Below are 57,671 nucleotides of genomic sequence, written 5' to 3'. Positions count from 1 at the left end.
CAGGCTCTTTAAAAGAAACAGCAAAAGGCGTTTATAACCTTCTTGCGGAAAGAAATGTAGAAGCTCACAATGCCCTACAAGAAAAGATTATCTCACCTTTTTTTTCCTCGCTATTTCCAAACCCAACCAGACTCCTTGCCAACACTTATGAGGATAAAGAAAAGGCTAGCTTGGTACAATTACCACCTGGCCACTCAGAAAATCCATTGCCGCATCCTCTTCTGCCCGCTGAAATTATGCAAAAAGATTATGCTAAAAATCTAATTGCAACACCCAGTAGCCCATTTACTGAGGCTATGAAAATTAATTCAACAACCCTTCTACATTGGCTAAACCAAGCCAGTACCCCATTTTCCTTACCACTCCTCCGACAAAAATTTCAAAGCTGGTATGCCCAAATGACAATAAAAAATCGATTTTCTGAAACAGGCAGAGAACAGAAGTTAGTGTTCAGAAGCTTGGTTAGAGACGCAATAATTCGCGGTGAGCGTGAAGGGACACAATGGAATATTACTTTGCCTTTCAATGTCTCTTATCAGAATAATAAAGGCAAAATCACACAGTTAGTTAATATTGATTTAACACTGGGGTTTAAAATTAGTAGTAAGTTTTTGCCTTCTCAAGTCGCACCAATCCCCACCCCTACTGGCATGATTAATCAACCACAATCAGCTTATAAGCCTTTAGCAACAAACACTATCGATTGTAATTATCGAATCCCTTCTGAAATTACAGGGATTGACGAGAAAATTATTTTAAGCTGGGCTGAAAAAGCAACCGTTCAATCCTTCAATTTTAACGCAGCAACTATCGATCAGGAATTGTTTCAATTGCAATCCTGTTATACAGAAAATGGCTGGATTAATTTTAAATCAGCGTTAGATAAGTCAGGAAACATTCAAGCCATTAAATCATCTCATCTAACCATGAACAGTCAGATAGATGGAAAAGTTGAACTTGTTGAAGCCCAGGCTAACCAATGGAAAATTAGATTACCCTTAAAAGTTAACTGGCAAAGCGATAAAGAAGTAATGACACAATTATTAACGGTAGATTTAACCGTAGGGAGAAAAATTAATGGTAACCTGGGAATTATGCAAATTATCGCCACCATTAATGGCTCTACTTTATTTAAACTTAATCAGTCTATGAACACTTAATTTCAATAGACTACAGTTTTAGTGAAATTACTTATGTATGCTATCTTTTAAGGTAGTAATCCTACAAGGAGAGTGTGGTGAAAAATTTTGACGTCCTCATAATAGGAACAGGCCAAGCTGGACCTTCATTAGCTGTTCGTCTAGCGCAAAATGGAATGACTGTTGCCATCATTGAAAGACACAAATTTGGCGGCAGTTGTGTTAACACAGGCTGCATTCCTACCAAAACCTTAGTGGCCAGCGCTGAAGTTGCCCATCAAGCTCAACGTGCCAGTGACTTTGGTATCGAAATTAGTGGCTCAATAAAAACAGACATGAAAAAGGTGAAGGCACGTAAAGATGCTATTGTTAACAAGGCTACTCATGGTGTCGAAGAATGGTTAAAAAACACCCCCAATGTGACTGTCTATGAAGGACATGCACGATTTATTGATAATAAAACAATCACAGTGAATGATCAAAAAATATCGGCTGAAAAAATTTTTATTAATGTGGGCGCACGTGCTTTTGTACCACCCATGGAGGGGCTTGAACAAATTGATTTTTTGACCAATTCTTCAATTTTGGATTTAGACTATGTGCCAGAACATTTAATCGTGGTAGGTGGCAGCTACATTGGACTTGAATTTGCACAAGTGTTTCGACGTTTTGGAGCCAAGGTGACTGTCATTGAAAAAGCCCCTCGCCTGATTGCCCGCGAGGATCCTGATGTTTGCGATACCGTACTTGAAATTATGCAACACTCAGGCATTGATGTTCGACTTAATACCAATTGCTTATCTTTTTCATCATCCGAAAATGGAATCACAGCTCATTTAGGCTGTGAGAGCAATAAAAACACCATTACCGGGTCTCATGTATTAATGGCGATTGGGCGTAAACCCAACACCGAAGACTTAGGATTGGAAAACACAGATATTCAAATTGATCAACGTGGCATCATTGTAGTAAATGATGAGTTGGCTACAACGGTTCCTAATATTTGGGCTTTGGGCGAATGCAATGGCCGGGGAGCTTTTACCCATACCGCTTATAATGATTATCAAATTGTTGCAGACAACTTATTAAATGAAGCGAAACGTAAGGTGACTGACAGAATTATGGCCTATGCACTGTATATCGATCCCCCCTTAGGCAGATGCGGATTAACAGAAGCAGAAATACGTGCTAGAGGCTATAAAGCGTTGGTAGCCAAGCGTCCCATGACCCAAGTAAAAAGAGCGGTGATTAAAGGTGAACCAACCGGGTTTATTAAAGTTTTGATTGATGCAGATACGCAAAAAATCCTTGGTGCAGCCATCCTTGGGGTGAATGCGGATGAAATTATTCATTCAATTTTGGATGTCATGTATGCTGAGAAACCCTATACACTAATTCGAGATGCTGTTCACATTCACCCAACCGTTTCCGAACTTATTCCAACCACTCTTGAAAATATTAAACCGTTAGAAAGCAGGTCATGATGGGTTTGGTTGAGAGTTATTTTTATCTTATAGGGAGTCTTTTACTTACAGGTTACTTGATCTCTGTATCCAGTAGCCTGCTTAATCCTTTATTAGCCGCAATCATTCTAGCTTTAGCCTTAAAACCCATGGCCTCTAAGCTTGAGCAGCTTAAAATTCCACGCTTGATAAGTGCTTTACTATCTGTTTTGATTTGTATTTTTATACTGTTAGGGATTGTGGCGTTCTTTTCCTCACAAGTAAGTAATATCAACTTCGAATTAGACAGTTTAGGAAATAGTTTTGATGGGATTCTTGGCAAAAGTCAAACATGGATTTCCGAAGTAATGGGTATCAGTGCAGCACAACAAACTTCTATGTTAAATGAATCTTTCAATACGCTCATAAAAAACAGCACTGCTATAATAAATAGCACATTATCCATGACTACTAGCTTTATAACTTCTTTTATTCTCTTTATTATTTCCTTATTTTTTTTCCTTTATTATCGAAGAAAGCTCGTTATTTTTTTATTTAAAATAACCAAGTCAAAACATCATTCACGATTAAAAAATGGATTAAAAAAAATTCAATCTGTCGTTAGTAGTTATGTTTTAGGCTTGTCCTTTGTAATTTTTATTATAGCCGTACTCAATACGATTGGACTTTGGATTTTAGGCATTGAACATGCCCTTCTTTTTGGAGTAATGGCAGCAGTTTTAACACTGATTCCTTATGTTGGAATTCTCATCGGCTCATTTTTTCCTGCGTTATACACCCTTATTCAAACAGGCTCGTTATGGCTTACGCTTGGTGTAATTTTAATCTTTGCGATTGTACAGTTCATTGAAGGCAACTTTTTGACACCGAATATAGTGGGTAGACAAGTAAGGGTTAACCCTTTCGCAGCCATTTTAGCCTTAGTAATTGGCGGTCTACTGTTAGGGATCATAGGAATTATGTTTGCTCTTCCTGTATTAGCCCTAGTTAAAGTAATTTGCGATGAGATTCCTCCACTACAGCCCATTGGTTTTTTAATTGAGTAGTGAAACTTATTGTTAATATTTTGTTAATCTTGCCGTGATTTAATACCTCCAAAATTGTAGGGAGGTAATATGCCAGCTTATCAAATCCAAACGCCTGTAGTTATCTTTACTCATAAAGAATATGGCGAGCGATTATTATTTCAATTAGGTGAAAGTAATCCTCGTAACAAACTAGGTAAGAATGGGGTAAGCTTCCATAATCCGTTTAGTGCTTTGTTTTACAAAACAATTAAAATCCAAGCAGATTTAATTGATGAGCAAGGAAAGCACCAAAACCGCACCTTCTATATCAATCGTAATAGTTTAATTAAATACCTTGGAAAAGAAGCCAATAGTAGTGACAGCGATACCCAACTGGTTAGCCAATTAAATGCAACACTTTATAACTCGGCACTGAATGAACCTAATCCCCAAGATAAGCAGAAACAAAGTGCAGCAGGAGAACATTTACGCCATGCTGGGGAGCATAATCAAAGACGCATTAATCACTGGTCAAATGCACTCAGTGACTTTATTAAAGGTTCCTTTCTTAGCTGGCTCTATCAAAAAACAATTGCGGGAATCAAACGAATTAAGTTGCGATTTCTCTTTGTTGGAAGCGAGAAAAATATTTTGGAAGCGGGTGAGATATTGGCAAAAAAGCGTTTTCACGAAGCTTATAAAGAAATACCTGCTTATAAAAATCATATAACCCGATTTAATGGTGTCCCTGTTAGTGAGAGTACTTTGCGCCATATTCCTTTAACAAGCAAGGAAAATTACATTAAATTTCAACAACATGATTCAGATACCCATCGTCACGGCAAGTATCCAACCTATGCAAAAACAGATACATCAACCGGAACCACTGGAAAACCTACGGCTTGGGTACGAAGTGAAAAAGAAATTGATACCGTTAAAAAATCATTGCAATTGGCTGCAAAAATTCAATTTGGTAATCGAAAATTACATTATATTAATGCATTCGCCCTAGGCCCATGGGCCACAGGTTTAACTACCTATGAGCTGATGCGAAGTACTGGTGGCGTGTTTGCTACCGGTGCTGATAAAGAAAAAATCCTTGATGAGTTAATTCGCCTTAAAAAATATGAAACCCACCAATTAGAGCTTGGGGTTCGTCAATTAAAAGGCGTGCATGAACAAGACCAACAGATTATTGCTTCATTTTTAAATGCATCTCTTAACACCCTATTAAAAAATCGTGATCTAAATCTTCAAGGTGCTTTAAATGCAGAGTTAACCAAATTAGATGCTGCGTCTGCCCGCATAATCAAGGCTAATAAATCAAAAATTTTTGCTTTAGCCCAACAATTGAATCAAGAAAAAAGTCAAATCGTTATTGCAGGCTATCCCCCTTTTCTTAAAGACTTATCCGCTTATATTAAGGAAAAGGGGCATAATTTAGCAGACTTCTCAGCCATTGGGGTTGTGGGGGGGCAAGCCATTTCCGAAGCAATGCGTGATCTTTTGGTGAAAGAAGGTTTTAACGCCATTTACTCCTCTTATGGGGCATCTGATTTGGATATCAATTTGGGTGTGGAGGCGGAAGATGAAATTCTCATCAGAAAAAGTATTGAAAAGAACCCTGGCCTTGCTCGCGAGCTCTATGGTGCGAACAAAGGTTTGCCAATGGTGTTTCACTATGATCCTATGAATTATCATGTTGAGTGTTTGAATGATGATGAAAAGGACTCTTTGGTTTTCACCTGCACGAGAGACGATCGTTCCTCAGCTCGCATTCGTTATAATCTGGGTGATAAGGGACGCGTTTTTGCCGCCAGTGATGTGCAAGCCTTGTTAGCCAAATATGGCATCTTTCATAAGCCAAGGACTAACTTACCTCTCCTTTTTGTTTGGGGACGTGACTCAACGGTAGTTTTTAATGGTGCCAATTTAGCCTTTACCGAATTAGAGCGCGCTATAACTGATACAGATACTGAAGGAACTATCCTTAAAAAGGCATTTTACACCTATCAAGACTTAGACAGTGGTGTCGAGAAACTTGAGATTTGGCTTGAGCTGGATGAAGGCGTTGAATTAGCGGAGCATGGAGAAGACTACGCACAAAATCTGATGGCGCGTCTTGCTGTCCTAAACCAGGATTTCCGCTATCAACTTGACAGTTTAGAGGATGGAACGGCACTTCCTGTAATTCGGTTTTTTAAACGGCACATGAGCCCCATCAGTGAAGCAGGTGGCCACCGCAAACAAGTGCTCGTTTTCCAAAAAGAAAATTTACCGGAGGGTTATCAATTGCCTGGTGAAGAAAACTGTAAAGCAGTCCGTATTCCGATGAGCAGGGAACTGCTAGACTCAGCGACTCTGAACTTACAATAAGATTCTCAAATTCTGAGAACCTTATTACTTCAACACGTTGGTGAGCAGCAAAAGGGGCTGATTACTTTATGTGTACAGTCTTTTAATTTAGCAATTGCATAAATCAAGGCAATTTCGCCAAGCTGCGTCATAACTACCTTTGTAAGACCCCTAAAATTATCCATTAACCTTTGCGGGAAAAAATAACATATGCTCTGGCTTCACAATGGTGGCCAAATGTTCCAGTACAGTACTTATTTTTTCAGGAGAATCAAAGAACTCCACAATTAACGGTAAAGAAAAAGAAAGATCCAACAGTGAAGCCGTATGAGTTCCCGTTTCACCACAACCACTAATTGCTCTAAAAATACTCAACCCGCAAATCTTTATTTCTTTTCGCAGATAATTAAGAACAGTTGTCAACGTCTCATCACCTTCTACCATATAAATTCGCACAACCGTTACATCAACCATTTTCATCACAGCTCCAGTCAGTTAATTTCATTTCCATCGAGATAAGCTATCAGAAATAGAGTAATCTTTTTCAATAGAAATGAACACCTCTTAGCTTCTGACAATGGTTATAGTATGGGAACCAGGCTGGGTTCAAGACTTTCGTAATTTAATAATTCCTCTATAAAGGCCATATTTCCTTCTTTTTTTATAATGTCCCAAACATGGAATGATTCAGAGGTATTAAGTTCATTTTTTATCAATGTCTCTATTTCATTAATACGCTCTTGAGCTTCATAGGCATACTTCATAATTGCCATGGGGAAAAGACGATTTTTTACTATATCAGTTTCTGACTTATATTTGTTAAGTAACTTACTGAGTGAATCCAATTGAGGGTAATTTTCCTCAAGGTAGCGAAACAATGCCAGGCGACAGGTTGTAAATACAAAGAAGGCTTCTGTTCTTTGAAATTCTCCCGGTAAACGAAGCTGTCTTCTTACATTATTCACGAAAGGATAACTCATTGGTAATCTTTCAGGGTTCAGCAGCACAGAGACTGTTAACTCTTGTCGCGCGAATTTTTTATGTAGAAGTTTTACGGTTTCCATTAGTAGAGGTGAGCCCTCCTTTTGCCAAATTTCCGTCAGTTTTGGTATAAGAGTATGATTTAAATTCTCTATCATTGAGGGTGTAATAGGACTTTTACTCTCTTTATCCAAATCTTTCGCATGTTCAAAAAAAAGGGTGGGTATATTTTCCGACAAGACAATAGAAGATTGCGAGCCAGTTACCGTCTTGGACGTTTGGAATGTGAGTAACTCTTGGATATATTTTTGACAAATTTTGTCCTCTTTAATCACCAAAGCCCAGGTACGTTGCATATTGGCATCGTCGATTGAATTCACAAGTAACTCAATCATCTCACTGCCATAGGTTAACTGATAAACGGAGTGCATTAGGGCAACAAGCGCAAGATTTTCTTTAACCGTATCAGCTTCCTCTTTAAATATATTTACTAAAGAATTTTGTTGGGTTATTTCGTTAAAATATTCATCCAGGTAATGGATAAGTAATACTCGGTAAATCTCATAGACAAACAAATCCATCGACTTTTGATTTTTTTCTTGCAAATAAAGGGAGACTGCTATGACAAAGGGTTGGCTCATAGAGTGTCTTTGCGGATTTAACGTCAAAGAGGCCGTCAGCTCATGACGAGAAAAATCCTTTCCCAGAAGTCTGATAGTATTTTTTAAGAGAGGCTCACCCTTGGTCTTCCACGCTTGTGCAAATTCAGGGAGTTTATCCATTAACCTTTTTTTCATGTCTTCAGCGACAGGAGGGTTACTTTCCCAATCAAGTACAATACCAGGTTCAAAAAACAGATTGGGAATGGTTATTTCTGTTGTCGTTTCATTGAAGAATTTTACTGAGTACATATTATTTTCCTTAATTACCTCTTGTTTCCAAGGGGTTCCTTTTTAATTTCAGCCAGTGTAATAAAGATCAATTAGGGTGGATATGGGTAAAATTACCTATTCCACCACTACAACGGTGGTTAGTTAATAGGATAATTTTACTGCTATAACAGTAAAATATTTATATTTTATAAATCACGATGACGCCAGATGAGATTGCAGAATTAGTGCGCTACTGCCGTAAACGAAGTGGCTTAACCCAGAAAGAATTAGCACTCTACGCAGGTGTTGGGAAGACTGTAATTTATGATATTGAAAATAGATTAATCCGATTAGGTCTTATTTCTCATTCATAAATACCAGGTTTTTTTCTTAAGATTTTTAATTCACCTTGCTTGGTTTTTTTATCCAAAATTTTTTGCTTGACTCGTCTTGATCGCCTCTTTTTTTGGCGCTTTATTTTTTCTATTTCTTGTTGTTTTTTTGACTTTTCCTCACTAACTATTGCATGCAATTTTTCACAGAGTCTCATTCTTGCAAAATAGCGATTGTCTTCACGACTTCTTGAATCCTGACATTTTATTTCAATACCGGAAGGAATATGTTTTACATAAACCGTGGAAGCAGTTTTATGCAATTTCTGACCACCTTTACCACTACCCACGATAAATTTTTCAATCAGATCCGCTTCATTAATGCCAATTTTGCTCATCGATATTGCTAATTTATCCCATTTCTCTTTATTAATCATGTGCTGATCCTATAATCTTTACTAAAATCTAAAATATACAATTAATCAAAGGAATGATAATTATGTCAGCAGAACAATTAGCCCTTCTCGAAGCCTTTCAAAACCATGTTGATGCAGAGCTTCGAAAAGATTTGGATGCTACATTAGCGACAATGTCTGCAAATCCTCATCTTAACAATATTCCAACCACAATTGGGGGAATAGGTTTGGAGGGGGTTCGTAGCTTCTACAGTAAATTCCTTCTATCAGGAAAATTCTTCCCTCCCGATACTGAAATGGTCCCTATTTCACGAACCATTGATGAACATCAACTGGTGGATGAAATTATTTTTAAATGTACTCACACCACCGAAATTGGCTGGATGTTACCTGAAATTGCTCCAACAGGAAAACGGATTGAAATTCCTTTGGTTGTGATTGTAGGATTTTTTAATGGCAAAGTTAGCCACGAACACATCTATTGGGATCAGGCAAGTGTGCTTGTCCAGATAGGATTATTAAATCCATCAGGTTTACCTGTTAAGGGCAGAGAAGCAGCGGAAAAAATGGAGGTTATAAAACAAGAGATGCTCACTGCTAATAAATCCTAGCCTCTGTGATAAACATTCCGTTGTTTGTGACAAAGCAAGAAGCAAAGAAGCTAGTCTTTAAATCCTTGCTAAATAAGAGTTGCAATTCCTTAAAATCTGAAGAAATAATAAAGTTATTCCGAGTTCATTATTGCCAACGTATTTTCGTCGCACTTTGACAAGTTATGGGTAATATAACTCCATGCTCCTTACTTACACTTTCAAAAGAACTTGCCATGGATGAGAAAGAAAACGAAACACTACAAGACATTTTAGAAGGGATAACAGGGAACGTTCGCCCCCTTCTTCTGCCAATCGATAAACTTACAAAAAAAGCATCTCGATACCCAGAGCTAAGCAGCACGATTGAACTTCTAATGCAAGCAGAACAGCAAATACAGCAAGCTTTGCATACTAAAAAAAGTGGATTATTGGCGGCCCGCGACATTCCTCTTGGAGAAATTTTTTCATTACTAAAAGATTGTTACAGTGGCAAAATAAATGATCATTTGCAAAGTATTTTAGAGAATGCTGAAGTCGAATTAACAGTAAAAAAACGGGAGCCTGGTGATCCTCAAAGTCCAAAGCAATTAGAAATAAAGATAGAGCTTGCTGCGGCAGTCATTGATAAATATGCTGGTTTGTTAGCGATGGTTATTGGAAAAAAATCTAAAAGTAAAGAAGAACAAGCAATAATTAACAATGCATCCAAGACCATAGATACTTCGGCCAAAAAATTACGACGCCTCAACTTAATGCATGGTATCAACCAACTTGAACAAGAAATTTACCAGTGCATTGAAGAGCATAAGAATAGTCATTGTTTTCCCTTTTTTTGCACAGGTAAGACGATTAACCAATACAACTCATTAGCAGCCTTTATGAACAATCTTTTTTCTGATCCTTTATCAGCCCATGAGCTGGCCGGCGGCCTTTACGTTGCTCATTTAAAGGTAAAAAAACTGCCAGAAACTACTGTTCAACGCCGTTTAACGGCTGCTATCCATCAAGTACTCAAAAACAATGGTTATCCAGTTGAAGAAAAAGAGACTGAAAAATTTATCCAACTTTACCAGGCACGTATAGAACAATTAAATAGTATCTTATATGTGTAATGAGTTTGGTATTAATCATTTATTTATGATTATTCTCAACGTAGGAGAAGCCCAATAAATAGTTTGCTTTTCATTAAGATTTTTGTAAGGCAGTAACAATTTCTTTTTTCTTTTAAAGTGCCAAAACTCACCGCAATATCTTCCATCTCTTCGCGTTGAAATTGTAGTGATTACATGCCCATCTTGATCAGTAAATTGTTGACAATAACTCACATCACCTTCTGAAGGTATTTTAAAAGGTGAATTAACCAATGCTACTTCACCGTCTTTATCAAAAGAAAATACTATCCTATCAATAAAGGCATAAAGGTTATAACTAAAGCCATAAATGAATGCTGAGAATAAAAGTACAATAATGGTGGTTTTTATTTTTGGCAGTCTAACCTTCCTGGCAGTTAAAATTTTATAAAATAATAGCCATGCAATGATTAACCCTATTATGTAAATTAATTTTGTCATTTTTCTTACCTACGCATTAAGCTTGAGCCTGACAGTCTTCCGATAGGATATAAACTATCATTGTTTAACCCTAACCTGGTACTGTTTATTTGACATAAGTGAAAAAACTGAAAATTATTTGTAAATTTTAACCCATATCCGAGAGACATGACGCCTATCCAAAATATACTATGAACTTTCCCAATTAGTTGTATACTCAAATGCTAGAATCCATCAAATTAGCCTTAACGCAAGAACCTGTAATTGATTTAACCACAGCCAAACGCATTTCAGAAGGAGGAACCCATATCCTCTATCGATTCCCAGAGGCGCCTTTTGTTATCAAATTAATGAAAAAAAACCCTAAACCCGAAGAGCTTGAAGAGTTAGAACAAAAATATGCTGCTTTATACGATTGTTTTGATAAAAATGGAAAATCACGCTGTATTCGAGAACTGCATTTTACCCATCAAGTATTGCTTCCTGGCAAAGAGGCCTACGATGCAGCCCTCTCAATTGTCCCCTATGAAAAATGCTTCAACTCCAAGATAAAATTTGATTTTAAAATAGAACCCGCCGAATTAGACCCTTACGTAATAAAGCGCAATCGGGAGTTGTTCGATAAGTTTACTAAAGCTCTTATTGGTCAAAAAGATTCTGAACCTAATATAAATTGTGATGATTATGCCACTATTGATGTAAGGATTGGGGCAATTTTGCAACGTTTGCAAGATGACCCAGAGCTTGGCAATGTAATGGGTGAATTCCTAAATCACTATCGTGATTTTTACCAAAAAACTAACATTATCCTGGATGCTATGGGGTTTGAAAATATTTTGTTTTTTAAAGACGAAAAAAATGAGTGGCAATTTAAAATCGGCAGTGCCATCAAACATGATACCGGGCAATACACTCAGCAGTTATTTGATAGTTTACATACTGGCAAAGAAGTAGATTTAACTAATTTTGTCAACTTTACCCATCTCTATTATTCGCCAGCAAACATTAGGGCGGTTAATGCATGTGCAATGAAACTTGGTTTAGACGCTGTTATTAAGGATATAACAATCGATGCAAAGGATTTATTTGCAATATCCCAGCAATTACCACTTGCAGAACGAATGCTCTCCTATGCACGGCATGGTGATTTTCAAAAAGTGGATAAAATACTTCAGAAACATAAGGATGAGCTTCATTTTAACCTTAGAGACTGTTGGGCTTATCCACTAATAACAGATGAATATATCAAACAGGGACAACCGCCAGGAGCACTAAAAAATTATTTGGATATTGTGAGTCGTCTACCTGTTGTTTTGCCTGACAATAACGATGATGCAAGGAGCATACAAAATTGCAAACTAACCCTCATGGATCAAAAAAGGATACATGATAAAAAAGTAATGCCTCATAATGAATTTGCAACTGTTTCCTCTCGTTCTAAGTTTGATTTTTGGTCATCGTCAACATCAATGAAGCAACAATCTCTACAAGAAGAGACTACATGTAACAATGAGGAACAACGACAAGAAGAGGGAACCTCAATGCCTACTGCATTTTTAACTACTCCTAAACTACCATGGGAACTATAATTGTTCATTTTAGGAAAGGATCCTGCCTCACAGAAAAGAGCTACAAGTAATACTGTTGGAATTCTCATCATGCCCAAGTAATTCAACTTGAGAGTCAGTCATCGATTACAAACAAAACCCAAACAGGGCATTATTACAAAAAACGGACGACGCTGAATCTCTTTAAGTCACGGCTTTAAGGTCACTTTTCAATTGTCATTGACACTGAATTTGAGCCAGTATGTGCTATAGAAAATCAATGTGATACAATATCTAACTACACATGTTGTGATGAGCTCCGTATGCTTGAAAGTCTCTTCAAACATGGTTTTTATAAACATATTACAGAATTGAAATTATTGGAGGACTACTTAAGTGGTTGCATCATCAGGTAACAAGGAACTTCTTGAAGAAGTGAATAAAATTTTAAGCGATACAAGTGAATCAGTTCCCGAGCGTTTACTTTCCTTACCCCAAAATCTTGGTCGGGGAAGTACACTTTGCTATAATAGCCTCACTAAAAGACTGTATGTATCAGGATATTCGGGACTAAACTCTCAAGTTATATCATCCATAGAAGAATTATTTAAAGATATGGATATATCTATTCCAAGATTTGGCACGATATCAACTCAAAGCGAGATGTCATTTGGAAGCAATACGGAAGAAGTCTTGAAAGCTATAGACATAATACTGACTACAATACCCAATCCATTAATCCCTAATTTAGAAACAAAAAATTATCAGCTTGGTTATAATAGACTAATTAAAATACAGCTGTTACTAGGTGGAGAACCTAAAGTAAAACCAGTATACATAGAAGAGAAAACCTCAAAATCCTCGCTATCAAAACATTCCATTTTTGCTAACGAAGATACTATAGAGCCTACAAAAAGCCGTGATAAAGCTTCTCATTGTAATATAATTTGACGCTAGTGGGGATGTAGACTTTCATATCGGTTATACCTCTGAGAGTCTACTCCTTAACCAACATTGGCTGCACCAAATAGCAGCAAGCAGATAAGGGATAGCGCCTGCCACCCACATGATTAAACCAGCCAATTGTTGGTTTTGAAGCGAAGCGTCCTTTCCATATAAAGAAGTATGGGCAAAAGTAAATAAGGCCCCTAAAAAACCAGTGTGCATTAACGTAAACAGCAAGGCTAGCAGAGCCCTTCCTACTGTCACCCTGGTACAACGAAGGACAGACCACCAAAATAAGCCTGCAGTGACAATAAAACAAGTATGCTCAATGATATGCCACCATGAGTTATTTAAGGCCATTAAATAGAGCTTTGGGGCATGCCAAAACCAAATGACGACACCATGTATTAGCGCAGCCAGCATGGGATATCGCACAATGGCAAACAAAGGAAAAAGCATTTTTATGACAAAATGGCCTATGGCCTGGGAAAATTGAGGCAAAGGTTGGGCCAGAACCCACAATGGTGCGATTATTGTCATCATGAGCATATGTTGTGTCATATGTGCTGCGGCATTGGTTTCGGCCCATTCATCCAAAGGACCAAAAATTGTCATCCCCACGATAAAAATGGTCAATTGAAAAAGAAACCATCGCTTAAAACCTGGCCAAACTCTAAAGCATCCTGTGCCATAAAGCATCCAAATTAAAAATAGAAGAAATGCGCTTAAAATAATAGGCCATTGTGATTGCTTACTGAGGGAAACAAAAGGATCATGGGCCAATGCCATTGATGAAACAAGCATCATTAATGGAAAAACTATCCTGTGTTTCATTTTTATCCCTTTTGAAGTTTGTCGCTATAAACAAGGAGGAAAAAACAATACCATCACACCTATACTAAAAGTAGCAATGACCGCAGTGACATACCCCCCAAAACTAATCCACAAAACAAAAGCAGTAACGGTAGAGCATTTATCAGCAAGAGACTTATGCGTCTTCCAACAGTGGTAAGTAAGATACACTAAAATGATAAGAGTAACCCAGGTACAACAAAAAAGAATTATATTAATCCCGCTTCGAGTAATCCCTGAAAATACCACTGAGCAACCAATAGACAAGAAGCTATACATTAAAATAAACCATATACTCCAGATAACTAATCCAAGGATCATCTGTATAGGATGTGAAAATTTCATCATGCCCCCAAAGCGAGAGGAAATAAAACCACAGAGACAAATATCACCCAGAATGTAACTAGGGTATACATCCACCATTGTTCCACTACGATAGGTTCATAAAGTGCTTCTTCCCCAATGTAACCACAAGCGACACGCATCGCTAATACGATGGTCATAATTACTGATAAAGCGCTATGAATGATTTGGTATAAAAACAGGAGAGTTAACACAGCATCATGAGAGGTTTGGGTTGGATGAATGTTGGAAAATAATAAGACCCACAGCGTTATTCCTGTCTGCAGTAGTCCAAGCAAGCTGATGCCCCAGAAATTAGCTTGTAGAAATTTAATTTTATAACGACGTACGCGTTGAGTCACACGATAAAACCAAATTGTTGCCCATGTTAGAATTAAGCCACCGAAGAAGAATAATGAACTAGAAAATTGAACTGTTTTAGGGGCTTGCCATTGTGGTGCCACAGTCCATAAGTAATACCACCCAAATAAAAGCGACATAAATAAAGCAGCATTGGCGAGTAAGCTAATCCCCATACCCCACAAACCAGGGCCGTCAAAAGTTCGCGAATGCAAAGGAGGATCCCCTGGCATCACTTTGGCATCTGGTGCAGCTTTAGGATGCGCGCCATTTTCCCAAGCCCAGCGCAATAAAATAGCCAGTAAAACTAATAGCGAAATTCCAGAAAAAGCATAGGTCTTTATAAGCAAAGTTATACAAATAATTGCCAATAGAACGGAGGCAATAAAAGGAAGCCAAGTGTTTCCTGGAAGGTGAATTACTTCCCTTACCCTGCCTGTTAAAGGCTCAATCCCCAACGTTTCTCTTCGTCCATGAGTAGCCACAGATAAAGCATATTTTCCTTCAGCGATATTTCGTGGTAAGTCAGGATCATCCCATAGAGGATGCCTGCTCGAACATTCAGGTAAACTGATAAAGTTATAAGGGGTGGGAGGCATGTCTGTAGCCCATTCCAACGTGTCAGCCTGCCAGGGATTACTAGGAGAGGGGCGCCCAAAGCGAAAATGAATAATAATATCCAATAACACCATGGCAATACCCGCCGCAAAGAGAAATGAACCTACGGAGGAAATTAAATTCAACAAGTTCCAGCCTAAACCCGCCTCATAAGTGTAGATACGCCTGGGCATACCAAGCAAACCAGTCCAATGCATGCCTAAAAAAGTAATATTAAATCCTGCGAAGGTTAACCAAAACCCCCATTTTGCCAGGCGTTCGGAAGGCATGCGACCTGAAAAATGGGGCATCCAATAATAAAGACCAGCAACCAGCGGAAAAAACATACTTCCAATAACAACATAATGTAAATGGGCGACTACAAAATGCGTATCATGAACCTGCCAATCGAAAGGGACTAAGGCCAGCATGACCCCAGTTAAACCACCAATAACAAAAGTTACTAAGAAGCCTCCTATCCAGAGCATGGGGATGTGAAAAACAGGGCGTCCAAGCAATAACGTTGCCAGCCAAGCAAATAATTGTATCCCCGTAGGGATTGCAACAAGCATACTGGCCATTGAAAAAAAAGCTTGCGCCAACTTGGGTATTCCTACAGTAAACATGTGATGAACCCATACACCAAAGCTAATAAAGCCCATCATAATTATTGCAAGAACAATCCATCGGTAACCTATCATCGCACGCCGGGCAAACACAGGGATAAGGGTGGAAACGATACCGACTGCAGGAAGAAAAATAATGTAAACTTCGGGGTGGCCAAACAGCCAAAATAAATGTTGCCAGAGAACGGGATCACCCCCACGATGAACATCAAAAAATGGAAACCCTAAAGCCCTTTCCACTTCAAGCAGTATACTTCCCAGAATTAAAGGCGGAAATCCAAATACAATCATTAATGCCATCACTAGAATATACCAACAATAAAGGGGCATTTGATTCAATGCCATATTTGCCGTGCGGGTTCTAATAATAGAAACTACGAGTTCAATCCCTGTAACCATTGCGGAAATTTCCACAAAGGTAACCCCTAAAAGCCAGAAATCAGCATTTTTACCCGGGGAATACAAGGAACCAGTTAGGGGTGGATACATGAACCATCCAGTATCTGGTGCAATCTCTAAGAGAAGGCTACTGATTAAAATAAGTCCACCAAACAAAAAACAAAAATACCCAAGCGCGCTTACACGGGGAAACACAAGATCCCTCGCCCCCAGCATTTTGGGTACCAAATAAATCGCCAATCCTTCCATCATAGGGACAGCGAACAAAAACATCATAATTGTACCGTGCATGGTGAACAATTGATTATAAATTTCCGGTGCAACAATGTGCTGTTCAGGCAAGGCAAGCTGTGTACGTATTATCATTGCCAACAATCCGCCTATGATAAAAAAAACACCCGCTGTTATCATAAAGCGAATGCCTATAGTAGTGTGGTTAACAATCGTTAAGGCCCGCCATCCAGGAGGATTACCCCAGACTGCGTTTAGACTTTCGTGTTTATCATTTTTATTCTTCATCGTAGTAGTTTTCACATCGTTAATCGTTTATAGGGTCCTTTTGCCAGGGGAGTAGAGTTAGTTTGTTGCTTTTTTTGCTCTTCTTGAAGCCAGTCTTTAAATTGTTCAGGCGCATAAACGTTAATGGTTAATATCATTTGTGAATGCCATTTACCGCAAAATTCTGCACACTGACCCCGCATAGATCCGGTTTTCATTGGTTTAAGACGTAGGATATTGACATACCCTGGAATCGCATCAATTTTGCCATTCAAACGAGGAACCCAGAATGAGTGAATGACATCCTGACTAGTGACATAAACATCAACCGGTTGTCCAGTGGGCAAGAACAACTCATTCGTTAATGTAATACCTGTATCAGGGTAATGAATCTTCCAATACCACTGGTGTCCGGTTACCTCTACTCTAAGCGTGTGTTGTTCTGGATGTGGCAGTATGCGATTACCCATTGGAATTGCAAAAAATAAAATAATTACAATGGTAATGGAGGGCAATAAAATCCCACCTCCAATGATTAAAGATAAACCTAGTTGTTTTGCATACTGGTCAGGAACCCGCTTTTCGCGCCGCCTTAAGGCATAAAACCACAAGAATAAAATAGCAATAAAAACAAGGCTAAAGAATAAAAACATTCCCCACCATAACTTTGAAATGGACAAAGCCGCTTCACTGGCGGGATCCATGATAGACTGGGAACCTGAGCATCCATTGAATAAAAAACAGGTGATTATTAAAGAAAGCATTGTTAAGCTTTTAACTATGCATTTCTGTATATATAAGTATTCATGGCTATTACAAAGATTCGAGAACCTATAATTAGTCGCATGTCTATTGCTGGGCATCCGATACATCCTATGTTAATCCATTTTCCAGTTGCTGCCTTATTGGGATTGATAGCGACAGACAGTGCTTATATTTACACCCAAGATTTTTTCTGGGCGCGGGCAGGCTATTGGTTGTTGCTCACTGGTGTTATTGGAGGAGCGATTTCCAGTTTGATAGGCCTTATTGATTTGCTGACGGTTTCTCGGATTCGCCGTTTGGTTACCGCCTGGTGTCATGCCATTTTTGCAGTGACCATGCTTTCTGTCGCCTCCCTTAATTATTTGTTGCGTATACCCGACCCAGCTGCGTCTATCTTTCCCGCAGGTATTTATCTTTCGTTGCTGACGGCATTTTTGATTTTTCTTACCAGTATAATGGGGGGACAACTGGTTTATGAATATGGTGTAGGGGTAGAAATATCGCAATGAGGGATTATACAGAGCATTTTTCATACGAGTTTTCCTATGGAAGGTTTAGCCAGAACAACCCAGAAAATAGCAATCATTAACAAAACAGAAATAGTGCCGGAGAGAATTCCAAAAAACTTCAGCTTTTTGGGTGACACTGTTTTAAGGTTTAAAATCATCCAACCTGTTAAAGCATGACAAATGACTAGACCTGTCACTAATGTGAGCTTAACAATTAACCATATTTCGGTAATCTTCATTGTCACAAATAACAGTGTTCCCGATAGTATGGCTACTAATGCTGCTGGCGTAAGAACCAATGTAAAAAGAAAATGGGGTATATTTATATTTTCAGACACTATCTCACGCTTGTAGAAAGAAGTATCCACTATCAAAACCGATAAATAAAGCAATGTACTACACCAACACAACATTGCTGATATATGGAGTAGTAACAACCAACTCATAGGGACATCCTTCTCATTCCTTATATCTATTACCCTATCCCAATAAACTATTTTGAATAGGTCTCTAGAGGATAGCATGCTCATTTCAATAAATTTATAGTATCAGTAACTTTCTTTAAAATCGAACAGGTAAAGTTATCCGTGTTTTTGCCCTATAGATAATACTGTTCTATAGTTTTTATAAGAGCCGATCTATGAATATTACAAATTGCCGTTGCGAAATTTTCGTTAACTATCAGAAAGGATAGTCTGATCATGCCATACGATAAAGTTAGTGACTTACCAGACAATGTAAAAGATAACCTACCTAAACATGCGCAAGAAATTTATAAAGAGGCTTTCAACAGTGCTTGGAAGCAGTATGATGAGCCCGATGAAAGACAAGCAGGACGAAGTAGAGAGGAGACCTCTCACGCAGTAGCCTGGAGCGCCGTTAAAAATGAATATAAAAAAAATGATGATGGAACATGGGTAAAAAAAGACAATTAATAGTACTACTGCATTAAATTAACAACAACTCTATAACTATTTTTTGTATTTTTTGTGGTTTGCTAAGAATATGAATGAAGATGCTATTTTTCAGGGATAGTCAGATGACATTACTTAATATATTGATTGCTAGTGATTTCTCAAAACATGCCGACTGGGCTTTACAACGAACAATTAGTTTAGCAAAGATAAATCAAGCTACAATTCACTTTCTCCATATTTTAACACCCCCATTAGGTAGTATCGCACAATCTTCAGAGATGGAACTACAATTAAACCATTTTTCCGAAAAGAAAGAAATTGAAGAAAAAATTTTAAAACAGTTAAAAAATAACCATCATAAACTATCTGTCGGCGTTTCTGTGGTATTGGGTAGGGCTGCTGATGAGGTTGTAAGATATGCCGATGAAAAATCTTGTGACTTAATTATTGTTGGTGCGCATGGCAATTACTACATAAATGATTACGTTTTAGGTACGACTTCTGGCTCAATCATAAGACAAAGTTGTGTTCCCGTATTATTAATAAAAAAAGAACCTCATTTTGCTTATGAACGGATACTAATAGCAACGGATCTTTCAAACGCAAGCAAAGAGACAGTACGGTTTACTTTTAATTGTTTTCCTGAAGCCAATTTTCAGTTGTTACACATCGTTGATATTTATTATCGACAATTCTTGAATCCAACTGACTTTGATGAAAAATTTCTAGATACCCAACATCCAAAAATAAAGACTATTTTTGAAAAACTGGATGACTTTCTCGACCAGTGTCAGGTTGATAAACGCAAGTTTGAGAAAAAAATTATTGGCGATTATTATGCTGATGCTATTGTTAAACAAGCCTCCAAATGGAAAGCTGATTTGTTGGCCTTTGGTACACAGGGTAAATCGAAACTGCATTATTTACTAATAGGAAGTGTTGCTAAACGAATTCTCCATCTTAGTTCTGTGGACATGCTTGCAATTCCTCCAAAGTTTAATCTTCATAATCGTTAAAAAAAATTCAACTTGTCGGTTTTTATTGAATCGCTTCCTGATGTATCCAGGATTATTTCAACCGCTCTAGTCGCCGCATCATAAAATGGCTGCAAAACGATATCAACGCCTAGAGTTTTTAATACTTCTATTTCAGAAGTATGCTGGGTAGTTACTGCGATACGACTAGAAACTTTGGCTTGTTTTAATGTTTCGGTTAAAGTTATTCTTGGATCTTGATGGGTCACCCCAAGCAAATGTTGTGGAATCGTGCAAATAATCCATTTTACTTGATTTAAAGGCAACGAAGCGACAAACTCCATATCACAGGCATCACCATAGATTGCATGATATCCTTGTAGTTCCCATTCACTTACTTCATTAGGATTAAAATCAACTGTCAACACATTTAATTTTTTCTCAATTAATAATTTTGCGATCGCTTTACCAAAACGCCCTAAGCCAAAAATAATGATGTCATAGTTTTGCTTATTGATTGATGGATGCATCTCTACCTTTTCTCGATAGGGAATTTTACGTTCAAAAAAAGAAAGAGCGGGCTCCAACCAACGATAAAGAGTTTGTGAATACGTAATCATGTACACTGAAAGAGCAATGGTAATCAAACCAACAAGCGTGACTAGTCCTAAAGAATCCGTTGACACATGGTCTAATGTTACACCCATCGCCATAAATACTAAGGAGAACTCACTGATCTGAGCGACAGTTAATCCCGCTAAAAAGCCCGTGCGCTTGCGATAACCCATTGCGCCCATAATTGCTAATACGATCAGCGGGTTTCCAATGAGGACAAACAAAGAGAATATAATTGCCGGAGTTATCTGAGCCCCAAGTTGATTTAAACTCAACTGCGAGCCCAAGGCTATAAAGAAAAAAAGTAGTAAGAAGTCACGCACCGAAGAAAGTTTTGCGGCAATAGTGTCTCTTATTGGCGTTGACGCCAATGAGATACCTGCAATCAGCCCGCCCAATTCTTTGCTAAAGCCAAAATAATTACCTAAAGTAGCCATGAGTGCCGCAAAGGCTATGGCAAAAATAATCAATAATTCCGGCGAATGAGCTATACGATTAACTAAAGGATTGGCCAAATAACGGATAAACAGGCCTACAAAGGTTAAAAGCATTATACCGTATAAAAAGACCATCACAAGATGTGTTGAAAAGCCAACGCCGTTTTCTTGACTACCAATGCCAAAGGTAGACAGCGTTATCATGGCTAGAACAACGACCAGATCTTGAACTATGAGAAATCCTATCGCAATACGGCCATGAAGAGAGTCTACTTCACGTTTATCTGAAAGCAGCTTGACAATAATAATGGTACTGGAAAATGTAAGCGCAACAGACACATAGAGTGCAGCTACTGTATCCATGCCGAGGCCTTTTGCAATAAAAAAACCAAGCAGGGAAGTAAACAGAACTTGCCCTAGACCTGTAGCCAAAGAGACTAATCCTAATGTTTTTATTAAATGGAGATCCAACTTTAGGCCAACAAGAAAAAGTAATACCGCAATTCCTAATTCAGCCAATAATTCAATGTGTTCATGAGACTGCACAATCCCTAAAAAGGCAGGACCTGCAAGGATGCCTACTACAATAAATCCCACAATCATGGGTTGTCGAAGCAGTAAACAAACAAAGCCTACAATGGTAGCCATCATAAGAAGCGAAGTCAGCTCATAAAATGGGAAAGCATGTAGTAATGACCAATCCATCATAAGACTCTATCATCATAGTGAGTACGTTCCGCTGTACGAATAAGGCTCATCGCACTTACCCTTAAGCGGAGTTGTTTTTCAATTTCAATCACAGCAAAAAATACAGCTCCGGTTCCCACAATAAGCACCCCATCCCAAAAGGAGATGCTTTCAGTAACAAAAAGTGTTTGCAAAGGAGGTAAATAGGTAATTGCGAACTGTGCTACAGTGATTACGATAATTGCTACCCAAACTACTTTGGTTCCTTGGACTGCTTGCCATGTAAGTGACGTCCAATACATATTGCGAATATAAAACAGATGAAAAATTTCAAGAACAACCAAGGTATTCAATGCGATTGTTCGTGCCAGTTCAAGCGAGTAACCACGCTCCAGTGCATAAAAATAGAGACCAAAGACCCCACAGATAAAGAGAATGGAAACTAAAATAATATGCCACACTAAACTACCTGTTAACAATGGTTCGTCTCGAGGACGCGGTGGACGATGCATGGTGCCTTCTTCTGTAGGTTCAAAAGCCAGGGCAATCCCTAAAGTGACCGCGGTAATTAAATTAACCCATAGAATCTGAATTGGTGTGACCGGTAAACTGAGTCCTAACAGCAATGCTAAAACAATGGTCATCGCTTCTCCCGCATTCGTAGGTAAAGTCCAGCCGATTACCTTTTTAAGGTTATCATAAACCGTACGGCCTTCCCGAACAGCTGCCACAATAGAAGCAAAATTATCATCCAACAGTACAAATTCCGCTGCTTCTTTAGCAACTTCACTGCCATTTTTCCCCATAGCAATTCCTGCATCCGCCCGTTTTAATGCAGGAGCATCGTTTACTCCATCACCAGTCATGGCCACAGTCATACCATGCGATTGTAATGCCATGACAAGCCTTAGCTTATGCTCTGGGCTGGTGCGGGCAAAAATATTTGTTTCCAATGCCGCATTTCTGAGTATGGCATCATCCATGTTATCCAAATCACTACCGGTCAATACTTTATCCACATTTTTAAGGCCTATCTGACGACCAATGGCAATTGCTGTACTGGCATGATCACCAGTAATCATTTTAACCTCAATACCTGCGGTGTGACATTGTGCAACCGCCCCTATAGCCTCAGATCTTGGGGGATCAATTAACCCCACCATCCCAAGGAGAGTCAAACTGTCCTCAACATCGGTGAATTCCAAAACAGTATGTTCTGGTAGTATTTTTTTTACTGCAAAAGCTAATACTCGCTGCCCTTTTGCTGCTACTTGCTCCATTTGCTCCTTCCAATAAAGCACATTTAAAGGTTGTACTTCATTCCCATGGGTTTGTTGATTTTGACACATTTTTAAAATTTGCTCAGGAGCACCTTTAACAAAGATCATCGCATGCTTGGAATGGTCATGATTTAGAGTAGCCATGAAACGATGTCGAGCATCAAAAGGAATCATATCGGTACGTACCCAGGAAACTTTTTCTTCTTGTAAAAGAAGCCCTACTTTACCAGCAAATGCCAGTAAGGCACCTTCCATAGGATCACCATCTACAGTCCAGCTAGCTTCTTGTTCATGAAGTGAGGCGTCATTACAAAGCAGTGCAGCACGTGCTAGTTCCTTAAGTAAAGGATATTCATTGCTATCAATAGCTTGTTCGTTTAAAAAAATCGTTCCTTTAGGTTCATAACCAATGCCATCCAAAATAAATAGGTGATTATAGGTTAAAACAGAAGATACTATCATTTCGTTAAGCGTCAGGGTTCCGGTTTTATCGGTACAAATAACCGATACTGAGCCCAATGTTTCAATCGCGGGGAGACGTCGTACAATTGTATGTCGTCGTGCCATAGCCTGCACACCAATTGCTAACGTGATTGAAAGGACTGCGGGTAGGCCTGCAGGGATTGCGGCAACGGATAAACCAACCACTACCATAAATAATTCATCAAAGGGGTGATGCTGGACAAAATAACCATAAACAAGAAGAAGTGCGGCAATTAGTAAAATGAACAAACTAAGCCATTTTGCAAACAGTTCCATTTGTGTGACCAGTGGAGTGGTTAAGGACTTTACCTTTGACAATAGCCCACTAATATGTCCAATTTGGGTGGATGATCCTGTAGCGACAACAACACCTTTACCCTGACCATTGGTTACCAAGGTTCCACTAAAGGCTATGCAGCTCCGATCACCTAATACGGTATCACTAGGGACAGGATGAATAGCTTTTTCAATAGGAATGGATTCGCCCGTTAAGATGGCCTCCTGAATAGTGAGTCCATGAGATTTTACTAAACGTAAATCGGCAGGTACCTTATTCCCTGCTTCTAAAATGACAATATCACCTGGTACAAGTTCCTCACCGGCAACACGACGTCGTTGTCCATCCCGCACTACTGTGGCAGTAGGAGATAACATCTTCCGAATCGCATCCAGTGCTTTTTCAGCTTTTCCTTCCTGGATAAATCCTATCAGGGCATTAATAAAAACAACTGCCAAAATAACGGCAGTATCTATCCAATGCTGTAACAGTAAAGTAATTAGAGCTGCTATTAATAACACATAGATGAGAATATTATCAAACTGCAGTAAGAAACGAAAAAAAATACTTTTCTTTTTAGGCTCTTGCAAACGATTGAGTCCATAATGTTCCAATCTGTTAAGAAACTCATCCTCACTTAGACCGGATTCTGTGGTATTTAAACTCACCAAAACTGTTTCTACTGATTGCTCATGCCAATAAGGTTCTGCTGTTCGGTTATTTTGGAGTTTCTCCATGTTTTTTCCTGATTAATACGCGTTTACTGGAGATACAAAACCTGGTGGTTTTAATGCCAGTAATGAACAATCAATTTTCTGTAAAATGTTTTCTGCTGTATTACCAATAATAAATCCAGCTATACCAGTACGTGCGACTGTTCCCATTACCAAAATATCGATATTTTTATGATCTATGGTCGTAGGGATAACATCTTCGGGCTGTCCTTTTAAATGCTCTATTTGGTATTCCCGAGGAATTTGAGACTGTTTAATCAGCTTCCTTAATAAGGTTTCATGAGACTGTTTTTCTTCCATGACCATTTTATCGATCTCAGCATTAGAAACTCTTAACCAAACCTTATCACGCAAGTAATTTTCCAATGCGAATTCCCAGCAGGAAACAATGTGTAGATTGCCCTGATAAAGGACATTTAATGAATGAGATACTTGCAATAGGCGAAGCGACAAATCGTGTGCGGCCGGCTCTTCATCTTTTGGATCAATAGCCACTGCAACTCGAATATCTTGGAGGCTATTCTTAAGGGGACGATGTAAAAACAAAGCACAAGGGCATTTGCGCAATAGCTCCATGTCCAGTGCTTTAAAGCCTTTCATACTCTCTGATGTTTCAGCTTCTTTAATAAGAAGATCATGGGAATTCTTAAGGACATGGCGGATAATCCTGACACCAGGTGTATCTCCACTATCCACTTCAACATGAATAGGGACATCCTTTTTAGAAAAACCAAGATTTGACTTTGCCAGTTGGATAAATTTATTTATCTTGTCAATCAAAGATTGTTCATAAATGGTTTTATATTCGCTAAGAGTGTCAGGGAAAGGAGGACAAGAAATTAAAATGTGAAATTGCGCCTGGTTTTCATGAGCTAATTTTATAGCCAGCTGTAAAGCTTCTGTTTCCTCATTCACGCCATGGCTAACGAATAAAATATTATGAAATCGATGCATTACTTCTCCTCCTTGAAAGAAAAGGGCAATCTTAAACAGTGTTTGAATTGCAGTCGCCCCCTGCTTTTACGTTTTAAGTCCCCTTTCACACCCCAGATAGGCTTTATGATAGCTTGATGCAGGTGAGAAATCCTAAAGACAAGCTTCTACAATCTCCTATGAAAGGCTAAATGTCCGTCGATATTGCTAAAATTATAGTATTTATAACATCTTCACGCATTTTACAAATCAATAAAGCTGCCGGATAGCTCAGTCACCCCTTGAACTGATTAAACTGGTTAGGAAACAATGCCCCATAAGCGCTAATAGTAGCAATCACCAATAATTTTCGATCACAACAGTTTATCCTTTAGCTCATCAATAATTGTTGATTTGGCGAGTTTAAGCCCCCGAAGATAGGAAGCTCTTGCCAATAAATGCGATGCAATAGGTGCAGTAATAAAAATAAAAAAAATGGTCAATATAGACTCAATAGTAACACTCCATCTTTGGAAATGAAAAATAACAGAAATTAATACCAATCCCGCACCCAAGGTGCCCGCTTTTGTTGCAGCATGCATTCGCATGAGAAGATCAGGCATGCGTAATAGGCCAATTGCAGCAATTAATATGAATATTGAGCCCATTAACATGCAAATGACACTAATCCACATACTCATTGCAATCCTCCTGATTTATTTTTAATTCTCTTTGTTGATTTCCATGCAATAAGATTGGCAAATGCAACTGTTGTAAGAAAAACAATTAAAGCCAGCGCAATAACCACATCAATATACACCGGTTGATTGGTAATAACACTGTAAACAGCAATGAATGAAATTAATAAATTAGCAGTCAGATCCAATGCAACAACGCGATCTGATAAAATAGGCCCAATGACCATACGGATAAAACAGAAAACAACAGACAGCATAATTAAAGCCAGGGAACAATAATAAAAAAAATCCAATAGATGAATGTTCATGCCAATATCCTTAACAAGGGTTTCTCAAAATTATTCTTTATTCTGCTTATTAATTTTTTTTTATCCTTAATAAACATCGCGTGAATATATAAATGACGTTTATCAGGTGAAATATCTAAAGCGAGTGTTCCTGGTGTAAGGGAAACAATGATGGAAAATAAAGTAATTTCAATATTGTTTCTACAACTGAGGGGGATTGCAATGACACCAGGCCTTGAATGCGAGTGAGGTGTAATCACATCATAAGCCACACGAAGGTTGGCGAGCAATATTTCCCGTATAAAAACCAATAAAAATCGAATAATAAGAAAAAGCTTCATCAATAGAATCTTCATCTCATTTTATCTCCTAAGACAGCATGAATGTAGTTTTCTGGATGAAACAATTGTTCAGCAGTTTTAAGCAAGATTTCAAAAAATACTTGTGGAAAAATGCCAATGAGGAAGGTAATAACTGCCAGGATAACAATAGGAGATAAATAAAAAACTAATTTGATATTGCTAATGGGAACCTCTGCAGCTGCTTCTTTATCAGGGATGTCTTTCCAAAATACCTGATTCCAAATTTTTGTCATAGAATACAAAGTCAATAAACTAGCGAACAATGAAATACCCGCAATGTAATAATGTTCAGTGATGAATGCTGATTTTACTAAGAGAAATTTTCCCCAAAAACCAGATAAAGGAGGAATACCAGCCAATGAAAAAGCTGAAATAAAGAAGCAAATCGCAACATAGGGATATTGTCGATAACAATTGCCTAGCCTCCGTATATCGGCTGATTGTCCCAACTTGCCGCAAATGCCCCCCACTAAAAAGAGATTTGTTTTTGCAACCATGTTATGTGCCATAAAAAAAATGGCACTTGCCAGCGCAAATGGCGTATAAATTGCCAATCCCATCACTGTATAACCGATTTGACTGATAATGTGAAACGATAAAAGGCGACGGAAATGATATTGTGATACCGCACCTAAAACACCTGTCAACATTGTAAATCCTGCTGAAAATAGTAATAACTTTAGAATCAAATGGCTATGAGGAAGAATTAATGTTGTTAATCGTATTAGTGCATATACGCCTACTTTTGTTAACATGCCAGCAAAGATAGCGGATGCTGTCACATTCGCTGTATGATATGAAGCAGGTAACCAAAAAAACAAAGGGAATAAGGCCGCTTTAATAGAATAGGCAATTGCCAACAATAGTACCACTGAGGTTACTGTTCCTGTTAAGGGATAGATTTTAAGTTTTACTGCTAAATCTGCCAAATTAAGGGTGCCAACCATTCCATAAAGTATGCCAATCGCTAATAACATTATGATGGTGGCAACAAGGTTCAGGCTAACATATTTCATCGTCCCATCTAATTGTATCTTACGGTTGTCTAAGGCTAATAAAACAAAAGAAGCAATCAAGATAACTTCAAACCAAACGTATAGATTAAATAAATCCCCTGTTGAAAAAGCACCGCATATACCCATTAGCAATATCCAGTAAACTGGGAAAAACCCTTTTTTTTGGTACTCCTGATGAATGTCATCCATCGCATAAATAGAGGTGCAAAGAGCAATGGTTCCAGTAATCAATAGCATGATGGCACTGAGTCTATCGATAACAAAACTAATTCCAAAAGGTGCTGGATAACCGCCTATTTGAACAACTACTATGTTGTCACGTTGTACAAAATAAAAAAGTATACTCGTACTAATTAGTAAAATAATGGCACCTATGAAATGTAAAATTTTTTGTAACTTTAAGTGATACCAAGTCAAGAAAGTTAGAATAGCAATAAAAAAACACACTAATAATGGTAGAAGAGAAAGCCATTTCATGCTTCTTTCTCCATTTCTTCGAGAGGATGGGTTTCAGGATAGCCCATTACATCACTATCAGTGGTAGAAAATGTACGCCACAGCTTTCTAACCAGAATAAGTGAAAATGCAAGCAAGCCAAAACCTATGACAATTGCAGTTAAAATAAGCGCTTGGGGTAATGGGTTCGCTAATGCTTCATTCGGGGCTGGATTCTCTTGTGAAATAAATGACGGCCGTGAGGAGTATAAACGTCCAGCAACAAAAATAACTAAATTAATGGTCGAACTTAAGATGACAATTCCAAATAACCAACGCATAATTTGTCGGCTTAATATGAGATAGATACTAATGCTAACCAGAATACCGATAAGCCAACAAATCATATCCGTCATATTGATTCCGCTGCTAAAGATTGGACGATAATCAATACACTGCTTAATACTATTAAATAAATACCTACATCAAATAAAATAGGGGAACCTAATTTAAAGGAATCTATCTCTATCCAAACTCCTGTCAAAAATACTTTCTTTTGTAAGACAGAAATCAACCCACTACAGAGAGAAAATAACAAACCGCATGAGAGTAATAATTTAAAATTTATTTTAACGAGTTTTCTTAGGGCGGTAGATCCATGAGCGAGTAGGTATAATGAAAATCCACTTGCGCTAAGGAGTCCCCCAATGAATCCACCCCCAGGCGAATTATGGCCTCGAAACAGTACCCAAACCGAAAAACATAGCGTAATCAATAGTAAAAAATTTGCGGCTGTCTTAAGAATAAGAGAATTCATCATTTTTTACTTTCCTTATGTATTTTTAACATCCCATAAATACCTATCGCAGCTACTGCGATAACGATAGTTTCTCCTAATGTATCTAACGCACGAAAATCTACTAGAATAACATTGACCACATTCCGTCCATATGCAAGCGGCATACTATTGTCTATAAAATAATTTCCAATGTCAGGATTAAAAGGTTGATGAGTTACTGTAAGAAGTAATAATGTGATTACAGCTCCTATGGTAATCGCGATAGCCATGTTAACCATTTGCCACTTTCTTTTTTCAGCTACTATTTTAGGCAAGGTGGGTTGTCGGTATAAATTAAGCACAACAATAATAACAATTAATGTTTCAACTAATACTTGTGTCATTGCCACATCAGGTGCTGCATTCACTAAAAACAATAATGCAATTCCTAGCCCAAACATACCTAAAAAAATTAACCCTCTTAAATAAGTTTTTACTAAAACGGTAAAAATAGCGGATGCACTTATCCAAAAAAATAGAAATAAATCGAGTATCGAAATTGAGGGAATAATAGGTTTAATTTGTATAGCTTGCTGGGTCACACTGGTCACAGCAAGACATAAAGCAATAGTAAAAAATACTATAAGAAGGTAAAACCGTTGTTTTCCTGATTGTAAAATTGCTGTTTGCCAATCAGCAATAACCAATATAATTTTAATCAGTTTCTGCCAGGCATAGGTTGGCCCATATTTAAAAAATAATTTGAATAAATTTAATAAGCCTTTGACCTGAACGCGTTTTAAATACAGTATAACAGCACCCAATAAGGTAATCAGGCTTAACGCAAGCGAAGGTGTGAATCCATGCCATAACGTTAATACTAACGTGACCGGATGACCTAGAATAGCACTTACCGCTGGAGCTAGTATGACGCGATCAATAGTAAACGGTACGATGCTAATCAATAATGTAAACAATGCAAGTAAAAAAGCATTCATAGACATTTTTTTATTCGCCTCTAACACATTTTTGGGTCTTTGTTTCCCAAAAAATGGTTTAATCACCAAAATAAATGCTAATGCCGCAACCATCATATTAGCGAAAACAACCATTGTTGTAAGAATGTAAGCTGCTATAGGTGCTGCTAAATTTGCCTCGTAAACCAACTCTTTTACATAAAAACCGAGTAAAGGAGGAAGTCCCGCCATTGAAGCACCTGCGACCAGTGTCGCCATAAACGTCATAGGCATGGCGCGGCGCAATCCATTAACTTTAGTAATCAAACGTGTTCCCGCTTGATGTTCAATATCACCTATCACCATAAATAATGTTGCTTTATAAAGCGCGTGGGAGATAAGGAAAGCAACAGCCGCTTTGATAACAACATCTTGATCCGAGCCTAATAAAAAAACCAGTGAGCCTAGTGCTGTGACTGTGGTATAAGCGAGCATAAGCTTCATATCAGTTTGTCTAAACGCAAGAAATACACCGACTATCATAGTAATTGCTCCAACTGTCGTCAGAGAAATAAACCAGAGATGGCTGCCGGCCATAATCGAATGAAACCGAGCTAAAAGATAAATCCCCACCTGCACCATTGTTGCCGAATGCAAATAAGCACTGATGGGTGTAGGGGCTTCCATTGCATTAGGTAGCCAAAAATGAAATGGAAACTGGGCTGATTTAGTGAATGCCCCTATTAAAATCAATACTAAAATAATGGTATACCAGGGATTTTCTGTGAATGCATGCCCCAGTTTTAAAAGTTCTGAAATAGAATAAGTTTGTGTCGCAATCCCTATAAATATAAACCCAACCAATAAAAACAAAGCACCTGCACTAGTAATTAGCAGTGCGTTTAATGCAGCTTCTCTTGCGGATTCTTTTTTATGATTGAATCCAATCAACAAATACGAACTGATGCTTGTAATTTCCCAACAGACAAAAAGGGTAACTAAATTATCAGACAAGACAATACCAAGCATTGCAGCCATAAATAAAAATAAATAGCAGAAGTATCGAGACAGATAAACATGTTTTTCTAGATAAGCGATACTGTAAATGACAATTAGTGTCCCTACGCCGGTAATTAGCAATGCAAACAACAAACCTAAACCATCCATATAAAGTGATAGGGATACTCCAATGTAGGGAAACCAATTTAAAGTTTGGCTAATTAGTCCACCATGCATTATTTGCGGAATACACTGAATAAAGTAAATAAATAAAAAAAATGGGATCCCTGGCAATAACCAAATCCATCGAGAGTAATAGAAACGATGTCCTAAGAGCATTAATAAAGCGATCAAAAACAATACTAAGATAATTTCAATCAACATTGATTGTTCCTTGTACAAATACTAGTGCCGGCAGTACAAACCATCGTTAGTTTGTTTCAGTGAGCATCCAATTAGCGATCTGTGGATAACAACTGATAATGAATTCTGCTATATCCTTACATCCCTAATAATGTCACGATTTTTTTCTTCTGTCATTTAGATGGCGGTTCAATAATTACGATGCGTCAACCCTGAAAGAGCAGACTAAGAATAGTTTAAGTATTTTATTAAAATCTACAAAACCGTTTATTTATGGATGAGCATATTGTTAAAGCTTGTAACCTGGAATCTTAACGCTTGATAGGTCACAAGCTTTAGGTGAAGAATTTAAACTACATTTGAGCCTAATCCATTGGAAGAATCAAGCCTCAAACTGGCACTGTCAGGAAGTTGGATTAAACATTCCAAATTATCAACCAAGTATTTAAGTTGCTTAGGCACATAGGTTTTATTTGTTTTGAGAACATTGGCTATTTCACTAAGTTCAACTGAACCAGGAGACCAAGGGTCTTCTTGTTGCTGAGCCGCCTCCCAAATAGGCTCCATCTGCCTTTTTAGGACACTTTTTTCAGGCAAACGCTCGTAAAGCGTTGTTAGATGATAGCTGGTTTGCTCTTGTAAAATACCATTTAGACGCGATTTCAATTGCAAAGAAACATCTCTATCTTCTAGAAGATCCTTGGCCACCTGTAAAAACATCTGCACAGTGATATCATAAAGACGGCTATAACCCTTCTTGTTGTACTGAGTATCCCTATCTCTCAGTAAAATATCTTTTTGTGTTTCCCAAATGGTATTTAAAGTTCGTATATAGTAATTTTCCTTGGTTTCGTAGAAGGGTTTTCTATCCAAGGAATCAAATAAAACATCGGATTGCTCTTTGCGAAGAGCATTGGTCCACCAGAAGCCGGCATATTTTTTCTGCTGTTTCTCGAAATAGGCTTTATGTTTAGCTTGAATATCCACTGCATTCACTTCATGTGCATCTTTCACCTGCTCAACAAAAGGCGCTTTGGCAACTTCAACCAACTCTCTGGCAAAATGACTCAACTCTTTGTAACATTTTTGAAGTAATGCTCTTCCTTCACGATTATTTCCTAGATCTTCTGGAATTCGAGACACTATTTTAGTCGCCAAGGATTGGTAATGGTCATAACATTTTTTTGCAAATCCCTCTCCCAGGTTCAAAATGTTGTGATGAAGTAACTGCATAATTTTTTGCCGAACCGGTTGCCCAGGACCTGTTACACGACCAAAAATAACACTCCATTCTTTTTTCTTAACCAGGCGAGCATCGGCTTCATGGATAACAGTAAGCGCTTCACTTAGATGTTGCTTGTTCCTGATGATCTGCGTTTTGAAATAAGCCTGATATAAAGCATCGACCGTTTTTGCTGGTAATCCCTGGTGCTTCTCAGAATTCATCACCTCCAGAAAATCCCTGTAGAATTCATGTTTACGCGTAGCCTGCGGCGTTTTTAGATAATCATCCAATAGGTTAATGGTTGGATAACGGATGTCGAAATCCCTAAAAGCATTGATGAGCTTGAGTGATTCTTTCACTTTAGCCTGGTCATTTCCTTGCACCCAGCTGTTCCACAATACCTTGATAGCTGCTTTCGACAAATCACCTGCTGCTTTTTTAACAAGAATGGTTGCAAACGTTTTAAGATTCTCTATTTCCTTAAAATTGTCTGAAGCCGCATAACCTTTATATTTCTCGAATAAAAACTCGTATTTATCTTTTTGCGGTTTAATGCGTTCAATCATTTGAACAGTTTCTAAAACCGTGGTTAGCTGAGTAAGGTTGATTACCCCCTTGCTGTATTGTTTAAGGAGAGAAATCACATGCTCATCCGCCAAATTACTACCTTTAACCGCCAAGAAAAACTCTTTGGCTTTTTCAGGCGACATTGAGCAAAATAATTCTGTCCAGGTAATCAATTTTTCGGGTTGAGCCGGTGTTACAAACGCATCCGCGGACTTAATTATCCCCTTCTCCACCAGATAGCGATTAAAAACCAGGGCCGCCTCTTGTATTTGTTCCAGGGTTTTCTGGCAATCGTCAAATTGATAACGTCCAGGTTTAAAGCGTAAAGCGTTGTTAATATACGCCAACGGCACATAAGGCGGTAAAGCAAAGAGCGGTTTCAGCACTTGCTTCACAAATGTTTTATTCATTTCCTGACTGGACAAATTCTCAATCAACGCATCACAGGCCTCTTGATTAAGGGGCAAACGTTCAGATAAAAAGTGCCAAAAACTATTTCTAAGTTCCGCAGGTAAGTTTCTTAAAATACCTGGCTCAGGTAAATAATCATGTTGTGGATCAAAACCATTATCGGCTAGGATGATGGCAAACAATGGCCTTAATTGACCAGGAAACTCCATCAACACATCAGCATGTTTTTCCAGGTAACTTACTAATCTACTAATTCGAATATTTGCTTGTTCCACCTCTTTCTCAGAGTACATATATTCGTTTTTATGATTTTCATTGATGAGATGAATTAAGTAACCAAGATCATTTTTATTCGTGTGACTAACCAACAATCGAGTCACGTTTGAATTAGAAGTAAAGAGTGCTTCAAGTTCAGGAAGCCTAGGGAAAGCATCCCAGAACTCTCTATGTATAATCTCGTTAAAATTTTTGATGAATGTTTTTGAAGCATCGTGCTCGCTGACAAAAGCAGTATGGTTAATTTTCATCGTCAAACTCAGCAAAAGGCTGTTTTTGCGAATTGTCTCACCGTCTAGCTGTGATGGAAGCTTGCTGTTAAGCCAGTTCTGAGCAAAAAATGCTTTTAAACCAGCAAAAAATGCCACATCTTGTGCTTCATCTCCATGCTTGTTATAAGTTTGCAACACCTCTGCCAATGCCGCACAAGAAACGTTAAATACCGCTGGATATTGTTTTACGCAATCCGTTAAGAAAGAAAATAACTGTTGCCTTCTTCGGTCTTGCACTTCAACAGGAAACTTGCCTTTTTCTTGATGGCTGCTTGCAGATTTCAATTCTTTATATAATAGACCTAAGAATATTTCATTCCCGCCATAAACTTTGGCAAGAAGTTCATTTCTTCTTTGCGGTTCCATATCGGGACGGAAATAAAGATCTTCTGCTCTTTTTATCCACTCTTGATAAAACTCAACAACCGCCGCCATATCTCTTTTTTGGTTACTGGGAACATGTCGATATACGGGTACGTACTTCACCAGGGCCATTTCGGAGACTTCGTGTTTTGCATGCACATCAGTGTTGGAGTGAATTGCCTCCTCATTTGAAAGTACAGTTTCTTCTGTCTTTCCGCTCAGGGCATGCTCGCAGTCCTCCCTGATTTCCATGAGTTCAGAAATCTGTTTGAAGATTTCAGGGCCTATCTCGTCTTTTTCCTCAGGGGTTTTATTAGAAGAAGCAAGTTTGTCAGGATGCCATTCTAAAGCCAACACCTTTAGTTTCTTCTTCAAGCTGGTTAGTGCGGATAAATCATCTGCTTTAAGTTGCTTGCGAACTAATTTGTCCTTCCAAATCTGGGTTTGCTCTTTCAAGTAAACCATAACTCCCTTGTAACCTTCATTCAGATCGGCCGTGTTTGTCGCTAAGGTGACTAAACAGAATTTATCCAGCTGGGGAGAAAGAACACACAATTTATGCCATATAGCATCGGCTTTTTTGAAAAATTCGGTATAAACTTCTTCACTATCCCCTGCTTTGCCTGTAAGTCGGCCATTCCAGGCATCTTCAATTAGCTTGCGGTGCTCAAGCCAAGCGGTTCTTAAGCGCATGTGAGTGCGTTGATCACCGACTTTTATTGCTTTATGCAAGACGTCCATGACTTCGCCTGACAAAGTGGCGATCAAGTATTCTTTACGACGCAGAAATTGCTCGCGTTCTTTTTTAAGTTCATGATTCAACTGAACCACAGAACGCGTAACGATGTATTTTCTTTGTGTTGCCTCATCGTTTTCCAACCAAGCCCATTTTTGAGACAAGTTATGTTTATGTTTTTGTAATTTGTGTGAAAGATGAAGTGCTTGCTCCTCATAAATGGCATTAAGTCGCGGAGCATGGGCTGATTTCATGTAAGTGGCAAATTCCTTTTGGATGGCTCTGAAATTAATAACATCCACACAAAATCCTTGCGCCCCATTTCGACCCTGGCGACCGCGCTCCTGTTTTTCGACATCAGGATCAGCAGGATAACTACGTATTACCCCTAAGCCTTTTGGTGACTGCGGCTTGATATCCGTACCCCGTCCTAAACGAGAGCTGTTACTAACCGCACCAATTCGACCCGCTAAAGGCAACACCTCACTTTCCTGTTTACCGCTGTCATTGGTATCCACCAGGAATTGATCGAGCGGATAACCCCTAACTTCAAGTTCTTTTCCAATTTTCCTGCTCAATCGCTTAACCGCAGGATCATCCTTACAAGCATGTAACAGCGGTTGATCCTGGTGTTCAATCATGTGAGCAGCAATGGTTTTAACCTGCTCTTCTTCTGAATCACAGAAAATCATCGGCAAGTAAGTCGTGCGAATTTCTTCATGCGTTGGCAATTTGGAAATGTGCTCAATACCAAACTCCTCTCTGTAGAATCGAAGCGCAGCATTGTTGCCTGCAGTACCAGTACAACCTTCCAGTTTGCTGTAATATTTTCTCAACAGGTAAGGCACATTTTGCGATAAAGCAATTTGAGTATTGGGATCCACGAAAAAATCAGAGGTTTGACCTTTTGCAATAGCTTCTTTGTTCAATCTAACGTGCAAAAATTGTTGCACTAAATCACTATAAGTTGAACCCAAACGGACTTGGTTGCCGATAACCACTTTCGCAGCTCTCGTGTCGATATTTAAACCACCGACGACTGCTTTATTGTCTGGCCGTATACAGAAATCCGTATCCACCGTTAAATTGGAAGCGACATGTGCCGCGGTCAATAATTGCTTCAATTGCTGATCACGCTTTTTAAGCGCTTCTTCATTACCGCTGAGCGCAGGAATAATATGTCTTTCAAAGAAATGCGATTGCTTTGGACTATAAGAAAGACGTTCCTGCAAGTACTTGCACAGGGATTGAAGATGTTCTTGTCTTGAAACCGCCAGGACACCGGTTGATTCAATTTGCTTAAATGTATGACGGTTTTCAAGATACCAATCATAAGTAACTCGATAGACCCATTCATCCATATTATAAATTGGATCACTATCGGTATTATCGGAATAGTTAAACTGCGTTTGTTCGAATCTTAAAATATAATCTGCTTCATCAAGCCAAGCTGCACGACGTTTTGGATCCAGTTCAATGGCATCTTTTCCGCCCCAAATGTGTCCAGAATGGAACAGGCTAAAGTTTCCAATCGTGGCGTAATTGATAGCGCCAACGCCAGGCCTGGAGCGCGTTTTATAGTTACGTGCCGGTGAATTTTCTGTAATATAGGCATGTTGGATACCCATAGCATCCAACACCGGGGCAAATTCCTCATGGTCACGTTTGGATAAACTATCTTTGGAGCTAAATACATCCACGACATAATCATTAAGGGCCAAATAGGAGGAACGCATCACAGTAATAATACTTTTGCCCTGACCAGTACGTACCTGGTGAAGCAAACTTTCGTCGTTATACAGGGCAGCGTATAGCAGCGCAAGCATTTGGGTATGGTTAGCCCATTTCCCGGATTTACGCAGCAGCACTTCCCTCATACAAGCAAGAACCCGAGCCGAAGCCTGGTGTTTATCCATGTCATTGCTGGCTGCTTTGAGCTCATCAAGCGCATAGTCCAGTGTCCTGGTTAAAGTATTGAGGGGCAATTCATGGAGACGTGCTGCTTGACTGTAATTATTGGTGTAATACAACAAATTAATCAGTTCTTTTTGCTCAACATCTTCGAGATAGCGCGCGCCCTTGCGTTTAAACCCAGCTAATACCCGCATCAAACCGCGGCGATCGTCTTCGGTAATACTATAGTGACGTTTTGGCTCGCCCTTATCGTTCAAACCTTGTTCGACGGTTTCAAAATGATGGATAAGGCTATTGGCGTCCTTCAATTCGGGCTTTGCCAATAATTCATTCAATTGCGTAAGAGTTGGTAACGGCTCAGAGCTATAATAGTCTGCAAGGATCCTTAATTGTTGTACCGGTAAAGTTTTCAACCTTTCCCTAACATCAGCAAGCATATGTCGTTCTTTCTGCCAATCGCCCAAGGCTTGAGTCAAGATAACTTTGATATAGGCCTGTGTGGGATTTGCACATGGGAAGTGACGCTCGAAATCATCGGGTTGGATAGTCTTATCCACCAGTAAATTAATTAACTTAATCTGAGTTCGCTGCCACAGACTTAGCATGTTTTCACTGGGATTGCTTATTTCGAATGCATCTTTCGCTTCTTGGGCCAAACCTCTAACCATATCGCGTCGTTGCGTGAGATTACGGCCTGGTACTTTTTCTATTAAACCAACTAGGGCATTCATCCATTCGCTACCACCCTTCGCTTCATGCAAACACCCTAATATGGCTTGAGCTTCTTTTACAAAATCAGAATTATTTACGTCCTCTAAAATGAGCTTTGCCAAAACGGGTTTATATTGATTGGGCAATGTCTCTTCAACTAACCCCTTAATTAGGATTTGTGATGCAACAGCATCTTTTTCTTTCAACTTATTTAAATCGTCATTCAATAAACTTGAATCTTTTGCCAGTTCATTATCCAGAAGAACTTTCAATAAATTGATAGGATAATGATGTAGGTCATAAACTTTTTCATCCATTAAGACTTGCAACCAGCTTGTAAGCTGCGGAATGGAATACCGCTTTTGTCCATTCTGTTTGGCTTTGAAAAGAAGAGCCCCTAAGACTTGTCCCAACTCATCAAAATGAGCTTTATTATCAAGTCTTGCTAACACAGTTAAAAATCTTTCAATTTGTTGCTCAGAACCTGCTTCTGCCTTAACAGCCACATATTGTCTAAACAACGTACGGCATAACTCTAAATTTTGTAGTTTGAAACCAGGTTTCAAATGTTCATCCATAAAGGTAATAGCTTTTTCAATTTCTTTTTGCTCAAGAGATCGGAATGGAGCATCCTGAAACGTAATAGCGCATTGTTTCTTTAACAAAGAAGAAACCACTTCTCTTCGGGTTTGGGCTGGATTTATCGATTTCGCGATGTCAGCCATTAGGTCTGACAATTCTCGAGTGCCAGGTAAGTAATTCGTACTCGCAAAATTAATGGATTGTAACTGCTTCTCAAATATACGGAGCTGTTTTAATGCGTCTTCTGAATTGCCCCCCTTCTCCTTCAAAGCAAGTGCTCTAGCCTCCTGCATGGGGTCCTTCAATTCAGGATCTAACTGCTCAATCAACCAAGGATAGCTATTAAATAAGGAGCTATTAAAATCAAATTTGAGAGCATGGACAAGTAAATGCTCAAACGCTGATTGTTTATCTTCCCATTTTTCAAAACATTGCAGCGCACGACCAGCAGCATTGATAATCTTTAAGCCATGGTCGCTTTTTCGAATGGCTACATCCGCATTAACTCTATAGACCCCTTCCACGAAGGTAGGTACATCCGCAAAGCGCATTCGTAAAGCCCCGGGTATAAGCTCATCATCAAGTTGCACTTGCTCATTCATCCACACCAAGAACTCTGAAGGCAACTGCTCAAATGTTTCAGCCAGTTCGCTAAAATCTTTCGTTTGATACTCTTTCGAACTGGCAAGTCCAGTGGCACTTTCATCGAATGGAGTCGCTTTCTTGCCTTCATAAGATTGGAGGTTGTCTACACCAACCGCTAACCCAGCAATTAATAATCGGAGCGACAAACTACTTTGCTGCGAAACATTATCACCTAAGATTTTTTTCAATGTTGCAAAATCTTTTTGGCTTAATTGCATGCGTTGGGAAGCAAAACGCAACGCATGAGTGAGCGGCGATAGAAGTTTAAAATCTTCATCCCATCGCACAGCATATCCTGGCTGTGCGTTAGCGGTTGCGGGTGAGAAATTGGAAAGCTGTAATTGTTGATCCCAATATGGGAAATGTTGGTAGCGGGCAGCATAATAAAAGCCATTATGTCGCCAATCTATCTCGTGCAGATGATTTAAAATATGTTGCTGAACTTGTTTACTGTCGAGTTGGTTTTTTGTATCTTGTAAAACCCGATACAAACGATCGAGAAAGACCTTGCCATTAAAGTCTGGAGAGTCTTTAAGCAGTCGAGTCAGACTCTCCTCATCAATAATCAAATCTCGGTTTTCAGCATAAGAAAGTACCTTTTGGAACGCATACCAAAGGTCCGCGTAACGCATGTGGCCTGTTGCGCAACCATGTGCATCAACGAGTTTCCACCAAAGGGACTGATGCCTTGGGAAATTCTTTAAGGTCGCGATGCTCAACGCGAGGGCATCAACTTCTGATTTTTCTAAAAACTCTGACCAATTTTCTGACACATCTAAAAAGCGTCTTTTCCAAACTTCAAAATGGTTTTGACCGAAGGTAGTAAGTACTTGATCTGCAATAAAGAGGAAGTGTTCACTGCCATTTACCGAGCGATTATTCACATCACAATGGTTAAAGACTTGTCCGAAAGCCTTAAGATTTTTTTCAGTTAATACGACACTTGAATGGTTATTGAAAAGCAACTCTCTTAGTTGCGGTGAAATTTTTGTTTTTAAACCTTGAGCCCATCTGTCTAAATATTGCAAGCATGAGTTATAGTCTTCAGGTCTTTTGAATTCACCAGTTACATCAAAATGTTGCAAGATGACAGAAGCGGTTTCTGGACTATGTTCAAACTGATTACCAATGACTTTCTGGGCATTGAGGATCCGTTGTTTGTCGTTGTCCTCCAGGGTCAGGTATTGCCATAGGGTTTGATGAACCTCTTTACCTCGACTAAGTGGTTCAAACTGTCGATAATCACCACGAAATTCATTAGGCTTTTTAGGACTGTCTAATTCCACAGTAAAAGGGTTGCGCTCTTTTAGTTTTTTCTGCTTTAATGCCCTTAAATCTTTTTTCTCGCGTTTTTCATCAAAATTAAGAATTAAGCCACGATTCTGTAATGAATATTGTAAGTAGAAGCCCGGTGGCAAATTATCTTTCGCTACCCCCATACGAAACTGAGGTGCGTGCTCCATAATCTTTTGCACAGCATTTGGATGTATTTTTTCAACAACTTGCGAAGCGTTTAAGTCACTACCTACCCAAAGAGAAAATAATTGCTTAAGCTCTTGCTTTTTCCAACCAGAAAGCGCTTTGGTGTTTTCTGCAAGTGTTTCCCAATTTTGCTTGCATCGCTCGTCAATATTATCGCGAGTAATGAGTTCGCGCTCATCACCATAAAACTGAACAATCTGCTGTTCTTGTTCCTGCTCTTGTTCTTGCTCTTCCTCGACTTGTTCTTCAACTTGAAATTCTTGTACAACCTCTTGTTGCAATTGTTGCTGTATACCCGGAGTTTGCGCCGTTAATGGATAAAGAACTTCCTCACCTTTCCATAGTTGTGGCTCCTGGGCTAACTTATTATCAAGAATAAGCTCCGCATCGAGGGAGTCAGTTGCAGCAGCATAAATATTTGCGGTATTAGCAGCCAACTTGGCATGATTGACACCGCGCTGATTGTTAAGAATTATATTTTGCAAGCCGCGATAAGAAGATTTTAACGCACAGGTTTCTTCCTCTTTATAAGCCTCGCGGTTCCATTCAGGAATATTAATCTGAATCTGAAGATCCTGATATTTTGCTTGGGCCGTTAATCCATTAATGAGTTGATTGCTTTGCTTTTTCGCATCAGGATTTCTTAAATTGTACAGGTTAACTTCTGCCAACTCCTGCGGAAAGCGTTTTTTACGAGCATCCAAGACAGTAATAAGCTCTAGTAAAGCACGTGAAGTCTTGTCATCCAAATTATCAGGTAAAATAAGCGACAATGATTTAAATAAAGGTGAATAACCCTCATCTCTCGGATGATAATTTTTGATTTGGGCAGCTAAATAAGCGAGGTACTCATGCGGTTCATCGACAAGAGAACCATTTAAATCAAAGGTACAAGGCAAATTAGGGGATGGTTCTATTTCATCCGGATCCCCCGAATAGGCGTTAAACACATTAAATAATTCGTCAAGGCCGCGCTTGCCCATTTGCGCAAATTGCACAAATGCCCAAGCGGTTGAGGAAATAGCAGCTCTTTCCTCATGGTCACAATGCGACTTTCGCCAAGAGGCATTAAATTCTTGGATCTCTTTAATAAAATCAAGATCAATGGTTTGACCATTTTGTTTAAAAAAATCAACGAGAGCATTTCCAGTCGCACTCCACAATTTCTTGCGATTGGCGGGCTCTTCGGCAGCTCTACTTAATGTATCAGGCCCCACTTCAGCCAAAAAGCGGTTACGCGCCGCACATTGCAGGGCAAAACCAAAACTTTGGCGAAAATTTTGTAAATGTCTTTGCGGTTTAACCGTTCGCAGATTGACATCGTAATCAAAAAGTTGTTCCTGAAGCCAGCTTAAATTTAAAGCAGGCGTCACTAAACGCGTCATCGAGTAGTGATAAACCATATCCAACGCTTCGGTAAGATAAGTGGAAAGGTTATAGGATGCGTCATCAAGGGTTAGGGTTTTTAAATCCTCAGAAATACTCAGTTGTTTTTGATCAAAACCGGAAAGCACATGGGAGGCGTTGACATACCGCAGAGCATCATTATCATCCAGTAAATAGTAGGTATTTTTTTCTACTAGAGGATTAAGTTCATGCCATTCTAATTTGCTAAAAGGTTTGCGATTTCTTGCGGCTCTTTTAACATTTTCTACAGGATTATCATAACCCACATAAATACCATACATACACTGCTCAAGAACCTGCTGATGCAAAACAGGAACAGGCACTTTATCACGAAAACTCGCCAATGGTTTATTGGGGATCTCGGCACAGGCAGGGAAAACCCTCCCTAAAAGAATGGCATGCCATTGAGCCAGATTATTTAATTTTTCAACATCATTCAGTTTAAGATTATCCTCACAATTTACACTTGCGAAGGTTAATCCTTTTAAGGCCGGGATAGAGGTTAATTCACTTGCTATTTGGTTAGCTGTAACAATGTTCATCTCAGCTGGAGGAAGATAAGCCTTCCATCCACCAGCTGTTTTAGATAACAAAATCCAAACAGGCGAATATTCATGGCCAATATTAATAAACAAATTATTGAAAGAATTCCATTGGGAAGGCGTTAAGTTTTCCAATTCGCTAATATGCATCGGCGCATGTCTTGTGGTGGCAATTCTTTCAGCTGTTTCGTTGGCTCGCATGCTCAAAGCATTATAATTGTATAAGTAACGAAAAATATCGATTCGACTGATAGGATTGTTGAGCTTCTGTTCACCATTTGCAGACTTCTGCTCACCATTTGCACTTGCTAGTCCTAGGCAAGCATGATTCAAGTATTCTACGCGCGGATTCGCAATATACATTGATTGCACATCGGAAAGAGGGTAGCCTTCTATGTAATGAGAAAGCCACTCTTCTACAAAAGGATGTTGCTGCCATTGAAACTCTTTATTTTCAATCTGCTTCATCGTAGCACTTGCAAAGGACGCCAAAGCAGGTGACCTCAATGTAGCAAGCAATCTCTCATTAAGATAGCTATGAAGAAATTGGTATGGAATGGACTGTTTGTTTAGATAATTTCTTGGTACCCAGGGGTGTCTATCAAAAAATTGCTCAATGGCTTTTTCAGGTTGTAAAGCATCAACAGCAGCACCAAATTTCTCTTCTAATCCGTGCAAAGCCTCCCAAATGGCATGGTTAAACTGTTGCTTGTACTCATTCTCTAATTTTTCTCTAATTTCATAAGTGTAGACTTGGAGCTGGGAGCTAAAGTTATGTTTGCTATAATGAGTGTGTCCTCCATTTGATATTATAACCTTATTAATTTGCTCCTCACTAAGATGTAATCTAGTCTGCTCCTTATCTTTAAGGGCGTTTATTTTTTCTTCAAATAAATTGAAATTGACAACTTTTGCTCTTTCATACTCCCCATCAGGCTGAATATAATACAGTTCCTTAGTAGAGTTATTTCTGATATAGACATAACTGTTTCTGTATTGTGCCGTGTTATAGGGAAAATTGGACATCAAATGGAGGTTACACCCATTGCTCTTAGTTCTAGCTATTAGTTCTTTTTCTCGCGAAGTTGTCTCTTCATTGACCTTTTTATTTATCTCGTCACGTTTTTCCCCAAGCCAGCGTGCCAACAGTTGCGCTTTAAAATTTTCAAGAATCACTTCCCGCACTTGTTTCACCAATTGCTTTGACATAGAGAACTCCAATTAAAAAACCAACCGCAACATAATTTGCGCAGTAAGGCACAATGATGAGCAATACAAACAGTATAATCATTAATTATTAAGATATTCTTAGCCGCGTCTTTGCGGTTTGAATTTTTTAATTCTACGAACGGAAAAAATTGCGAAGGTGAAGTGGTTGTAAAAGGAAAACAAGAGATTAGTGCTGATTTAACTGTAGTGATGAGGTATAGCAAGCCATGGACATGGCCAATTGTTTTTTTATAAACAACTATAATTAATTAAAGTGGCAAATTATGAAGTGTGGTATGCCTCAACCCATTACGCAACAACAATTAGTTTCGTTTATTCAAAAAAAATTTCTCTCTCAAACAAAACCTCTTCAAGAGTTTGATTGGACGACAAATTTAAATGCTGAAGGGTTTACCTCCGAGTTTATAAACATCAATTTTTATGAAGTACTAAAAGCGTTAAATAGCACTACATTACCTGACAATGTTAAGACTTCTTTTCTAATGGTTAAAGGCCACTTCACGGCCATTAACTTTACTAACTGCGTGGATATCTGGTGCATAGAAGAGGCTAAATTTCATGGATGCCAATTTCAAAACTGTAGTAGTAAAGGGTTTGAATCGGTAGAACTTAAGAATTGTATATTTGAGAATGTTATATTCGAATCAGCGATGCTAAGCGACTTAGACTGCAGCGAAGTAGGGTTTATTCGCTGCAAGTTTGCAAATAGTATTTTAAAAGACTTTCTGTCAGAAGATGTCAATTTTAAAGCGTGTGAATTCAACTCCTCTTTTTTATTGGATATACCAGATATAGATACCGAATCCTATAAGGATAATAAGCTGGATAAATCAACACTAATGGTAAATACTGCCTGGGATGATATCCATTTCTCTACCCATTATACGGATATACCTGATAAGCCACTGTTGTTAGTGTTGTACTGCCATGATGATGGCGTTATTTATGCCAATATGTTACTAAATTTTTTACGCGAGAAAGGGGTTGAGCTCTTACTTATTCATCCTAAAATGGGGTTTGCTCATCCTATCTTAAACGAATATGCCAATAGGATTAACGGCATTGTTTTACCTGGCGGCCCTGATATCCCTGTCCACAATCCTCATCATCAACGATTTAGTTTTGAAAAAAATCTTTTACAATTTGCTATCGATAATCATATTCCCACACTAGGTATATGTCGGGGACATCAATTAATTGGATATTTTTTTGGTGCCAAGATCATCCCTGTAACAACGCATCAACAATCAATCATTCACGTTAAAGCAAAAGAGAGTAAATCGCATCGTTTATTGCAAAGAAAATTTGAAAAGTATTCACGATTAGCAGATGAGGAGAGTAAAAAACTGGTGCAAGCTCACGCAAAAGGGGGGTACATCTATAAATCAGAATGTAATCATTCCCAAGCTATTTTTTTCAAAAAGAATAGCCGGGATAAACAGCATATCAAAATAGTATCAAGAGGTTTAGATAATGTAATTGAAGCTATGGAAATTGGTGATCATATTCTTACTTTTCAACACCATAATGAAGCGTTGGTGGCAGGAAAAAATAAAATTGCAAAAGCATTGTTAAAGCAATACCTTGAACTGGTGAATACTCATTTTCAAACCCTCGATCATACAAGGAACAAGTTTTTTCAGTAAATTGGGCATTAGTGGCAGTACAATGTCCTATTATTTTGCCTTATTGGGTTGAAACGGCGATGAGGGCAGCCAAGAAACAAGAATGGTCCCCACTATCGATAATATATCGGGTATTTTCTGTTGCCACAACGGCAATAGCGATTAAAATAAGCACCGATTTTTTATGTGACAATATCAAGAAGCTCCTAATTATTGTTTCGTTTTATTTCAGAAATTTTAATACGCCATTCTTTAGGCCCTTCTTCATGAATTGAACGGCCATCAGCTGTCACTGCCACCGTTACTGGCATATCAACAATTTCAAATTCACGCATGGCTTCCATCCCTAATTCTTCAAAGGCAATAATACGTGATTTGCGAATGGTTTTTGATATTAAATAAGCAGCACCACCCACAGCAATTAAAGAAACGGATTGATGTCGTTTAATTGCATCGATGGCCATTGGTCCTCGTTCACCTTTTCCAATCATCCCCAGTATATTGGTTTTTGATAACATAAGTTCAGTGAATTTATCCATACGCGTCGCGGTGGTAGGACCTGCGGGCCCCACAATTTCATTGGCTGCTGAAGGTACTGGACCTACATAGTAAATAAATTTATTATTCAAGTCGACGCCTTCAGGTAAAGGTTCTCCACGCTCTAATAGCATCGCTATTTTTTTGTGAGCTGCATCGCGGCCAGTAATTAATTTTCCTGATAGCAATAAAGTCTCGCCTAATTGCCACTCTTTTATTTCGGCTTTTGTTAACGTATCCAGATTAACTTTACGCAGTGGAGCGTTAGTATTCCAATCAAGTTTTGGCCAAGAATCCAGGGAAGGCGGCATTAGTTCGACAGGTCCACTTCCATCAAGAACAAATGATAAATGTCTTGTGGCAGCACAATTAGGAATGATAGCAACAGGCAAACTGGCAGCATGCGTCGGATATTCTCTAATCTTAACGTCAAGTGCCGTAGTTAAACCACCGAGTCCTTGTGCGCCAATTCCCAGCGCATTTATTTTTTCGTAAAGTTCAAGTCGTAACTCCTCCAGATGGTTTCGCGGCTTGTGTTCAAAAAGTTGCTGAATATTGACCGGTTCCATCAGCGCCTCTTTGGCAAGTAACATAGCTTTTTCAGCCGTGCCGCCAATACCTACTCCCAGTATGCCGGGAGGACACCATCCTGCCCCCATATGCGGTATTTGCTCAAGCACCCAATCAACAATGCTATCGGAAGGATTTAAAATAGCAAATTTTGCCTTTGCCTCAGAACCAAATCCTTTTGCAGCGACAGTGACCTCAACAGTGTGCCCTAAAACAGATTCCACATGCACAATGGCAGGTGTATTATCCTTTGTATTTCTGCGTTGTCCTGATGGTTCATTGACAACCGAAGCACGTAAGGGATTCACTGGATTTGTATAAGCCAATCTAACGCCTTCATTCACCATCTCCGTGATGGTTTGATCAGTCTTATCCCATTGAACATCCATACCAACTCTCAGGAAGACTACAGCTACCCCAGTATCCTGGCAGATGGGACGTCTGCCTTCTGCTGCCATTCGCGAATTTAATAATATCTGAGCAATTGCATTTTTGGCGCGCAAAGATTGCTCTTTCTCATAGGCTTGATGCATTGCTTGTATGAAATCAAGGGAATGATAATAAGAAATATACTGAAACGCATCCGCGATACTCTGAATAAAATCACTCTTGCGAATTATCGTCATAGCTTCTCTGTAATTAAAAATTTTAATAACCTAATTAAGCATAGCATTGGTTTGGAGAAATCAGCGCGCGCACTCAGGATCTTACTAAGAGCCATCTATCAAATGGTATTTATGCTAATTGGATTAACTTGTAAGGATCTTTGACATTTATTGATAACTTTTGTTCATTAATTTTACTTAACATAAAATCCGCACAGGATTTTACAAGCACATTGATATCATCCCAATAGTCATCTTCCCCACCAATACATATCGATTTAGCTCTGTTTATCACGGGTAGGTACATTTTAGGTAAATACTGCATTACCCAATCCGCTGCATCGGGTTTGGATCTAATCTCATTCGTCACTAACGTACTCCAAATTCGCGCATAGGTCAGTAGCACATTTCGAGTATCCTCATTAAGATCGGCTGAAAGCCTCTCAAGATCATGCAGCATTGCTTTTATAAAATCACTATAGGGGACGAGGGCTAATAATCGTTCAGGTTTTAATCCGAACAAGGTGTGACTCTTCAATAACACTTGTGTAATAATCAGGGCAAGATCAGGCATTTCACGACTCGGCCATGGTTCAACATTTCCCCTTTCAAATGATTGACGTAGCCACTCACCGTATTGAAAATCAAAAAGAGGAGGATAATGCCACGGATTGATAGCCTTCTTTTCTACAAGAGTCATTTCTAGTGGTGGCTTTGTACTTTTCATATAAATGCCTGATATTTGAAGAAGATGGGTAATCAGCACCCTCTTTTCATCTGAGGTTGTGGCACGATTGGTTACAACAAATAAATCTATATCACTGTATTTTTGTAAACCGCCTACAAGGAAAGAACCATAAAGATAAACGCCTAAAAGATCGGTGCCTAAAACCTTTGTCAGCACATCAAGGCATTCATTGAGTTGTTGCTTCACATCACGCTGTTTTTTGTCATCAATAGTCATGGTGATTTTTACTTAAGATTCACTCAAATTTTTGACCTAATAAAATCCCTAATGAGCTCCACTGATTCCTCAATAGAATACTTAGAGGTGTCTAATGTCATTGATTTTGATTGCCATGGCTCATAATCTCGATTTAATACATCAATCCAGTTAGGTAACTTGTGTCCTGGTATATCGGCTTCCCGGGTTTCAATGCGCCGTTGATGCTCTTTGATATCTGAACAAACTAGCTCGATTTCAATAAAAGGTGCGTTTGCATCCATCGCCACTTTTCGCCAATCATTGCGTGTAATAGCAATGGGGTTGACTGAATCAGCCACTACAGGAAGCCCTAACTTTAGGTTATCCAATGCAAGCGCATAACATACCACATACCCTTCAGGCCCAACCCAATTTTCCGCAAAACCAGAAAATTTTTTTAAAACTTGTTCCACTGTATCAATTCGTAGATAAACTGCATTTAATTGTTTAGCAATTTGTTTTGATAAGGTTGTTTTTCCTGTCCCCGGGAGTCCGCCAAAAATAATTAACATGCATATACCTAATAGTTGAGAGTAAATTCAGGGGATACCCAATTGATTAATTCCCCAAAAAAAGGGCTTTAGAAAAAAAATAAACAAATATCTTTCTGGCAATATAATCCTCAATCGAAACAATTTATAGAATATGAATAATCAGGAAATCTCAAATATTTTAATAAATCTTTCGCCTGCAAAGAGAGTTAAATTTATAAGGCAGAAGCTTCTTAAGCAGAATCAACAAACATTTTGTGAGGATGGCATTATTCGATCTGGGACATTAAAATCAATTGAAATAGAAAGAATAAAAATTGGTCCTAAAATCGCTGAAAGGCTTGTTCATAAATTAAATCTAGAAGGGATTATATGCGATCCTAATCTCTTTTTAGAACAGAATGCCCCTTGTACGATAAAAATCGATTCTTCCAAAAAAGAACTCACAGGTAGTTCAATGAGTTACTTAGAGGAAATTAGACAAAAAATAACCCAACTTACCCCTATAAAATTTCTACTAATGAATATGCACCACAAATTCCTGCGCAATCAACATTACTCACTTATGAGGCTACAAAAGAACATTTAAAGCATTTTTGCAAAACCTTATGTTTTATTCAAGGTAATAAATCTTCATTATATTATCTAACTTATCTTAATGAAGATGAGCTTGAAGGTGAAATCAATAATAAAAAAATTACGATCTCTACAAACATTATTGATTTTTGCACAATATTTATTGTTGAAATAATTTACTTAGGGAATAATATAAATTCAAATTTATAGATATTTATTTACCCTAAAAATTACCTAACTGAGAGTGCACGAAATATAATCCCAGCCAATTAATATATTGGAACAAAAGGGACTATAGTTTTAGGAATAATTCCAACACCTAATGATTTTGCTTTATTTTGAATATTTTTATCATCAAAGTGGCTTGTGACTAAAATGGAATAATCATTTATCCTAAATTTTTCTATAATATCTAATCCATTTAAAGAATTACCAACAAATTCATAATCAAGTAATACTAGAAAGTTGCCGGTAGCGTTTATTAAATATGATTGTAAATATGATTTCATTTCAGATGGCTCTATAAAATACTCAACCATCAAATCTGGATTAGAAAAGATTGCCAAACGTTCTTTCCATAATGAATGAATAGAAGGATCATCATCAAGAATAATAACTTTTTTTAGTGTACTAACGCGAATGTGATTAACAAACCAACTAGGTGGTGGAGACTGAGGAAGTTTTATAGTAACTTTCGTACCAATATTCAATTCAGACTCAATAATAAAATTACCACCAAAAGAATTAATTGTATTTATAGCGTGATAAACCCCCAATCCATTTCCAGATGTTTTGGAAGATGCTTTGCCAAATGTGAATCCATATGTTCCAACTTTATCTAAGATACTTTCCGAAATACCTTTGCCATCATCTTCAATAATAACTATGACATAATTATTTTCTGAATGTATTGAAATTTTTATATTGTGGTTAAACTCATCAAAAGATTCCAATGAGTTATTAATTAGGTTGGACAGCACTCTATTAAATTCAGAAACTTTTATCACTGAAAACAATCCATAAGCCTTATCTACTGCTAAATCAATACTTATATTTGTGTCAATACCTAACTGAACCCTTATTTCTGTCACTAAGAGTTCAACAAGAGTAACGACCATGACGTTTTCAAAATCTGAGGTTCTATCATTTTTATTTTCTTCGTTATCAGCTTTTTTTTGTAATACATTAGCAATGTCGGTGATTCTTTGAATTGAGGTTCGCATAAGAACTCTCTGTTTTTCTGGTAGAGCTGTAGCAGCCGACAATAATAAATTTAAACTAGCAAGAGGGCTCCTAATATCATGAGCTACTTGTTTAGCTGCACGTACTTCTGCTTCATAAGAAGCATTCTTTTTAACATCTATATTCATTTTTTTTAAAGTTGTACAAAGCTGTTTTATTTCATAAACAGATTTAACATGAGGTTCAAACCCTTCAATTTTTCCAGGCCCTAAATTTAATACAAGCTCATTTAGTGGTGAGATAAAACTTTGCTTTAGTCGTTTTAATAAAAAATAAATGCCAATACAAAGTATAATTAGCTCAAGAAAAATGGGAAAAACTGATTCATAAAAAATATCAAATTTACTTTTATTTTGAGGTAAAAATAATTTTAATGACGCTTTTTTTTTATTATCTATATTGAGGGTATATGAGGCACCAGGATTATTCTTATCTATCAAACCAGCTGATAGAGTTTTGTTATCATAGACTAATGTAACTCCAACATTTCGAATTTCACTGATTTCCTGTATGAAGGAAGAAATAATATTATTATCACCTATAAGGATATCCCCAATAAGTTGATTTTGATAAATTTCAAAAGTGGCATTAAGGTATTGTTCTTCGATTCCCTGAAGTCGAAGCGCGGCACTTCGCTGCACCTGAATAGAATTAAATATAACGACAAACAAAGTTATTATAGTCAATACAATTGTAGTCTCATAAAAAAATTTTTGAATGCCCATTGTTATAATTTATCCATCATATTATCGATGTAAACCTCTCTCTGAGCGAAAGGAGATTTTTTTGAAAAATATGTTTCCCCTGAAATACCTTTGTGAGGGCCATTTTGTAAGCATTTTAAGAAATCCGACTTTGAATTATTATGAGATTTAGCATAGCGATAACATTCAATAGATAGTCTAGTTGCATCGTAAGTTAATATTTCAACAACGTCAGGTTTTCTATGAAATTTTTTTTCAAATTTTGATGTGAAACTAGAATGCGTTACTTTATTTTTATCAATTAAATTGGGTGTGAGAAGCCGCTCTGTTTTTTTTAAAATTGATTTAATAGGATAGAACACTGATAATTGATATATCCAAGAAGATGCGCCAATAATAATTTTATCCTTATCAATCAACTTGTTGCGATCCAATTTTGAAATAATCTGTGTAGAAGGTAGTGGGTAAGTAAAAAAAACATAGTATGTTTTTTCATGTTGTTTATTTTTAAGACCTGTTAAATCAAAATTTCCATTTGTCTTTACTTCAACAGAAATAATTTTTTTCTCCATGTTGTTAATAAAATGCTTGAGCCCATCTCTGCTGTAAATATCTGATGGTTGGTAGAAGGCATAAACCGTCCCTACCTCAGCATCTTTATTAATAAAACTCGCAACGGCTTTGGAATAATTTAATTGTTCAGGGGTCATTGAGTAAATATGAGGATAAAATTTTCTAATCTGTTCATTTGAACAACTTGGAGATAATGCGATAGCCTTATTTTTCTTCAATATATTACCTGTCATCAAACAATCCTGACTTGTAAATAATCCTAATATAATTGTACATTGGTTCTCAGTTACCTTGCTTATCTGTTTCAATAACTGAGATTCATTATTAGCGCTTTCAATAATAAAATTTGAAAACTTTTCATCTTCAAATGCCATGATAAAAGAGGTATTTAAAAAATCAGACCATCGAACTGAACCAAACATTCTATAATTTGCTGTTGAATTAACACATATTTTATTCGCCATAGAATAAGAACTAACAGATATAAAGAAACAACTAACTATACAAATCGCTTTTAATAAATTCATAAAACCTTTTTCCATCAACAATCCATGCCTCATGACCAAAATCCGTCATGAAATGCCTATAAGCCACATTATGTTTTTGTTTTAATAGATTTTCATAGGTCAATTTAACATTCTCTTCTGGAGTAAAGATGTCATCTGCTATCGAAACAATCGTCAATTCAGATTTAAATTTCACATCAGGTTCCCTAATATCTAATTTAAAGTTTGCAATCATTTTAAGAATAATACTATTTGAATATGGAGAAAATTCTTTTTGAAATCTCTTGTTGTCTTGAATAAAATAATCCAAAAGAGAAGAAGAGAAGCTTTTATCGATTTGACATTTTTGCTCTAAGAAGGTTAAAGCCTTTTCATTCGTACAAGATAATCGAAAGAAAAAGCGTGAAAATCCTAAAGCAGATTCTAATTCCTCTTTTGATCCAGAATGACGAGCATTATCAATCAACATGGCCTGAGCAAGATTAGTAAGTTTTGTCATGTAAGGAACAGGAACACCTGCAACAGAAATATATTTTTTTGCAATTTCTGGATATCGCAAATACATATCTAAAGCTTGCATGCCACCTAAAGAACAACCAAGTACCAAATCTAAATGATTTATTTCAAGATGCATTAAAGTATGCATAGCAAAATCAACAGTATCTTGTATAGTAACTTCAGGAAATGTATCAAAATATGGTTTCTGAGTTTTTGGGTTCATAGACTCAGGACCAGTAGTTCCATGAGAAGAAGATAATGAATTAATACAGATTATATTAAAATGCCGAACCATCTCACTAAAATTAAATTTTTCCCACCAAGAATGTAATTCGGAAGAGCTAGAGAATCCATGAAAAATTAATGCACATGGCTTAGAAATAGTAAAATCACCATAAATTGTAAATGTTGCTTTTGGCTCTACCAAGGTTTCCCCACTGCTAATTTTAAAATCCGGCAAATTAATTTGTTGTGTTGAACAATTCATTAAACATTTTCCTTCATTGCCTCTGTGTCAGAAATCAATAAAAAAGATATGATACTAGCTCCTACAATGAAGCTAAGTGGGAAGACAATACTAATTTGATGATAACTTCTTAAGGTACTATCAAAATAATATAGTAAACAATAAATTAAAACTAATGGACCACTCCAACTATTAGCTCGAGCGACAATTTCTCCGGCATCTTCCGAAGAAAATTTTTGTGATAAAAATGCCCTTAACTCTATGCGTAAATATCCGAAACTCAATCCAATAAAGAATGTGGAAATAAAAATAATTTTTAAAGAATTAGGAAACAAAAAAATTGAAGTGGCGGAACAAAATAAAATTATAGAGACATAAATTATTCTTTTGAAATGGCTCATATAATCTATCGTTAGAATATGGCAGAACCCTATTGCCGCCATAGCTAAAGCAATAAGAAATTCCATAATGGCCGCAATATTAATTGAATCAAATTGATTCTTTGCTAATAATGGAGCAGTAATGTTAAAAATCACTATTGTTGGCCAGATAAGAGAAAGAGCGATTGTATAAATAATCGATGGATTATTTTTTAATTCACGACCATTTTTTTCATTTTCATTTTGAAAATTAATATTTAAAAACAATGAAATGGTTGCTGGAATTAATAAAATTACCATACAAAATATATAGGGTAATGAAGCAGAAAATGGTTTTATCAATATCATTAAAAGAGGGCCAATAATCAACCCTATTTGTCCGACCGTAGTGGAGATACCACTTAATCTCCGAGCTTCATTTATCGAAAAAAGATGAGACAATCCGACAAACCATTTTTCAAAAACTATCTCAATTAAAAAGATGCTAATCCATAATAAAAAATTGACTATAAAAACTATAGGTGATTTCGCAACTAAAAAGAAATATTCCAATCCTAAGAGTACAAATGTAGTTGTAAAATTTATTCTAACTTGTTGCTTCAAGGAAAATTTTTTAAGCTTTTTAAAAACAGTACGCGAAAAAGTCGCTGGAAAAAAACTTAAAGCCATCAGCAAACAAATGTTTAGTAAGGAATCATCTGATAAAGACAGCGCATCCCAACTTGTAATTAAAAGAATGCCACCAACAGCCAATTTAAATAAAAATAACACACTTAGATAAAAATATGCTCCATCAATGTTCTTCACATAAATTCCTTATTTTAAAAAGGCTGTCAGATATTATTTTGGTTTTAGCAATTAGGTCAAAATCATTTGCAGTTTCATCAGTGAAGGTAAATTCAACATATCCATATCTTGTTGACCAATTTTGAGCGCATTTAATCAATTGTCCTTTATAAACATTGGTCTTAATAATATCTACGTCCTTTAATTTCTCACTTGAGATTTCATAATTAATCGAATCTACAACGCCTTCCATTGGATGAAAATAAGCAACAGCAGAAGAGTATTCAAAATTTTTAGGGAGTGAATCCTCTGAAAAATTACCCAGGTAGGATTCACAATGAGCTTTATAAAAGTTATATTTGGTCGATTTTTCATAAAGATCCATTATCCCATCACCAGCAGGACGTGCCCCCACTTCTATAATAATAGGGTCACCCTCTTTGTTAGTTTTAATTTCTACATGCGCAAGCCCAAATTTTATCTGAAGTGCTTTACAAGCCATTCTAGCTAATTCAAACAATAAATTTCTTTTTCCTTCATCAAACATAAGGGCTGAAGGAACAAAATGACCTACTTCTGAGAAGTACGGCTCCTTACTTAGATACTTATCAGTAATACCGACTAAATATTGCTTAGTTGGCGTATTTAAGACTTCAACTGAAACTTCTTTTTCTCGAGAAATATAAGGTTCCATAACCAGTTTATCTGGTTCAGAATCGTACTTTTTAGCATATTGAGCTAAATGTTGAAGTGTTTCATTATAAGCTATTCTCAGTTCTTCAGTATTGGCAACTTTTTTTACTCCCCCACTACCACCAAAATTAATAGGTTTTATAACGACTGGGTAGCCTAATTTTTGAGCCATTGTCTCGGCATCTTTAAAAGAAGAAATTTCATAACTCTTAACTACTGGTAAATTTGCATTTGCTAAAACTTGTTTAAGCTTATTTTTATATCGGCAGTTTATAATTGTTTCAGCGCTGTGGTATGGCAATTTATAAAACTGTGCAATAACGAATCCAGAATTTAGTACAAAGTCATTTAATGGTATTACACCAATTAAATGCATTTTGCTTTTATGTAAGTAATTTTGCACGTCTTGGAGTAGCACATCAGGATTCGTTTCACTAGAACGAATAACTTTGGAAGGATATTTATTCTCATGGAAAGGCGCATTAGGAGCAACTGTAATAACCGTTGCATTTGTCGCTTTTTCGATACCGATTAAAGATCTTTCTCTTTGAAATTGATTTGCTCCTAATACTAAGATACAGGTATTCGACATAATATTTCCCTCTTATGAAAGCACAAAACGACTCTCATATTGAGAAGCCTGTATAATGTGGGAGAGATGCTCTTTAGTAGTACCACAACATCCACCAAGTATTTTTAAGTTCAACTTATCTTTTAATTCCTTTAATTCCTGAGAGAATTGTTCTGGATCATCTGCAACTGGCTTGTTTAATTTTGCTAACTCCGTAGGTGACAAACAAGAACCGTTTGCTTGCAATCCCATTAATCTATCCATATTTTTGGAATTGCTTTCTAATAGTTCAATAACCGACGAGTGAGTGCAGGTAACTAAATAACCAAGAGGCTTGCGATTGGTTCTGCTATCTATTTCCGCAATAGCATCATTAAGAGTAGTACCATCTAGTAATTTCCCATCGATTCCCAAAATAAATCCGATTGTATATTCCATCCCCGATTCATCACATGCTTGAGCTATTCCTGTCGCCTCTGAAAGAGTTGGTAGAGTAACTACATTAATAAAATCAACCGGTATGCTTTTAAAGAGAGTAATTTGTTCTTTATGATAATTGTAAGCCTCTTCAACACTGGGTTTATTTTCCACACTGTAAGCATCAAACATCGAGCCCAATGGCGCACCAAGAATCACAGTTACGTCACTTTTCACCTCTTCTTTCAAATCAATTATAACTTGTAGGTTATTTAAATTAATTTTTTTAATTTGCTCAAAATCAATAAGACCGTTAGTGGCAAGATGATTACGGCTAGTGCGAAAAGTCGCAGCATTTATAATGATGGGGGTATTATATTCACGTGCGATGGCTATATCTCCTTTATATAATTCAGTTAATATTTTTCTACCTGGACTATCTTTAGAGAAATCATTGCCTGTATAACCGTAGTCATATTTTAAACGTGTACCTAAGGGGCCATTCTCAACGATCAGATCGTAGTGTTTTAATGCTTGAGATAACTTCATATTAATGAACCAAATTTGTTTTAGCTAAAAAGAAATAAACATCTTCACTCATTAGAAAATCGACATAGGTTGTTGGATGAATCCGATCAAAAAACCAATGAGACCACGGGGAGAAGCAATACTTATCATGAATATAATCTATATAATTACCACCATGGAGATAACAAGCATTCTCTTTCTCATAAAGATATAGTTTCTGCCCCCTCCATTTATACTTTTTAAGTGAAGAATAAACCTTGTAATCAAAAGCATAAGTATCATATATACGGACAATCTTATCATTTTGATAAAGATTCAATATTCCTAGATTAAATTGTTCAATCATCTCATCTAAAGTATTCAGATAGTTATTTTGATATTCATCAGCCAGTTGTTTCGATAGAGGAAAACGTTTTAAATCACGCAATTTAAATAAAATAATTCTATTTGCACCAATTTCCTTTAAGCGATTAATTTGTTGTTTTAAGTGATGTAATAAATTGCTAATAAAAGCTTTATTTTCTTCTTTACTAATTGGTTTGTAATTCAACACATCATTAGTTCCAATAAAGACAAAGAATAAAGAATTATGGGGGTTTATATTTATCCTTGAGATACTCATCGATTTGTGATGACAGTTCGGGAACAGTGAAGGACCATTCTTTCTCTTCATCATGAGTCAAAAGCTCTATTTGACCCAATAGCTGAGCTTGGCCATAGGCATAATTTCTATATGCTGTAATATCCATATTATCGATGCCCAATTTCATAGCTAAATACTCCGACCAGGTTGGACCATTCGTAAATCGCCCTAATGAATAAGCACGGCCAGGATAAGTGTTAAAGGATTTTTTAAAAGTATTACCATTGTCAGAATAGCTATCACCAAAGATAACCATTTGATTATTATCACTAGTTGCGAATAATTGTTGTGGGAAATAGAGAAATATAAAAAATATGTAAAATATTAAATCCTTTCTTATTTTTAATTTTACTCTTTCCATGAATTTTAGCGCAACAACTGATTTTAAAAGACGCTAAAGCTACCATAAGATCATTTTACGCACAATTGATATTAATACGCTAAATGTTTAAATTTTTGGCTCTACCCCAAATACAGGGGCACTTTAACCGGATTATAGTAATCTAACTCTTTGATTTCGCAGTCAAAAGAGGGTTAAAGTGCCGAAGAAAGAT

45 protein-coding genes (1 of these 45 running past the window's edge) are annotated in these 57,671 nt (G+C 37.6%); 14 read left to right on the top strand and 31 right to left on the bottom strand.

Annotated features, from left to right (window positions below; all coding sequences use genetic code 11):
* From Ljam_RS00220 to Ljam_RS00205, 4 genes are all read left to right on the top strand, one after another.
* Positions 1 to 1,160: the 3' portion of a DotI/IcmL family type IV secretion protein gene (locus Ljam_RS00220; protein WP_058448132.1), read on the top strand. It extends 556 nt beyond the left edge of the window; only the last 1,160 of its 1,716 coding nucleotides appear in the window; its start codon lies beyond the left edge, outside the window; the stop codon is at positions 1,158 to 1,160.
* A gap of 77 nt (positions 1,161 to 1,237) precedes the next feature.
* Positions 1,238 to 2,623 (top strand): FAD-containing oxidoreductase, encoded by a 1,386-nt coding sequence (locus tag Ljam_RS00215; RefSeq protein ID WP_202967562.1) that lies wholly within the window; start codon positions 1,238 to 1,240, stop codon positions 2,621 to 2,623.
* Positions 2,620 to 3,648 (top strand): AI-2E family transporter, encoded by a 1,029-nt coding sequence (locus Ljam_RS00210; RefSeq protein ID WP_065235493.1) that lies wholly within the window; start codon positions 2,620 to 2,622, stop codon positions 3,646 to 3,648. Before Ljam_RS00215 ends, Ljam_RS00210 begins: the two co-directional genes overlap by 4 nt.
* 69 nt (positions 3,649 to 3,717) lie before the next feature.
* Positions 3,718 to 5,985, top strand: coding sequence for a phenylacetate--CoA ligase family protein (locus Ljam_RS00205; protein ID WP_058448129.1), 2,268 nt, complete (start codon positions 3,718 to 3,720; stop codon positions 5,983 to 5,985).
* 156 nt (positions 5,986 to 6,141) lie between these two features.
* Here Ljam_RS00205 and Ljam_RS00200 read toward each other — a convergent pair whose 3' ends face one another.
* Positions 6,142 to 6,444 carry a DUF190 domain-containing protein gene (locus Ljam_RS00200; RefSeq protein ID WP_058448128.1) on the bottom strand — a complete coding sequence of 101 codons (303 nt, stop codon included), beginning with the start codon at positions 6,442 to 6,444 and terminating at the stop codon, positions 6,142 to 6,144.
* 101 nt (positions 6,445 to 6,545) lie between these two features.
* Positions 6,546 to 7,856: a hypothetical protein gene (locus Ljam_RS00195; protein WP_058448127.1), complete on the bottom strand. Its 1,311-nt coding sequence runs from the start codon at positions 7,854 to 7,856 to the stop codon at positions 6,546 to 6,548.
* A gap of 179 nt (positions 7,857 to 8,035) precedes the next feature.
* Between Ljam_RS00195 and Ljam_RS15575 the strand changes: the two genes are divergently transcribed.
* A complete protein-coding gene (locus Ljam_RS15575; protein ID WP_082651537.1) occupies positions 8,036 to 8,191 on the top strand; it encodes a helix-turn-helix domain-containing protein in 156 nt (51 codons plus the stop codon).
* Here Ljam_RS15575 and Ljam_RS00190 read toward each other — a convergent pair.
* Positions 8,182 to 8,586 (bottom strand): peptide chain release factor family protein, encoded by a 405-nt coding sequence (locus tag Ljam_RS00190; protein ID WP_058448126.1) that lies wholly within the window; start codon positions 8,584 to 8,586, stop codon positions 8,182 to 8,184. The genes Ljam_RS15575 and Ljam_RS00190 overlap by 10 nt on opposite strands.
* Before the next feature lie 62 nt (positions 8,587 to 8,648).
* On the opposite strand from Ljam_RS00190, the gene Ljam_RS00185 reads away from it, so the two are divergent.
* Together Ljam_RS00185 and Ljam_RS00180 are read left to right on the top strand one after the other, a co-directional pair.
* Complete coding sequence (locus tag Ljam_RS00185; RefSeq protein ID WP_238583662.1) at positions 8,649 to 9,176, top strand: ester cyclase; 528 nt, start codon at positions 8,649 to 8,651, stop codon at positions 9,174 to 9,176.
* Positions 9,177 to 9,340: 164 nt separating this feature from the next.
* Positions 9,341 to 10,270, top strand: coding sequence for a hypothetical protein (locus tag Ljam_RS00180; protein ID WP_131762283.1), 930 nt, complete (start codon positions 9,341 to 9,343; stop codon positions 10,268 to 10,270).
* A gap of 15 nt (positions 10,271 to 10,285) precedes the next feature.
* Here the strand turns inward: Ljam_RS00180 and Ljam_RS00175 are convergent, their stop codons facing one another.
* Positions 10,286 to 10,729: a hypothetical protein gene (locus tag Ljam_RS00175; RefSeq protein WP_058448123.1), complete on the bottom strand. Its 444-nt coding sequence runs from the start codon at positions 10,727 to 10,729 to the stop codon at positions 10,286 to 10,288.
* Between the two features lie 200 nt (positions 10,730 to 10,929).
* Here Ljam_RS00175 and Ljam_RS00170 point away from each other — a divergent pair, with 200 nt between their 5' ends.
* Complete coding sequence (locus Ljam_RS00170) at positions 10,930 to 12,297, top strand: hypothetical protein (RefSeq protein WP_058448122.1); 1,368 nt, start codon at positions 10,930 to 10,932, stop codon at positions 12,295 to 12,297.
* Positions 12,298 to 12,651: 354 nt separating this feature from the next.
* Positions 12,652 to 13,206 carry a hypothetical protein gene (locus Ljam_RS00165; RefSeq protein ID WP_058448121.1) on the top strand — a complete coding sequence of 185 codons (555 nt, stop codon included), beginning with the start codon at positions 12,652 to 12,654 and terminating at the stop codon, positions 13,204 to 13,206.
* A gap of 30 nt (positions 13,207 to 13,236) precedes the next feature.
* Here Ljam_RS00165 and Ljam_RS00160 read toward each other — a convergent pair whose 3' ends face one another.
* The 3 genes from Ljam_RS00160 to coxB form a co-directional block, all read right to left on the bottom strand.
* Complete coding sequence (locus Ljam_RS00160; RefSeq protein ID WP_058448120.1) at positions 13,237 to 14,034, bottom strand: cytochrome c oxidase assembly protein; 798 nt, start codon at positions 14,032 to 14,034, stop codon at positions 13,237 to 13,239.
* 362 nt (positions 14,035 to 14,396) lie between these two features.
* Positions 14,397 to 16,895: a cytochrome c oxidase subunit I gene (gene ctaD, locus Ljam_RS00150; RefSeq protein WP_058448118.1), complete on the bottom strand. Its 2,499-nt coding sequence runs from the start codon at positions 16,893 to 16,895 to the stop codon at positions 14,397 to 14,399.
* Between the two features lie 11 nt (positions 16,896 to 16,906).
* Positions 16,907 to 17,638 (bottom strand): cytochrome c oxidase subunit II, encoded by a 732-nt coding sequence (gene coxB, locus Ljam_RS00145; protein WP_065235492.1) that lies wholly within the window; start codon positions 17,636 to 17,638, stop codon positions 16,907 to 16,909.
* Between the two features lie 42 nt (positions 17,639 to 17,680).
* Between coxB and Ljam_RS00140 the strand changes: the two genes are divergently transcribed.
* Complete coding sequence (locus tag Ljam_RS00140) at positions 17,681 to 18,148, top strand: DUF2231 domain-containing protein (RefSeq protein ID WP_058448116.1); 468 nt, start codon at positions 17,681 to 17,683, stop codon at positions 18,146 to 18,148.
* A 20-nt stretch (positions 18,149 to 18,168) separates the two neighbouring features.
* Here Ljam_RS00140 and Ljam_RS00135 read toward each other — a convergent pair whose 3' ends face one another.
* Positions 18,169 to 18,594, bottom strand: a complete 426-nt coding sequence (locus Ljam_RS00135; protein WP_065235499.1) for a CopD family protein — start codon at positions 18,592 to 18,594, stop codon at positions 18,169 to 18,171.
* 255 nt (positions 18,595 to 18,849) lie between these two features.
* On the opposite strand from Ljam_RS00135, the gene Ljam_RS00130 reads away from it, so the two are divergent.
* Both Ljam_RS00130 and Ljam_RS00125 read left to right on the top strand, forming a co-directional pair.
* Complete coding sequence (locus tag Ljam_RS00130; protein ID WP_058448114.1) at positions 18,850 to 19,083, top strand: ChaB family protein; 234 nt, start codon at positions 18,850 to 18,852, stop codon at positions 19,081 to 19,083.
* Positions 19,084 to 19,187: 104 nt separating this feature from the next.
* Positions 19,188 to 20,081: a universal stress protein gene (locus Ljam_RS00125; RefSeq protein WP_058448113.1), complete on the top strand. Its 894-nt coding sequence runs from the start codon at positions 19,188 to 19,190 to the stop codon at positions 20,079 to 20,081.
* Here Ljam_RS00125 and Ljam_RS00120 read toward each other — a convergent pair.
* The 11 genes from Ljam_RS00120 to Ljam_RS00070 form a co-directional block, all read right to left on the bottom strand.
* On the bottom strand, positions 20,078 to 21,799 hold the full coding sequence (locus Ljam_RS00120) for a cation:proton antiporter (RefSeq protein WP_058448112.1): 1,722 nt from the start codon (positions 21,797 to 21,799) through the stop codon (positions 20,078 to 20,080). The two genes, Ljam_RS00125 and Ljam_RS00120, sit on opposite strands and share 4 nt — an antisense overlap.
* Positions 21,796 to 24,555, bottom strand: a complete 2,760-nt coding sequence (locus Ljam_RS00115) for a cation-transporting P-type ATPase (protein ID WP_058448111.1) — start codon at positions 24,553 to 24,555, stop codon at positions 21,796 to 21,798. The genes Ljam_RS00120 and Ljam_RS00115 overlap by 4 nt, the downstream gene beginning before the upstream one ends.
* Before the next feature lie 12 nt (positions 24,556 to 24,567).
* On the bottom strand, positions 24,568 to 25,506 hold the full coding sequence (locus Ljam_RS00110) for a universal stress protein (protein ID WP_058448110.1): 939 nt from the start codon (positions 25,504 to 25,506) through the stop codon (positions 24,568 to 24,570).
* Positions 25,507 to 25,838: 332 nt separating this feature from the next.
* Positions 25,839 to 26,165, bottom strand: coding sequence for a monovalent cation/H(+) antiporter subunit G (gene mnhG / locus Ljam_RS00105; protein WP_058448109.1), 327 nt, complete (start codon positions 26,163 to 26,165; stop codon positions 25,839 to 25,841).
* The gene (locus tag Ljam_RS00100; RefSeq protein WP_058448108.1) at positions 26,162 to 26,470 is read right to left on the bottom strand and encodes a monovalent cation/H+ antiporter complex subunit F; all 309 of its coding nucleotides are present in this window, start codon (positions 26,468 to 26,470) and stop codon (positions 26,162 to 26,164) included. Before Ljam_RS00100 ends, mnhG begins: the two co-directional genes overlap by 4 nt.
* Positions 26,467 to 26,805 carry a Na+/H+ antiporter subunit E gene (locus Ljam_RS00095; RefSeq protein WP_058448107.1) on the bottom strand — a complete coding sequence of 113 codons (339 nt, stop codon included), beginning with the start codon at positions 26,803 to 26,805 and terminating at the stop codon, positions 26,467 to 26,469. The genes Ljam_RS00100 and Ljam_RS00095 overlap by 4 nt, the downstream gene beginning before the upstream one ends.
* The gene (locus tag Ljam_RS00090; protein ID WP_058448106.1) at positions 26,802 to 28,304 is read right to left on the bottom strand and encodes a proton-conducting transporter transmembrane domain-containing protein; all 1,503 of its coding nucleotides are present in this window, start codon (positions 28,302 to 28,304) and stop codon (positions 26,802 to 26,804) included. The genes Ljam_RS00095 and Ljam_RS00090 overlap by 4 nt, the downstream gene beginning before the upstream one ends.
* Entirely contained in the window at positions 28,301 to 28,678 is a 378-nt protein-coding gene (locus Ljam_RS00085) for an NADH-quinone oxidoreductase subunit K (protein ID WP_058448105.1), read from the bottom strand. Before Ljam_RS00085 ends, Ljam_RS00090 begins: the two co-directional genes overlap by 4 nt.
* Positions 28,675 to 29,082: a Na+/H+ antiporter subunit B gene (locus Ljam_RS00080; RefSeq protein WP_238583661.1), complete on the bottom strand. Its 408-nt coding sequence runs from the start codon at positions 29,080 to 29,082 to the stop codon at positions 28,675 to 28,677. Before Ljam_RS00080 ends, Ljam_RS00085 begins: the two co-directional genes overlap by 4 nt.
* A complete protein-coding gene (locus Ljam_RS00075) occupies positions 29,079 to 31,379 on the bottom strand; it encodes a putative monovalent cation/H+ antiporter subunit A (protein WP_058448104.1) in 2,301 nt (766 codons plus the stop codon). Before Ljam_RS00075 ends, Ljam_RS00080 begins: the two co-directional genes overlap by 4 nt.
* A gap of 327 nt (positions 31,380 to 31,706) precedes the next feature.
* On the bottom strand, positions 31,707 to 43,700 hold the full coding sequence (locus tag Ljam_RS00070; protein ID WP_058448103.1) for a hypothetical protein: 11,994 nt from the start codon (positions 43,698 to 43,700) through the stop codon (positions 31,707 to 31,709).
* 296 nt (positions 43,701 to 43,996) lie between these two features.
* On the opposite strand from Ljam_RS00070, the gene Ljam_RS00065 reads away from it, so the two are divergent.
* Entirely contained in the window at positions 43,997 to 45,367 is a 1,371-nt protein-coding gene (locus tag Ljam_RS00065) for a glutamine amidotransferase-related protein (RefSeq protein ID WP_058448102.1), read from the top strand.
* 40 nt (positions 45,368 to 45,407) lie between these two features.
* On the opposite strand, the gene Ljam_RS15570 is transcribed toward Ljam_RS00065, so the two are convergent.
* The 4 genes from Ljam_RS15570 to Ljam_RS00050 all read right to left on the bottom strand — a co-directional run bounded on the left by Ljam_RS15570 (position 45,408) and on the right by Ljam_RS00050 (position 48,555).
* The gene (locus Ljam_RS15570; protein ID WP_255305188.1) at positions 45,408 to 45,539 is read right to left on the bottom strand and encodes a hypothetical protein; all 132 of its coding nucleotides are present in this window, start codon (positions 45,537 to 45,539) and stop codon (positions 45,408 to 45,410) included.
* A gap of 13 nt (positions 45,540 to 45,552) precedes the next feature.
* On the bottom strand, positions 45,553 to 47,079 hold the full coding sequence (locus tag Ljam_RS00060) for a fumarate hydratase (protein WP_058448101.1): 1,527 nt from the start codon (positions 47,077 to 47,079) through the stop codon (positions 45,553 to 45,555).
* A 109-nt stretch (positions 47,080 to 47,188) separates the two neighbouring features.
* Complete coding sequence (locus Ljam_RS00055; RefSeq protein ID WP_058448100.1) at positions 47,189 to 48,022, bottom strand: aminoglycoside adenylyltransferase family protein; 834 nt, start codon at positions 48,020 to 48,022, stop codon at positions 47,189 to 47,191.
* Positions 48,023 to 48,045: 23 nt separating this feature from the next.
* On the bottom strand, positions 48,046 to 48,555 hold the full coding sequence (locus tag Ljam_RS00050; RefSeq protein WP_058448099.1) for a P-loop nucleotide/nucleoside kinase family protein: 510 nt from the start codon (positions 48,553 to 48,555) through the stop codon (positions 48,046 to 48,048).
* 133 nt (positions 48,556 to 48,688) lie between these two features.
* On the opposite strand from Ljam_RS00050, the gene Ljam_RS00045 reads away from it, so the two are divergent.
* A complete protein-coding gene (locus Ljam_RS00045) occupies positions 48,689 to 49,123 on the top strand; it encodes a hypothetical protein (protein WP_058448098.1) in 435 nt (144 codons plus the stop codon).
* 256 nt (positions 49,124 to 49,379) lie between these two features.
* Here Ljam_RS00045 and Ljam_RS00040 read toward each other — a convergent pair whose 3' ends face one another.
* The 8 genes from Ljam_RS00040 to Ljam_RS15560 are packed head-to-tail and all read right to left on the bottom strand — an operon-like array spanning position 49,380 to position 57,478.
* Positions 49,380 to 51,077 carry a sensor histidine kinase gene (locus Ljam_RS00040; RefSeq protein WP_058448097.1) on the bottom strand — a complete coding sequence of 566 codons (1,698 nt, stop codon included), beginning with the start codon at positions 51,075 to 51,077 and terminating at the stop codon, positions 49,380 to 49,382.
* A gap of 2 nt (positions 51,078 to 51,079) precedes the next feature.
* Positions 51,080 to 52,171 (bottom strand): ABC transporter substrate-binding protein, encoded by a 1,092-nt coding sequence (locus Ljam_RS00035; protein ID WP_058448096.1) that lies wholly within the window; start codon positions 52,169 to 52,171, stop codon positions 51,080 to 51,082.
* Positions 52,125 to 53,120 carry an alpha/beta fold hydrolase gene (locus Ljam_RS00030; RefSeq protein WP_058448095.1) on the bottom strand — a complete coding sequence of 332 codons (996 nt, stop codon included), beginning with the start codon at positions 53,118 to 53,120 and terminating at the stop codon, positions 52,125 to 52,127. The genes Ljam_RS00035 and Ljam_RS00030 overlap by 47 nt, the downstream gene beginning before the upstream one ends.
* Entirely contained in the window at positions 53,120 to 54,286 is a 1,167-nt protein-coding gene (locus Ljam_RS00025; RefSeq protein ID WP_058448094.1) for an MFS transporter, read from the bottom strand. The genes Ljam_RS00030 and Ljam_RS00025 overlap by 1 nt, the downstream gene beginning before the upstream one ends.
* Positions 54,273 to 55,550 carry an ATP-grasp domain-containing protein gene (locus Ljam_RS00020; RefSeq protein ID WP_058448093.1) on the bottom strand — a complete coding sequence of 426 codons (1,278 nt, stop codon included), beginning with the start codon at positions 55,548 to 55,550 and terminating at the stop codon, positions 54,273 to 54,275. Before Ljam_RS00020 ends, Ljam_RS00025 begins: the two co-directional genes overlap by 14 nt.
* A gap of 12 nt (positions 55,551 to 55,562) precedes the next feature.
* On the bottom strand, positions 55,563 to 56,495 hold the full coding sequence (locus Ljam_RS00015; protein WP_058448092.1) for a homocysteine S-methyltransferase family protein: 933 nt from the start codon (positions 56,493 to 56,495) through the stop codon (positions 55,563 to 55,565).
* Position 56,496: 1 nt separating this feature from the next.
* Complete coding sequence (locus Ljam_RS15565) at positions 56,497 to 57,027, bottom strand: SGNH/GDSL hydrolase family protein (RefSeq protein ID WP_058448091.1); 531 nt, start codon at positions 57,025 to 57,027, stop codon at positions 56,497 to 56,499.
* A gap of 34 nt (positions 57,028 to 57,061) precedes the next feature.
* Positions 57,062 to 57,478: an SGNH/GDSL hydrolase family protein gene (locus Ljam_RS15560; protein WP_058448090.1), complete on the bottom strand. Its 417-nt coding sequence runs from the start codon at positions 57,476 to 57,478 to the stop codon at positions 57,062 to 57,064.
* Positions 57,479 to 57,671 lie beyond the last annotated feature (193 nt).

Source organism: Legionella jamestowniensis, from assembly GCF_001467745.1.
GTDB classification, from domain to species: domain Bacteria; phylum Pseudomonadota; class Gammaproteobacteria; order Legionellales; family Legionellaceae; genus Tatlockia; species Tatlockia jamestowniensis.
Note: the sequence above shows the minus strand (reverse complement) of the source record. Positions and strands in the feature narration are given on the sequence as shown.

What these genes read in the sequence shown, in the direction of transcription:
- Ljam_RS00030 (WP_058448095.1), bottom strand. Translation starts at nt 53,120, where the DNA reads ATGAATTGTTCAACACAACAAATTAATTTGCCGGATTTTAAAATTAGC.
- Ljam_RS00090 (WP_058448106.1), bottom strand. Translation starts at nt 28,304, where the DNA reads ATGAAATGGCTTTCTCTTCTACCATTATTAGTGTGTTTTTTTATTGCT.
- Ljam_RS00040 (WP_058448097.1), bottom strand. Translation starts at nt 51,077, where the DNA reads ATGGGCATTCAAAAATTTTTTTATGAGACTACAATTGTATTGACTATA.
- Ljam_RS00140 (WP_058448116.1), top strand. Translation starts at nt 17,681, where the DNA reads ATGGCTATTACAAAGATTCGAGAACCTATAATTAGTCGCATGTCTATT.
- Ljam_RS00190 (WP_058448126.1), bottom strand. Translation starts at nt 8,586, where the DNA reads ATGATTAATAAAGAGAAATGGGATAAATTAGCAATATCGATGAGCAAA.
- Ljam_RS00095 (WP_058448107.1), bottom strand. Translation starts at nt 26,805, where the DNA reads ATGAAGATTCTATTGATGAAGCTTTTTCTTATTATTCGATTTTTATTG.
- Ljam_RS00075 (WP_058448104.1), bottom strand. Translation starts at nt 31,379, where the DNA reads ATGTTGATTGAAATTATCTTAGTATTGTTTTTGATCGCTTTATTAATG.
- Ljam_RS00170 (WP_058448122.1), top strand. Translation starts at nt 10,930, where the DNA reads ATGCTAGAATCCATCAAATTAGCCTTAACGCAAGAACCTGTAATTGAT.
- Ljam_RS00180 (WP_131762283.1), top strand. Translation starts at nt 9,341, where the DNA reads ATGGGTAATATAACTCCATGCTCCTTACTTACACTTTCAAAAGAACTT.
- Ljam_RS00110 (WP_058448110.1), bottom strand. Translation starts at nt 25,506, where the DNA reads ATGCATCGATTTCATAATATTTTATTCGTTAGCCATGGCGTGAATGAG.
- Ljam_RS00195 (WP_058448127.1), bottom strand. Translation starts at nt 7,856, where the DNA reads ATGTACTCAGTAAAATTCTTCAATGAAACGACAACAGAAATAACCATT.
- ctaD (WP_058448118.1), bottom strand. Translation starts at nt 16,895, where the DNA reads ATGAAGAATAAAAATGATAAACACGAAAGTCTAAACGCAGTCTGGGGT.
- Ljam_RS00100 (WP_058448108.1), bottom strand. Translation starts at nt 26,470, where the DNA reads ATGAACATTCATCTATTGGATTTTTTTTATTATTGTTCCCTGGCTTTA.
- Ljam_RS00020 (WP_058448093.1), bottom strand. Translation starts at nt 55,550, where the DNA reads ATGTCGAATACCTGTATCTTAGTATTAGGAGCAAATCAATTTCAAAGA.
- Ljam_RS00085 (WP_058448105.1), bottom strand. Translation starts at nt 28,678, where the DNA reads ATGACGGATATGATTTGTTGGCTTATCGGTATTCTGGTTAGCATTAGT.
- Ljam_RS00045 (WP_058448098.1), top strand. Translation starts at nt 48,689, where the DNA reads ATGAATAATCAGGAAATCTCAAATATTTTAATAAATCTTTCGCCTGCA.
- mnhG (WP_058448109.1), bottom strand. Translation starts at nt 26,165, where the DNA reads ATGAGTATGTGGATTAGTGTCATTTGCATGTTAATGGGCTCAATATTC.
- Ljam_RS00080 (WP_238583661.1), bottom strand. Translation starts at nt 29,082, where the DNA reads ATGATGAATTCTCTTATTCTTAAGACAGCCGCAAATTTTTTACTATTG.
- Ljam_RS00125 (WP_058448113.1), top strand. Translation starts at nt 19,188, where the DNA reads ATGACATTACTTAATATATTGATTGCTAGTGATTTCTCAAAACATGCC.
- Ljam_RS00135 (WP_065235499.1), bottom strand. Translation starts at nt 18,594, where the DNA reads ATGAGTTGGTTGTTACTACTCCATATATCAGCAATGTTGTGTTGGTGT.
- Ljam_RS00060 (WP_058448101.1), bottom strand. Translation starts at nt 47,079, where the DNA reads ATGACGATAATTCGCAAGAGTGATTTTATTCAGAGTATCGCGGATGCG.
- Ljam_RS00200 (WP_058448128.1), bottom strand. Translation starts at nt 6,444, where the DNA reads ATGAAAATGGTTGATGTAACGGTTGTGCGAATTTATATGGTAGAAGGT.
- Ljam_RS00065 (WP_058448102.1), top strand. Translation starts at nt 43,997, where the DNA reads ATGCCTCAACCCATTACGCAACAACAATTAGTTTCGTTTATTCAAAAA.
- Ljam_RS15560 (WP_058448090.1), bottom strand. Translation starts at nt 57,478, where the DNA reads ATGGAAAGAGTAAAATTAAAAATAAGAAAGGATTTAATATTTTACATA.
- Ljam_RS00205 (WP_058448129.1), top strand. Translation starts at nt 3,718, where the DNA reads ATGCCAGCTTATCAAATCCAAACGCCTGTAGTTATCTTTACTCATAAA.
- Ljam_RS00015 (WP_058448092.1), bottom strand. Translation starts at nt 56,495, where the DNA reads ATGAAGTTATCTCAAGCATTAAAACACTACGATCTGATCGTTGAGAAT.
- Ljam_RS00050 (WP_058448099.1), bottom strand. Translation starts at nt 48,555, where the DNA reads ATGTTAATTATTTTTGGCGGACTCCCGGGGACAGGAAAAACAACCTTA.
- Ljam_RS00185 (WP_238583662.1), top strand. Translation starts at nt 8,649, where the DNA reads ATGTCAGCAGAACAATTAGCCCTTCTCGAAGCCTTTCAAAACCATGTT.
- Ljam_RS00130 (WP_058448114.1), top strand. Translation starts at nt 18,850, where the DNA reads ATGCCATACGATAAAGTTAGTGACTTACCAGACAATGTAAAAGATAAC.
- Ljam_RS00115 (WP_058448111.1), bottom strand. Translation starts at nt 24,555, where the DNA reads ATGGAGAAACTCCAAAATAACCGAACAGCAGAACCTTATTGGCATGAG.
- Ljam_RS00070 (WP_058448103.1), bottom strand. Translation starts at nt 43,700, where the DNA reads ATGTCAAAGCAATTGGTGAAACAAGTGCGGGAAGTGATTCTTGAAAAT.
- Ljam_RS00035 (WP_058448096.1), bottom strand. Translation starts at nt 52,171, where the DNA reads ATGGAAAAAGGTTTTATGAATTTATTAAAAGCGATTTGTATAGTTAGT.
- Ljam_RS00055 (WP_058448100.1), bottom strand. Translation starts at nt 48,022, where the DNA reads ATGACTATTGATGACAAAAAACAGCGTGATGTGAAGCAACAACTCAAT.
- Ljam_RS00175 (WP_058448123.1), bottom strand. Translation starts at nt 10,729, where the DNA reads ATGACAAAATTAATTTACATAATAGGGTTAATCATTGCATGGCTATTA.
- Ljam_RS15575 (WP_082651537.1), top strand. Translation starts at nt 8,036, where the DNA reads ATGACGCCAGATGAGATTGCAGAATTAGTGCGCTACTGCCGTAAACGA.
- Ljam_RS00210 (WP_065235493.1), top strand. Translation starts at nt 2,620, where the DNA reads ATGATGGGTTTGGTTGAGAGTTATTTTTATCTTATAGGGAGTCTTTTA.
- coxB (WP_065235492.1), bottom strand. Translation starts at nt 17,638, where the DNA reads ATGCTTTCTTTAATAATCACCTGTTTTTTATTCAATGGATGCTCAGGT.
- Ljam_RS00120 (WP_058448112.1), bottom strand. Translation starts at nt 21,799, where the DNA reads ATGATGGATTGGTCATTACTACATGCTTTCCCATTTTATGAGCTGACT.
- Ljam_RS00160 (WP_058448120.1), bottom strand. Translation starts at nt 14,034, where the DNA reads ATGAAACACAGGATAGTTTTTCCATTAATGATGCTTGTTTCATCAATG.